At 38.4% G+C, this 57671-nt stretch carries 47 protein-coding genes (1 of these 47 running past the window's edge); 31 read left to right on the forward strand and 16 right to left on the reverse strand.

Going from position 1 to position 57671, the window contains the following annotated elements:
* Positions 1-73: 73 nt before the first annotated feature.
* On the reverse strand, positions 74-880 hold the full coding sequence (locus H9565_RS12660) for a DUF1853 family protein (RefSeq protein ID WP_215440215.1): 807 nt from the start codon (positions 878-880) through the stop codon (positions 74-76).
* A gap of 152 nt (positions 881-1032) precedes the next feature.
* Between H9565_RS12660 and H9565_RS12665 the strand changes: the two genes are divergently transcribed.
* The 3 genes from H9565_RS12665 (at position 1033) to H9565_RS12675 (ending at position 5240) form a co-directional block, all read left to right on the forward strand.
* Entirely contained in the window at positions 1033-2430 is a 1398-nt protein-coding gene (locus H9565_RS12665; protein ID WP_215440217.1) for a Gfo/Idh/MocA family protein, read from the forward strand.
* A gap of 119 nt (positions 2431-2549) precedes the next feature.
* Positions 2550-3707: a vWA domain-containing protein gene (locus H9565_RS12670; RefSeq protein WP_215440219.1), complete on the forward strand. Its 1158-nt coding sequence runs from the start codon at positions 2550-2552 to the stop codon at positions 3705-3707.
* Positions 3708-3770: 63 nt separating this feature from the next.
* The gene (locus tag H9565_RS12675) at positions 3771-5240 is read left to right on the forward strand and encodes an AAA family ATPase (RefSeq protein ID WP_215440221.1); all 1470 of its coding nucleotides are present in this window, start codon (positions 3771-3773) and stop codon (positions 5238-5240) included.
* A 74-nt stretch (positions 5241-5314) separates the two neighbouring features.
* Here the strand turns inward: H9565_RS12675 and H9565_RS12680 are convergent, their stop codons facing one another.
* A complete protein-coding gene (locus tag H9565_RS12680; RefSeq protein WP_215440223.1) occupies positions 5315-6679 on the reverse strand; it encodes a Kelch repeat-containing protein in 1365 nt (454 codons plus the stop codon).
* Between the two features lie 314 nt (positions 6680-6993).
* On the opposite strand from H9565_RS12680, the gene H9565_RS12685 reads away from it, so the two are divergent.
* The 4 genes from H9565_RS12685 (at position 6994) to H9565_RS12700 (ending at position 12380) form a co-directional block, all read left to right on the forward strand.
* Positions 6994-9312, forward strand: a complete 2319-nt coding sequence (locus tag H9565_RS12685) for a chondroitinase-B domain-containing protein (RefSeq protein WP_215440225.1) — start codon at positions 6994-6996, stop codon at positions 9310-9312.
* Between the two features lie 32 nt (positions 9313-9344).
* A complete protein-coding gene (locus H9565_RS12690; RefSeq protein ID WP_215440227.1) occupies positions 9345-10403 on the forward strand; it encodes a polysaccharide lyase family 7 protein in 1059 nt (352 codons plus the stop codon).
* A 73-nt stretch (positions 10404-10476) separates the two neighbouring features.
* Positions 10477-11598, forward strand: coding sequence for a polysaccharide lyase family 7 protein (locus tag H9565_RS12695; RefSeq protein WP_215440229.1), 1122 nt, complete (start codon positions 10477-10479; stop codon positions 11596-11598).
* An 11-nt stretch (positions 11599-11609) separates the two neighbouring features.
* Positions 11610-12380 carry an SDR family NAD(P)-dependent oxidoreductase gene (locus H9565_RS12700; RefSeq protein WP_215440231.1) on the forward strand — a complete coding sequence of 257 codons (771 nt, stop codon included), beginning with the start codon at positions 11610-11612 and terminating at the stop codon, positions 12378-12380.
* A 112-nt stretch (positions 12381-12492) separates the two neighbouring features.
* Here the strand turns inward: H9565_RS12700 and H9565_RS12705 are convergent, their stop codons facing one another.
* Together H9565_RS12705 and H9565_RS12710 are read right to left on the reverse strand one after the other, a co-directional pair.
* Positions 12493-13986, reverse strand: a complete 1494-nt coding sequence (locus H9565_RS12705) for a sensor histidine kinase (protein ID WP_215440233.1) — start codon at positions 13984-13986, stop codon at positions 12493-12495.
* On the reverse strand, positions 13983-14681 hold the full coding sequence (locus tag H9565_RS12710) for a response regulator transcription factor (RefSeq protein ID WP_215440235.1): 699 nt from the start codon (positions 14679-14681) through the stop codon (positions 13983-13985). Before H9565_RS12710 ends, H9565_RS12705 begins: the two co-directional genes overlap by 4 nt.
* Positions 14682-14917: 236 nt before the next feature.
* On the opposite strand from H9565_RS12710, the gene H9565_RS12715 reads away from it, so the two are divergent.
* Positions 14918-17281, forward strand: coding sequence for a T9SS type A sorting domain-containing protein (locus H9565_RS12715; protein WP_215440237.1), 2364 nt, complete (start codon positions 14918-14920; stop codon positions 17279-17281).
* A gap of 103 nt (positions 17282-17384) precedes the next feature.
* On the opposite strand, the gene H9565_RS12720 is transcribed toward H9565_RS12715, so the two are convergent.
* Together H9565_RS12720 and H9565_RS12725 are read right to left on the reverse strand one after the other, a co-directional pair.
* Positions 17385-17867, reverse strand: coding sequence for a hypothetical protein (locus H9565_RS12720; protein ID WP_215440239.1), 483 nt, complete (start codon positions 17865-17867; stop codon positions 17385-17387).
* 201 nt (positions 17868-18068) lie between these two features.
* Positions 18069-18506 (reverse strand): hypothetical protein, encoded by a 438-nt coding sequence (locus tag H9565_RS12725; protein ID WP_215440241.1) that lies wholly within the window; start codon positions 18504-18506, stop codon positions 18069-18071.
* 74 nt (positions 18507-18580) lie between these two features.
* Here H9565_RS12725 and H9565_RS12730 point away from each other — a divergent pair, with 74 nt between their 5' ends.
* The 3 genes from H9565_RS12730 (at position 18581) to H9565_RS12740 (ending at position 21382) form a co-directional block, all read left to right on the forward strand.
* Complete coding sequence (locus tag H9565_RS12730) at positions 18581-19378, forward strand: tRNA pseudouridine synthase A (RefSeq protein WP_215440243.1); 798 nt, start codon at positions 18581-18583, stop codon at positions 19376-19378.
* A 40-nt stretch (positions 19379-19418) separates the two neighbouring features.
* On the forward strand, positions 19419-20510 hold the full coding sequence (gene corA / locus H9565_RS12735) for a magnesium/cobalt transporter CorA (protein WP_215440245.1): 1092 nt from the start codon (positions 19419-19421) through the stop codon (positions 20508-20510).
* A gap of 74 nt (positions 20511-20584) precedes the next feature.
* Positions 20585-21382, forward strand: a complete 798-nt coding sequence (locus H9565_RS12740) for an alpha/beta hydrolase (protein WP_215440247.1) — start codon at positions 20585-20587, stop codon at positions 21380-21382.
* 18 nt (positions 21383-21400) lie between these two features.
* Here the strand turns inward: H9565_RS12740 and cysM are convergent, their stop codons facing one another.
* Both cysM and epsC read right to left on the reverse strand, forming a co-directional pair.
* Positions 21401-22285, reverse strand: coding sequence for a cysteine synthase CysM (gene cysM, locus H9565_RS12745; protein ID WP_215440249.1), 885 nt, complete (start codon positions 22283-22285; stop codon positions 21401-21403).
* Complete coding sequence (epsC, locus tag H9565_RS12750) at positions 22275-23069, reverse strand: serine O-acetyltransferase EpsC (protein ID WP_215440251.1); 795 nt, start codon at positions 23067-23069, stop codon at positions 22275-22277. Before epsC ends, cysM begins: the two co-directional genes overlap by 11 nt.
* Positions 23070-23162: 93 nt before the next feature.
* On the opposite strand from epsC, the gene H9565_RS12755 reads away from it, so the two are divergent.
* Positions 23163-23843 carry a DUF2461 domain-containing protein gene (locus H9565_RS12755; RefSeq protein WP_215440252.1) on the forward strand — a complete coding sequence of 227 codons (681 nt, stop codon included), beginning with the start codon at positions 23163-23165 and terminating at the stop codon, positions 23841-23843.
* Here H9565_RS12755 and H9565_RS12760 read toward each other — a convergent pair.
* The gene (locus H9565_RS12760; RefSeq protein ID WP_215440254.1) at positions 23835-24242 is read right to left on the reverse strand and encodes a glyoxalase; all 408 of its coding nucleotides are present in this window, start codon (positions 24240-24242) and stop codon (positions 23835-23837) included. The two genes, H9565_RS12755 and H9565_RS12760, sit on opposite strands and share 9 nt — an antisense overlap.
* Before the next feature lie 158 nt (positions 24243-24400).
* Here H9565_RS12760 and H9565_RS12765 point away from each other — a divergent pair, with 158 nt between their 5' ends.
* The 4 genes from H9565_RS12765 to H9565_RS12780 all read left to right on the forward strand — a co-directional run bounded on the left by H9565_RS12765 (position 24401) and on the right by H9565_RS12780 (position 28061).
* Complete coding sequence (locus H9565_RS12765) at positions 24401-25756, forward strand: NAD-dependent succinate-semialdehyde dehydrogenase (RefSeq protein WP_215440256.1); 1356 nt, start codon at positions 24401-24403, stop codon at positions 25754-25756.
* Between the two features lie 239 nt (positions 25757-25995).
* On the forward strand, positions 25996-26595 hold the full coding sequence (locus H9565_RS12770; RefSeq protein WP_215440258.1) for a hypothetical protein: 600 nt from the start codon (positions 25996-25998) through the stop codon (positions 26593-26595).
* Positions 26596-26709: 114 nt separating this feature from the next.
* A complete protein-coding gene (locus H9565_RS12775) occupies positions 26710-27606 on the forward strand; it encodes a DUF72 domain-containing protein (protein WP_215440260.1) in 897 nt (298 codons plus the stop codon).
* Positions 27607-27662: 56 nt separating this feature from the next.
* Positions 27663-28061, forward strand: a complete 399-nt coding sequence (locus tag H9565_RS12780; protein WP_215440262.1) for an acyl-CoA thioesterase — start codon at positions 27663-27665, stop codon at positions 28059-28061.
* On the opposite strand, the gene H9565_RS12785 is transcribed toward H9565_RS12780, so the two are convergent.
* On the reverse strand, positions 28058-29347 hold the full coding sequence (locus tag H9565_RS12785) for a dipeptidase (protein ID WP_215440264.1): 1290 nt from the start codon (positions 29345-29347) through the stop codon (positions 28058-28060). The two genes, H9565_RS12780 and H9565_RS12785, sit on opposite strands and share 4 nt — an antisense overlap.
* Positions 29348-29544: 197 nt before the next feature.
* Between H9565_RS12785 and H9565_RS12790 the strand changes: the two genes are divergently transcribed.
* From H9565_RS12790 to H9565_RS12815, 6 genes are read left to right on the forward strand one after another with little or no spacing between them, the layout of a single operon-like run.
* Positions 29545-30279, forward strand: a complete 735-nt coding sequence (locus H9565_RS12790; protein WP_215440266.1) for an Hpt domain-containing protein — start codon at positions 29545-29547, stop codon at positions 30277-30279.
* Between the two features lie 10 nt (positions 30280-30289).
* Positions 30290-30661: a response regulator transcription factor gene (locus H9565_RS12795; protein ID WP_215440268.1), complete on the forward strand. Its 372-nt coding sequence runs from the start codon at positions 30290-30292 to the stop codon at positions 30659-30661.
* A gap of 1 nt (position 30662) precedes the next feature.
* Positions 30663-33545 carry a HEAT repeat domain-containing protein gene (locus tag H9565_RS12800; RefSeq protein ID WP_215440270.1) on the forward strand — a complete coding sequence of 961 codons (2883 nt, stop codon included), beginning with the start codon at positions 30663-30665 and terminating at the stop codon, positions 33543-33545.
* Positions 33538-34968, forward strand: coding sequence for a glycosyltransferase family 2 protein (locus tag H9565_RS12805; RefSeq protein ID WP_215440272.1), 1431 nt, complete (start codon positions 33538-33540; stop codon positions 34966-34968). Before H9565_RS12800 ends, H9565_RS12805 begins: the two co-directional genes overlap by 8 nt.
* 8 nt (positions 34969-34976) lie before the next feature.
* Positions 34977-37364: an LTA synthase family protein gene (locus H9565_RS12810; RefSeq protein WP_215440274.1), complete on the forward strand. Its 2388-nt coding sequence runs from the start codon at positions 34977-34979 to the stop codon at positions 37362-37364.
* On the forward strand, positions 37361-38680 hold the full coding sequence (locus tag H9565_RS12815) for a YaiO family outer membrane beta-barrel protein (RefSeq protein WP_215440276.1): 1320 nt from the start codon (positions 37361-37363) through the stop codon (positions 38678-38680). The genes H9565_RS12810 and H9565_RS12815 overlap by 4 nt, the downstream gene beginning before the upstream one ends.
* A 13-nt stretch (positions 38681-38693) precedes the next feature.
* Here H9565_RS12815 and H9565_RS12820 read toward each other — a convergent pair whose 3' ends face one another.
* Together H9565_RS12820 and H9565_RS12825 are read right to left on the reverse strand one after the other, a co-directional pair.
* Positions 38694-39986, reverse strand: coding sequence for a PI-PLC domain-containing protein (locus H9565_RS12820; RefSeq protein WP_215440278.1), 1293 nt, complete (start codon positions 39984-39986; stop codon positions 38694-38696).
* An 827-nt stretch (positions 39987-40813) separates the two neighbouring features.
* Positions 40814-41677, reverse strand: a complete 864-nt coding sequence (locus H9565_RS12825) for a sigma-70 family RNA polymerase sigma factor (RefSeq protein WP_194527398.1) — start codon at positions 41675-41677, stop codon at positions 40814-40816.
* A 170-nt stretch (positions 41678-41847) separates the two neighbouring features.
* On the opposite strand from H9565_RS12825, the gene H9565_RS12830 reads away from it, so the two are divergent.
* The 4 genes from H9565_RS12830 to H9565_RS12845 all read left to right on the forward strand — a co-directional run bounded on the left by H9565_RS12830 (position 41848) and on the right by H9565_RS12845 (position 46313).
* Positions 41848-42357: a DUF6155 family protein gene (locus tag H9565_RS12830; protein WP_215440280.1), complete on the forward strand. Its 510-nt coding sequence runs from the start codon at positions 41848-41850 to the stop codon at positions 42355-42357.
* A 2-nt stretch (positions 42358-42359) separates the two neighbouring features.
* Complete coding sequence (locus tag H9565_RS12835) at positions 42360-43289, forward strand: 2-hydroxyacid dehydrogenase (RefSeq protein ID WP_215440281.1); 930 nt, start codon at positions 42360-42362, stop codon at positions 43287-43289.
* A gap of 196 nt (positions 43290-43485) precedes the next feature.
* On the forward strand, positions 43486-44997 hold the full coding sequence (locus H9565_RS12840; protein ID WP_215440283.1) for a DEAD/DEAH box helicase: 1512 nt from the start codon (positions 43486-43488) through the stop codon (positions 44995-44997).
* A gap of 68 nt (positions 44998-45065) precedes the next feature.
* Positions 45066-46313, forward strand: coding sequence for a glycosyltransferase (locus tag H9565_RS12845; RefSeq protein WP_317195442.1), 1248 nt, complete (start codon positions 45066-45068; stop codon positions 46311-46313).
* A 1-nt stretch (position 46314) separates the two neighbouring features.
* Here the strand turns inward: H9565_RS12845 and H9565_RS12850 are convergent, their stop codons facing one another.
* From H9565_RS12850 to H9565_RS12860, 3 genes are all read right to left on the reverse strand, one after another.
* Positions 46315-48549, reverse strand: coding sequence for a PAS domain-containing sensor histidine kinase (locus tag H9565_RS12850; RefSeq protein WP_215440285.1), 2235 nt, complete (start codon positions 48547-48549; stop codon positions 46315-46317).
* 106 nt (positions 48550-48655) lie between these two features.
* A complete protein-coding gene (locus H9565_RS12855) occupies positions 48656-49063 on the reverse strand; it encodes a response regulator (protein ID WP_215440287.1) in 408 nt (135 codons plus the stop codon).
* Between the two features lie 5 nt (positions 49064-49068).
* Entirely contained in the window at positions 49069-51690 is a 2622-nt protein-coding gene (locus H9565_RS12860; protein ID WP_215440289.1) for a PAS domain-containing sensor histidine kinase, read from the reverse strand.
* Positions 51691-52016: 326 nt separating this feature from the next.
* Between H9565_RS12860 and H9565_RS12865 the strand changes: the two genes are divergently transcribed.
* On the forward strand, positions 52017-52859 hold the full coding sequence (locus H9565_RS12865; RefSeq protein ID WP_215440291.1) for a 1,4-dihydroxy-2-naphthoyl-CoA synthase: 843 nt from the start codon (positions 52017-52019) through the stop codon (positions 52857-52859).
* A gap of 274 nt (positions 52860-53133) precedes the next feature.
* Here H9565_RS12865 and H9565_RS12870 read toward each other — a convergent pair whose 3' ends face one another.
* Positions 53134-54462, reverse strand: coding sequence for a serine hydrolase domain-containing protein (locus H9565_RS12870; RefSeq protein WP_215440293.1), 1329 nt, complete (start codon positions 54460-54462; stop codon positions 53134-53136).
* Between the two features lie 96 nt (positions 54463-54558).
* On the opposite strand from H9565_RS12870, the gene H9565_RS12875 reads away from it, so the two are divergent.
* The 4 genes in view from H9565_RS12875 to H9565_RS12890 are tightly spaced (at most 47 nt apart) and all read left to right on the forward strand, a layout consistent with a single transcriptional unit that may run on beyond the window.
* Entirely contained in the window at positions 54559-55518 is a 960-nt protein-coding gene (locus H9565_RS12875; protein ID WP_215440295.1) for a 2-hydroxyacid dehydrogenase, read from the forward strand.
* A gap of 34 nt (positions 55519-55552) precedes the next feature.
* The gene (locus H9565_RS12880) at positions 55553-55969 is read left to right on the forward strand and encodes a 3D domain-containing protein (RefSeq protein WP_215440297.1); all 417 of its coding nucleotides are present in this window, start codon (positions 55553-55555) and stop codon (positions 55967-55969) included.
* A gap of 47 nt (positions 55970-56016) precedes the next feature.
* Positions 56017-56664 carry an N-acetylmuramoyl-L-alanine amidase gene (locus H9565_RS12885; protein WP_215440695.1) on the forward strand — a complete coding sequence of 216 codons (648 nt, stop codon included), beginning with the start codon at positions 56017-56019 and terminating at the stop codon, positions 56662-56664.
* Positions 56661-57671, forward strand: the 5' portion of a protein-coding gene (locus tag H9565_RS12890) for a M14 family metallopeptidase (RefSeq protein ID WP_215440299.1). 456 nt of this gene lie beyond the right edge of the window; only the first 1011 of its 1467 coding nucleotides appear in the window; the start codon lies at positions 56661-56663; its stop codon lies beyond the right edge, outside the window. The genes H9565_RS12885 and H9565_RS12890 overlap by 4 nt, the downstream gene beginning before the upstream one ends.

Raw genomic sequence — 57671 nt, forward strand, 5'->3', positions numbered from 1 at the left:
TAACTACTAACTACTAACTACTAACTACTAACTACTAACTACTAACTACTAACTACTAACTACTAACTACTAACTACCACCACACCACGAAAAATTTCTCGAATTCAGTATCCGTTTTTTTCATCCAGAGCATGGGGGCATTTTGGTTCAGGGTGCGCAGGTTAACGTCCATCAAAGTTTCAAAATGAGATGAATATCTTACATTTTTGTGTGGAGTAACGACCCATTCGGATTTGCTGGGTATATAGTATTTGTACTTTTTATAATCACCATTTTCAAAGTCCTCAAACCTTAACCAATAGCCGTAGATACAATCTCTATTTAGAGGAGTAATGTCTACATGGGCATTGGTATGAGGCATAAAGAGTTGGGCTTTGTAACAGGCTTGGTGCGTTATATCGTCATGGTTAATTTGATTTTCGGATAACGTTCTAATTCCATTTTCAGAGTGCAAAAGAGGAAACTGCTTGTCCCTGATTTTTTCCATTTTGGTAAAGAACATATCCCTACGGTTGGGACCTATTAACCGGTGTATGGGTTCTGATATGCTTGGGTCAATGATATAGAATTTATAAGTCAATTCAACATGTAGGAGTCTTTCCGTTTCTCTATGCTTTAGTATAAAATCAATTTCACCAATGGTACGGTTTTCCTCTTTTACAGCTTTGTTATGAAGAACAAGGTCATATGCGTTATTTCTGACGAGCAATTGAGTGAAAACATGCTCCATTTGGTGACCCAAACGTAATTTTTTTGAAATGGGTTTTGGCAGAAACCGTTTCATATGAAGCTCAGGGAACACAAACTGTTCTATACCAAATTGTTCACCTGTCCACAGTGGTGGTGTTTCTAAAAAGCCAAGACATTGTTCTTTTATCATCTTACACGAAGGTATGATCTCTTTGTGGGTTGTCAAAAAAATAATGCATCATTGTAAGACTATGTTAATAGCAGAGGCGAGCGTGTTTAAGTTCCCTAAAACTTCTTTATATTGTAGTTTCATTTCAACAACAACTCACAAAACAAACACAAATGAATTCCAACAGAAGAAACTTCCTAAAAAAAACGTCATTGGTAGGAGCTGGTATTGCCCTAACCCCAAATATTTCAAAAGCTAATTTTTTAGGAACGGAACGACCTTTTTCTGCACAATATATGGGAGGTTTTAAGGCTCCTAAATTGGATAAGGTACGTTTCGCGTTTATAGGTGTAGGGGCAAGAGGTTCAGGTCATGTGGCACAAATTGCCGCGATTGAAGGCACTGAAGTGGTTGCCATTTCAGATCTTTATGAAGATTGGGCCAAAAAATCTGCAGATGTCTGTAAAGAGGCAGGAAAGGGACAGCGACACAAAAAAGTAAAACTGTATACCAATGGTGAGAACGATTGGAAGAAAATGTTAGAAGAACAAAAACCGGACGCAGTTATTATAGCAACACCTTGGGGTTTGCATGCGCCAATGGCTATTGCAGCCATGAATGCCGGTAGTCACGCCTTTGTAGAAGTCCCATTGGCCTTGACTTTAAAAGAAATGTGGGATATAGTTGACACTTCCGAAAAGACAAAGAAGCATTGTATGATGATGGAGAATGTTAACTACGGTAGAGATGAGCTGTTGTATTTAAATATGTGTCGCGAAGGGGCTATAGGCGAACTTTTACACGGAGAGGCAGCTTATATTCACGAGTTACGTTTTCAAATGAACGAGGTAGACCGCGGTACGGGTTCTTGGAGAACACCACATTATGCACACAGAAACGGAAACCTTTACCCAACGCATGGTTTAGGGCCTGTGGCGCAATACATGAATATTGGGCGGACTGATGATAACTTTAAATTCATCAATGCTTTTTCATCGCCTGCCAAAGGAAGGCAATTATATGCTGAAAAGAACTTTCCTGTAGACCACAAATGGAATAAATTGGACTATAAGGGCGGTGATATCAATACGTCCATTATAAAAACGGATTTAGGTAGAACGATTATGGTGCAGTGGGATGAAACCAGTCCACGGCCATACACCCGCCATAACATGATTCAAGGAACAAAAGGTACTTTGGCAGGTTTCCCAACCCGTGTGGCCTTGGAAGGTGGGGTTGAAAGTGCTACGGAAGACCACCATCATTGGGCACAAGGTGATGCCTTGGCAAAAATCTATGAAAAATATGAACATCCTTTGTACAAGCGAGTAGGTGATCTCGCCACTAAAATGGGCGGTCACGGCGGAATGGACTTTATGATGTTGTTTCGTATTGTAGAGTGTTTAAGAAATGGAGAGCCTTTAGACCAGAATGTGTACGAGGGTTGCTTATGGAGTGCGGTTTCTCCTTTAAGCGAGACTTCCGTTGCTGCAAATGGCGCACCACAGGAATTCCCGGATTTCACCCGCGGTGCTTGGAAGACTACGGCACCATTAGGAATCATCAGTTAAAAAGACCATTTCTTTACAAAATAGCAAAACAGCAATGCTTTGTGAAAGGCAATAGCCTATAACCGTTAACATTTCCTAAAAAGGGAGGTGTTGACGGTTTTATTAACTAATTTTATAGTATGGCTATGAACACAAGAAAAGGGTTTCGGTTTTCAACCTATGAAGCACCGGAACAAACTCCCTTTGAAAAACTTTTTGATATTTTTCAGGAACTCATTACCCATACTTCGGGAGATTTTGATGAGGCCATTGATTGGTTGCGTGAACTGGATAAGGAGTATGAGCTAACAGATGATGAATATACGATTGATGATTTCATAGAGGAGTTAAAAGCAAAAGGATACATTCAAGAAGAATTTGACGATGATGCTGCAGGTGGAGAAGGAAAAGAAGGCGATGAAAACGGCGGAAAGGGAAATATTTCCATTACCGCTAAAATGGAACGCTTGATTCGCCAACGTGCGCTAGACCAGATTTTCGGTAAAATTAAACGTAGCGGCTCAGGTAACCACAAAACCGGAAAATCCGGTCAAGGAGATGAGCATACGGGTGATTTAAGAGAATACCGTTATGGTGATGGTTTAGAGCATATTTCAATGACGGAGAGCCTTAAAAATGCCCAGATCAACCATGGTATGGGTAGCTTCACTTTAAACGAAGATGATTTAGTAGTTGAGGATACGCAACACAAGGCACAGATGAGTACGGTGTTAATGATAGACATTAGTCATAGTATGATTTTGTACGGCGAGGACCGTATTACACCAGCTAAAAAAGTAGCGATGGCACTAGCGGAACTCATTACTACACGCTATCCAAAAGATACCTTGGATATTCTGGTTTTTGGTAACGATGCTTGGCCCATTCCTATAAAGGACCTTCCGTATCTAAAAGTTGGACCCTATCATACTAATACGGTAGCGGGACTTCAATTGGCAATGGATATGCTACGCCGGAAGCGGAATACCAACAAACAGATTTTTATGATTACGGACGGAAAGCCTAGTTGCTTGCGACTACCTGATGGAACATATTATAAGAATAGCGTAGGTCTGGATGACTATATTGTTGAGAAGTGCTATAATATGGCACGCCAGGCTAGAAAATTACATATTCCTATTACCACGTTTATGATAGCTCAAGATGCTTATTTAATGCAGTTTATTCGCCACTTTACAGAAGCGAACAAAGGCAAGGCATTTTTTACCGGGTTAAAAGGTTTGGGTGAAATGATTTTTGAAGATTACGAAGCGAATAGAAAAAAACGATTGAAATAAGATAGACCAATTCCTCTTCATTTCAGACGGACTTGATTTAGAAAGAAAAAGAGATTGCTATATATGAAATTAGATAACAAGAAAATAAAAACACTTGGCGAGTTAAAAGAAGCTGGCTATAAAGTAAAAAGTGTTAAGGACGAATTACGTGATAATCTTATTCAAAGAATAAAAAAAGGAGAAGAAACTTTTCCCGGTGTTTGGGGGTATGAAGATTCCGTTATTCCAGAGCTGGAGCGAGCTATTTTATCTAGGCATAATATAAATTTACTTGGTCTTAGGGGTCAAGCTAAAACACGTTTGGCCCACTTAATGGTAAGTCTTTTGGACGAGTATATCCCTGTGGTAGAAGGTTCGGAAATTAACGATGACCCGCTTAAGCCCATGTCTAGATATGCCATGGAATTGATAAAGGAAAAAGGGGATAATACCCCAATTATTTGGTTGCATAGAGATGCTCGTTTTGCTGAAAAACTAGCAACACCAGATGTTACCGTAGCCGATTTAATTGGTGATGTAGACCCCATAAAAGCGGCAAACCTGAAGTTATCCTATGCAGATGACAGGGTAATTCATTTTGGAATGATCCCACGGGCCAACAGGTGTATTTTTGTAATTAATGAACTACCGGATTTACAAGCTAGAATTCAAGTTTCACTTTTTAATATATTGGAGGAAGGAGATATACAGATTCGTGGGTTTAAATTGAGGCTGCCGTTGGATATTCAATTTGTGTTTACGGCAAACCCAGAAGACTATACCAATAGAGGAAGTATCGTTACCCCACTTAAGGATAGGATTGGCTCACAAATATTAACGCACTATCCGGATGATATTGAAACCGCTAGAAAAATTACAGAACAGGAGGCGAAATTAGACTCGCGCCAAACGGATTCAATTTATGTGCCGGACTTGGCCAAGGACCTTTTAGAGCAAATTATTTTTGAAGCAAGGGATAGCGAATACGTAGATGCGAAAAGTGGTGTAAGTGCACGAACCAGTATTACTGCGTTTGAAAATCTTTTAAGTACAGCGGAAAGAAGGGCCTTAGTAACCGATGCCGATAAAACCATGGTACGCTTGAGTGACTTTATGGGTATTATTCCGGCCATTACCGGTAAGATTGAATTGGTTTATGAGGGCGAGCAAGAAGGTGCTGATGGCGTTGCTGAAATTTTGATTGATGATGCGGTAAAAAGCCTGTTTCCAAAATACTTCCCGGCCATAAACAAGTTGGAAAGAAAGGGCGCAAAAACTCCTTATGATGATTTGTTGAGTTGGTTTTTTCAAGGAGAAGGTTTTGAACTTCTAGATGAATTTACAGATGAAGAATATAAAAGAACCTTAGATAGTATTCCTGAACTTAGCCAGTTGATAAAAGAACATCAACCTGATTTTCCTAAAGAAGATATGTACTTTTTAAAGGAATTGGTTTTATGGGGGTTAGTATCACATAAGAAACTTAGCAAAAACAGATTTGCGGAAGGATACCAATTCAAGGACCTTTACGGAAGTTATATAGACGGGTTGTAGAAATTCACAATCCTAATTAAAGAAAAAAGCCCCTTCATATTTTGAAGGGGCTTTTTCATTGTCATAAATTGTAGTTACTCAATTACCCAAATATCATTGTAATGAGTTCTACTTGAATCTTCTTTGTTAATATTCAATCCTCCGGAAATAAGTATTTTATTATCAAAAACTACAGAGGCATGTCCCATTCTTGGTTGGTATAAGTCATTGGTAGTTAGCTTATTCCATTCGCTACCGTTTTCGGAATACCAAACGTCTGCAAATGTGGTAAGCTCTTGCTCGGTAGTTTCTTCATTCGTTACCGCTTGCCAACCTCCAATAACCCACATTTTGTTGTCATAGATTAACGAGGAATGGTTGGCACGAATTTCAAATACAGATTCTGTAGTTACTTCTGTCCAGTTTACACCGTCTGTAGATGTGTAAATGTCATTGTAAAATAGTGGTGAAAAACCCTGTACGGCAGTTCCTCCCATAACATACATCTTATCATCAAACACTACGGTAGTATGGTCTGTACGTGGAGAAAATTGGGCATTTTCGGTAGCTTGTTCCCAAGTGGCTCCATCTTCGGAATACCACACGTCGTTCATTTGCTCAGAACCTTTGTTACCGCCAATTACCCAAAGCTTATCGTCATAAACAACTGTTGTATGTCCTTCTCTAGAACCGAATGCACCAACATTTTCGTTTCGCACCCAGTCTTTTCCGTTCGTAGAAGACCAAATATCACTAAAACCACCACCTATTATCCAAAATTTTTCTTTGAATACAATAGCAGTGTGATTGTTTTTGCTAAAAAAGTCAAAAGGATTTTCTACTTCTAACAACCAATTTTCACCATCAATAGAGGACCACACGTCCTTGAATCCAGAAGAGTCGTTTCCTCCACCGATCATCCAAAGTTTCCCGTTAAATTCATTAATGCTATGATTTCTTCTGGAACTAAACCCGGCATTAGCAGTCAAGGCCGATTCGGAAAAAGATAGACCTTTAGTACTAAAGCTAAAAGTTTGTGCGCTTTCCGTTGCGCCTCCGTTAGTATCACTAGCAACAACTTTCCAGTAGTAAACCTTATTTTTTTCTAAACCTTCAATAATATTAAATTCTGGAGTTATAAGGTTTTCCGCAAGAATACTTTGCGGTGTTTCTTCTTCGTCTAAAAGAAGAGTATATGTAATATTATCTCCATCAGAATCAATAGCTGCTGACCAAGAGAGTGTAGGGTTTAGGTCAACATCGGCCGTGCCATCTTCTAACATGGTTAGACTAAAAGAATCCGGAGCGGCATTTTCAGGTTGTTGTTCTTCTTCCTTGGTCTGTTCTTCCTCTGATTGTTCTGTTTCCTTTTCGGGGATTTCTAGTGGTAAATCATCATCGGAACAGGCATTCAGGGCGAATAAGGAGATGCCGATTAAAAAGAAATTTTTAAAAGTCATAATAGGGGTTTTTAAGTTCAATAACATAACTGTGGTGGTGTAGTAATATTGCAGTGGTTCAATGCGATTAGACCAAGTGTTCATTATTCTAGATTTAGGTCGTGTTTACAATCCAGAAAGTATTTTTTAAGGAGTTAAGTCATTGATATTTCTATTTAATAAAGGCGATAGTCTGTAAATAATTTGTTTGGTATGATTAAATGATTATATTTGGTAAACCAGTTTGGTAAACCAATTGAAAATTGCAGCTTAACACTGTGCATGCTCAACAATGTAAAGTATCCAATTGAACTACATCTCAACACATCTGAACAATGAAAACTAACCTGTTAATCATAAGTGCAGCGCTTTTATTCATCTCTTTTTCACAACCTCCAAAACAAGAAGGGGCTTATGTAAAAGATATCGTAGAACTCCATAAGGCAATAGGCAATGCAGGTCCTGGTGACGAAATTATCATGGCCAATGGAGATTGGAACAATGTTCAAATCCGTTTTGTGGGTTATGGAAAAGAAAATGGGCCAATTACCTTACGTGCCGAAACAGCGGGTAAAGTGGTTATTGGCGGAAAATCCGATTTAAAACTGGGCGGAGATTATCTCGTTGTTAGTGGTTTAAACTTTGTTAATGGTTCATCTCCTTCTGATGCGGTCATTGAATTTGCCATTAGTGAAGATACGGTGGCCAATCATTCTCGGGTTACAAATTCCGTGATTCTGGATTTTAATAAGTCCCAAAAAAACCAGACAGACCTCTGGGTTCTATTTAAAGGGAGACATAATGAGTTGGACCATTGTTATATAGCGGGTAAATCCAATAGAGGGCCTACTGTACGGATTGATCTTGCAGGAAATAATAGCATAAAGAATTACCATAAGATACACCATAACTATTTTGGGCCTAGACCTCCTAAGGGTGGTCCTAGTGCAGAAACCATACAGCTTGGCAATAGTTTTACCTCCATGGCGCCTAGTTATACCCTTGTTGAAAACAATTTTTTTGATAAATGTAATGGTGAAGTAGAGATTATTTCCAGTAAATCAAATTTTAACGAGTTCAGGAATAATGTCTTTTATAAAAGTGAAGGCTCATTGGTAACCAGACACGGGAACTACTGTATTGTTGATGGCAACTACTTTATAGGCGATGCGGATTCTGAGCAAATTGGGGGCGTACGTTTAATTGGTACGGGACATTGGGTAACGAATAATTACTTTTATAACCTAAAAGGTAAAACATTTAGGAGTCCACTTGCTGTAATGAACGGTATTCCAAAATCACCCCTTAACAGGTACATACAGGTAACCGATGTAGTAGTAGCTTATAATACTTGGGTAGATTGCGATTCACCATTGCAGTTTGGGGTAGGTTCCAATATTGATCAGAAAGATATTTTGCCTGCTTCTGAAATAAGGTCCGAGAGGCCTATTAGGACCATTGTTGCCAACAACCTTATTTATAATAGCACGGGGGATGAACAGCCGGTTGTGGCCCATGACTCATTAGATGGAATAAATTTTAAAAGCAATCTTATAGATAACCAAGGGGTTTCGTTCAAGAAAATTCCTGGTATTAAAACTAAAGATTTTACCGTTTCAGAATTAGAAAAAAACATATGGATTCCTAAAAGTGACTTAACCGATCCAGAACTTTATAATGGTTTTGAGTTCGATTTAATTACGACCGACCTTTTTGGTAATTCTAGAAAGGAGGTTAACTCGGTAGGAGCCGTAGTTAAAGCACCTGATCAAAAGCCAAATCTTATGGATGTATCTCAATATGGTCCAGATTGGTATCCAGCTAAATCTTCAAAAAAGGCTTTGCCTAAAACCTATTCCGTAAGTTCAACGGCCAAGTTGGTCAACGCCATTCAGAATGCGAAAAATGGAGACACTATAGTATTGACTTCCGCTAAGTACAAAGTAAAAACGTCTTTAAAGATTGATAAACGTCTCACGATAAAATCTACGGATACCAATAAGAAAGCGACTATCCATTTCAGGGGCGCACCGGAAACACCGGCATTTGAGATGAATCCTAAAGGCGAATTGACTCTGAAAGGAGTGGTTTTAAAAGGAACAAAAACTCAATATGCTTTCGCTAGTTTAAAGAATAATATGTCCAGTTTGTACAATCTAACTATAGTTGATTCCGAAATATCTGATTTTGACTTTGTTTTAAAGGCCTACAAACATTCTTTCTCGGAGTATATTCAACTAAAATCTACGACAATCAAAAATTGTAATAACGGTTTGGAACTGTCCGAGGAAACGGATGATAAAGGTGAATACAGTGCAGAGAATATTGTTATTGCCAATTGCACATTTAAAGGAGTGGATAAAAATGTAGTGGACTATTACAGAGGAGGATATGATGAATCTACTGTTGGGGGTAACCTTGTAGTCACCAATAGCAGTTTTACTCAATGTGGAGCCAAAGAAGAAGATGGAATTTTATTGAATACTTACGGTATTATAAATGTGGAAATTTCAGGGAATACATTTGCAGATAACCCGGTAAAGTTTGTTGCCCGCTTGTGGGGCGCCAAAAACAATACCCATTCCAACAACGATATTAAAAATTCAGGAGAGCTGATTGTAGAAGAAAACCTTCCGCTTAAACTCATGTATTAATAAATCTCAATTAGAAAAATATCAATTCATAAATGAAAAAATCAGTAATTACGGCATTCATTGTTTTGGCGCTGATCGGGTGTAAAAACAACTCCAAGTCTACCTCTTCAAATAGTTTGGAGCCCACAGTTTCAACTGAAAATAAAATAAAATACCCGAGTGATGTAATACCGTTTATGGAAGAATGGAAAATTCTTTTAGGTGATGGCACTCGCTCCGAAGAACTTTTAAATTTTGAAAAAAAAAATTTTTTCTATGTTGAGAATGAAGGTGTAACGGATTGGGTAGTCTATAAAACCCCAAACTCTGGGGTAACTTCACGCACATCTAGCAATACACGAACTGAATTGGGACAAAAGAAACACTGGATTCCCGAGACAGGAGGTAAACTAACCGGAACGCTTAAAGTGCAACATGTTTCTACTTCAGGAGACGCTAGGGTTGCTGCGTCTTACTCCGTAGTAGTGGGGCAGATTCATAGTGATGAGGGTCATGAGAACGAGCCTATCAAAATCTTTTATAAGAAATTTCCGGGGCATACCAAGGGGTCCGTTTTTTGGAACTATGAAATAAATACCAAAGGAGATAATTCAAAACGATGGGATTATTCTACGGCCGTTTGGGGTAATGATATGTCCGTTGTTGGAGCTACGGCTACTTCATATCCAGAGGAGCCAAAAGACGGTATTGCACTGGGCGAAGAATTCAGTTATGAAATAAATGTCTACAAAGGTATAATGTACCTTACTTTTTCCAGTGATGGACATGAGACGGTAAAATTCACGAAAAACTTATTGGAATCCGATTTTACTAAAAAATCTGATATTCCCGAACAAATAAGAACGTTGTACGCGTCTATTGGTAGGGACGGAGTAGAGCGCGAAAATGCCTATGCCGGAGAAATACAGTATTTCAAACAAGGTGCTTACAACCAAACTAATGGTAAAAAACCTGAAGACAACATGGTTTGGAGTACCGGTTCGGAAACTTATGGAGGTGATATTGCCAAACAATATGAAAACGGCTGTTATGCAGAGGTTTGGTTTAAGGAAGCAACTGTGGGAGCAGGAACACCTCCACAAAAAGAATAAATGGTAAAGCGGCAAAGTAAATTTTAAAACTCAGCTTAGACCGAAAAATAGAAGTAAAATCAAATCACAAGAAATGAATACAAAAAAAACAGTCTCTCTAACAACGTTTTTAGTCTTTAGTTTTTTTCTAATACTTAGCGGTTGTAAAACAGAAACAAAAAAGAAGGACACTGAAGGTGCACCTGATACGGGTAAAACGGAAGAAACAAAGACAGTTTACGCAAGTAATGTGATTCCATTTTTTGATGATTGGAAATTGATTTTGGGCAATGGTTCAAATGTGGGACATGCCAACAACTTTGAGAATAAGGATTTCTTCTTTACTACAAATGATGGCACCAATGAATGGGTGGTTTTTAAAACACCCAATGGGGGCAATACCCATGGAACTTCAAACAATACCAGAACGGAATTGGCGCAAGTAAAAAAGTGGTATCCTAAAACTGCAAATGATAAGTTGACAGCAACTTTAAAAGTAATGAATGTCTCTGCTACCGGTGATGCTAGAGTAGCGGCCACCCATGCTGTTGTGGTAGGTCAAATTCATAGTGCCGATGCACATGAAAACGAACCGCTCAAAATATTCTATAAGAAATTCCCAGGCCATACAAAAGGTTCTGTCTTTTGGCATTATGAAATAAATACGGCTGGAGAAGACAATTCAACTAGGTGGGATTATTCAACTGCCGTTTGGGGCAATGATTTTTCCGTTGTGGGCACGGATGCAAACACTTATCCTGAAGAACCTAAGGAGGGTATTGCTTTGGGAGAGGAGTTTAGCTATGAAGTTGAAGTTTTTAACGGTATCATGAACTTAACCTTTACGAGTGAGGGCCATGAAACCAAAACATTTACCAAAAATTTAATCGAATCCGAATATACAACCACTGCGGATATACCGGAGCAAACTCAAAAATTATTTGTGCCAATTGGCCAAGATGGGGTGGAACGTAAAGAAGCGTATACAGGCGAAGGTTGTTTCTTTAAACTAGGCGCTTACAATCAGACTAATGGAAAGTCTCCCGAGGTGAACAAAAACTGGTGTTCTGGAGCAGAAACTCATGGTGGTGATGTCCAAAAACAATATGCGGACGGTAACTATGCAGAGGTGTGGTTTAAAACTGCAAGTATAACTGTAAGTGACAATGCTGTTTCTAACGAAGGCTACTTTACCAAAAATGATAAAATCAAATAGTAAAAAATAGAATGGGGAAGAATACAAAATTAACCGGTAAGAATGTGCTGATAACCGCTGGTGCACAAGGAATAGGAGAATCCATAACCCAACACTTTATTGATAGTGGTGCCAATGTTGCCATTCATTATTTTTCTAGTGCTGATACCGCCAATCAGTTGGTTGAATACGCAACTGCGAAGGGCCAAAAAGCAGTGGCTATATCAGGTGATTTAACTAAGGAGGCCGATGCAAATACTCTTGTAGAGAAAACGGTAGAAGTACTTGGCGGTCTTGATATATTGGTCAATAATGCCGGCTCGCTTGTAGCACGTAAAATGCTGGGTGAAATGGAGGCCGAATTTTGGAACAAGGTAATGGATATTAACCTTACGTCTATGATGTTCGTAACGAGGGCTGCAGCACCATATCTTGCAAAAAACGATAATAGCAGCATTGTTAATTTGGCTTCGCTCGCAGGACGAAAAGGAGGGCATCCGGGATCATTGGTCTATTCAACAAGTAAGGGAGCAATTTTAACTTTTACCCGTGCATTATCTTCGGAATTAGGCCCACAAGGCATTCGGGTCAATGCGGTGGCTCCTGGGCTTATTTTAGGAACTTCCTTTCACAATACCCATACGACCAAAGAGTCGGCAGCAGAAACCGTTGCCGGTATTCCAATTCAACGCGCCGGTAATGCCGCTGATGTAGCACGGGCGGTTACCTATCTGGCATCTGAGTACGATGGTTTTATAACTGGAGCAACACTGGATATTAATGGAGGGGTATACAATATGTAGGCCTTATTAACTACAAATTATGTATTCATAAAAGCAATTTCTTGAGCATTAGGGGTTTTTGACCACTTTGCTCAAGAAATTGCAATATGAATTTTGGATAATAAGTTTAATGTTAAATCTGATAAGCAGGAAGGTTGAAGATAAAAGAACTTCCTTCTTTTGGTTTACTTAAAACGGTGATGGTAGTATCATGTAGATCCATGATTTTTTTAACGATTGCCAAACCAAGTCCATATCCCTGCTTTTTGGCGCTTTTGTCTACCTGTTTGTAACGGTCAAATATAAAAGGCTGCTCGTTTACGGCAATTCCTGTACCAGTATCCGTAATATTTATCTCTACGTTTTTTCCTTTCTTTTGAAGTGATAAAGTTACTTTACCATTGGCTTCAGTATACTTTAAGGCATTTTCTATTAAGTTCTGAAGTGCCCTTTCTACAAGGCTTACATCAGCATAGACCATACAATTTTCTTCCGGATTGTCTAGCTGAAGGTCTATCTGTTTCTTTTCGGCCAAAACCTTGAACTTGGCTATCAGGTCATGGGAAAGTTCCGTAATGGAGAAGGGTTCTTTAACGGGAGTGACTTGCTCGGCTTCTAATTTAGAATACTCAAAAAGTTGGTTGATTAAGTTGGACAATTTATCTACGTTGTCATGCGTAATCTGCAGGTATTCTTGTTTTTGTTCCTCGGTTAAGGTTTCGTTTTTAATCTGTAGGGTTTCAATATACCCTTTTAGAATTGCCAAAGGTGTTCTAAGGTCATGGGAAACATTGGCAATCAACTCCCTGCGCAATAAATCAACGGACTGCATTTTATCCATATTCCCAACAATACTATCTGCCATTTCATTAAATGATTTTGCAAAGACTTCAATATCTGAATTTTCAGGATTGGCAATTCTTGCCTGTAAATCTCCGTCATGGAACTTCCTGACCGTCTTTGTAATCAGGCGTAAATTCTTAGTTAAGAACCAAATGGCCAAAAGACCAATTATGAGCGAAAAAAGCATGGTGAGTATGGTAGCGCCAATGCCTAATTTAGTAAAATATTGACTCAAAAGGTTGTCGCTAACTTCCTGGAATTTTTTCCCGGCAAGTACAATATAGATATAGCCGTTCCTACCGTCTACGGAGTAGGGAGCTACGGAGAATATTTTTTTCTCTCCAGAATTCCTCGGGTCATCACCAAGTACAAAACGCTCTCCATTATTTTTAATGAAAAACTCTATTGGGGCCAATGAAACACTCTTTATAGAACTTTTGTCTCCATGATCCAAAACCACGGAATACAGAACTTCGCCAGTTTCATTTAGCAGATAAACCTCAATGCCTTGGTTTACGGCCATCATGTCATGCATTAAGTCACCAAAAAGAGGTTTGTTAACGCTGCCATCTTCAAGAAACGGGGATGCGTCCTGAAATTTTTCGGCAATTACATGATGCGCAACATCTGCGTTAAGACGTTGTGTTGTTTCTTGGCTGTATTTATTGGCAAAGTAACCGGTAATGAATATGTAGGATGCCCCCATGAGTAATACAAGTAGGACAAAGGCCAACCAAAGTTTCTTAATCAGCTTGGGAGTCAAGGTTTTTTCTTTTTGGCTCATAATGAGATGTCTTCGTTAAATTTATAGCCTACGCCCCAAGTCGTAAGAATATAGGTAGGATTTGCCATATCTGATTCGATTTTGGCACGTAAACGGTTAATATGAGAATTCACCGTGTGTTCATAGCCCTCAAAGTTATAGCCCCAGATCATATTCAACAGTTCTGTCCTGGAATAGTTCCGTCCTGGGTTGGATGCCATAAGAACCAAAAGCTCAAATTCCTTGGGAGAGAGTTCAATTTTCTTGTCTTTCAACAGTACTTTTCTCTTATCGATATCTATAAAAAGGCCTTCGTACCCAATAGTTGCCGTATTCTCATCTTTAACCTGTTGTGCATTTGTACGCCGCATAACCGCTTTAATTCGCGCTAGCAACTCTCGTATACTAAATGGCTTTGTAATATAGTCATCAGCACCTATCTCTAGACCAAGTACACGGTCTATTTCTTCGGACTTGGCAGTAAGCATAATAACCGGAGTATTTTTTTCTGCTCTTAGTTTTTTACAAATCTCAACACCGTCCATGCTCGGGAGCGTAAGGTCCAGAAGTATTAGGTCATAATCATGGTTTAGGGCCATTAATAATCCTTGGGCACCATCCATGGCCTTGGAAGTCTTATAAATGAGATCGGTAAGGTGTATCTCTAACAACTTGATGATTTCTGGATCATCTTCTATAATCAATATTTCTTTCATAATTGAGTACGAATGAAGTTAAAAAGTATCACACAGTTATCACAGGATGTTTAAAATAGATAAATGGTAAGGAAAAGTCCATAATCGTCCTTACAATCCTAGTATTATTGATAACCTGAAGGTTAAGTCGTAAAAGTTCACAAAAGTATCACGGAATTAGAGAAAAAGTTTAGCATTTTGTGATTTCTCACATCAATATAACAATTAGTTTGGATACGAATTAAAAACACGTAATTATGGAAAGAAAATTACTTTTTTGTTTGAATGCGAACAACAGACCACGGGCATTGTCTTGGTCTGCACTTTTGCTAACGTTAGCAACTTTGTTGGTTGCACCTAATGTTTTAGCGAATGATATAGATACAGCATCTTATGGGGGAACAATTAGTGGAGGCCCGTTTGAATTCTGTGTAGGAGATGATTATCCGGACCATGTTTCTGGAGTTACGGTTAGCGAGAATAGTGGAGAAAATTCACAATGGGTAGTTACCGATGAAGCTGGGAAAATACTAGGACTTCCACCTAATCCCGAAGCTGTTAACTTTGATGGAGCTGGTGCCGGTACTTGTTTTATTTGGCATTTAAGTTATATGGATGGATTAAAAGGCCTGGAGGGCGGAATGAATGTTTCCGGTTTAGAGGGCGATTATGATTTTTCCAATTCTATAGCGGTGTACCGAAATCAACCGGATGCAGGCACCTTAACGGGCGGACCCTTTGAGTTCTATGTGGACGGTACCCCTGACATGGTCAGCGGAATAGCGGTCACGGGCAAGCGCTCGGGTAAGAACAGTACGTTCGTTATCACGGACGAGGAAGGCAAGATACTCGGCATCCCACCCTCATTGAAAGCAGTGGAAGGAGTGGACTTCGATGGAGCGGGAGCGGGCACCTGTTACATCTGGCACTTGCGTTACGAGGACGGACTGCAAGGTGCGGAAATGGGACTCAACGCCAATGACCTTGTTGGGTGCTACGACCTATCCAACCCTATTGAAGTGGTGCGTAAGGAGAAAACGATGGTAGAAGCAGGGGAGCTTTCCGGGGGTCCTTTCTATTTCTGTGTAGACGGCACGGAGGACATGGTCTCAGGAATTACCTTGGGCGGCGATGCCATGGGAAGCAACAGTTCGTTCGTAATTACGGACGATACGGGCAAGATATTGGGACTTCCGCCAACACTGGAAGCAGTTGAAGGCGTAAACTTTGACGGTGCCGGGGCGGGTACCTGTTATATCTGGTACCTGAGATATGAGGACGGACTTAAAGGCGCCGAAATGGGTATGAACGCGCACGAGCTGAAAGGTAACTTTGACCTGTCCAACCCAATTAAAGTAGTGCGCACGGAAACGGATGCAGGCACCTTAACGGGCGGACCTTTCGAGTTCTATGTGGACGGTACCCCTGATATGGTCAGCGGAATAGCGGTCACGGGCAAGCGCTCGGGCAAGAACAGTACGTTCGTTATCACGGACGAGGAAGGCAAGATACTCGGCATCCCACCCTCATTGAAAGCCGTGGAAGGAGTGGATTTCGATGGAGCGGGAGCGGGCACCTGTTACATCTGGCATTTGCGCTACGAGGACGGACTGCAAGGTGCGGAAATGGGACTCAACGCCAATGACCTTGTTGGGTGCTACGACCTATCCAACCCTATTGAAGTGGTGCGTAAGGAGAAAACGATGGTAAAAGCAGGGGAGCTTTCCGGGGGTCCTTTCTATTTCTGTGTAGACGGCACGGAGGATATGGTCTCGGGAATTACCCTGGGCGGCGATGCCATGGGAAGCAACAGTTCGTTCGTAATTACGGACGATTCGGGCAAGATATTGGGACTTCCGCCAACACTGGAAGCTGTTGAAGGCGTAAACTTTGACGGTGCCGGGGCGGGTACCTGTTATATCTGGTACCTGAGATATGAGGACGGACTTGAAGGTGCCGAAATGGGTATGAACGCGCACGAGCTGAAAGGCAACTTTGACCTGTCCAACCCCATTAAAGTAGTACGAATGGAAACGGATGCAGGCACCTTAACTGGCGGACCTTTTGAGTTCTATGTGGACGGTACCCCCGACATGGTCAGCGGGATAGCGGTCACGGGCAAGCGCTCGGGCAAGAACAGTACGTTCGTTATCACGGACGAGGAAGGCAAGATACTCGGTATCCCACCCTCATTGAAAGCCGTGGAAGGAGTGGATTTCGATGGAGCGGGAGCGGGCACCTGTTATATCTGGCATTTGCGCTACGAGGACGGACTGCAAGGTGCAGAAATGGGACTTAACGCCAATGACCTTGTTGGGTGCTACGACCTATCCAATCCTATTGAAGTGGTGCGTAAGGAGGCTCCAATAGTTGAAACAACATCAAAAGCATACCCTATTCCTGCCTTAGATGTATTGAATGTTTCGTTACCGGATTTTACTTCTAGAAGCGTAGATGTTTCATTGTTCGATACGGCGGGAAACCCTGTTAAAAGAGGAGTAAGTCAAGTAGAGGATAAGAAAATAGCTTTTAATGTGCAATCGGTGCCGGGAGGTTTATACCTTCTACGAATTAGCCAGCCAAATGGTAAGACGTTTACAAAGAAGATTGTAATCAAATAACCATTATGATTGCCATTAAATTTTGAACACTTTAGAACTGTTCAGAAAAAAGAAACCCCGTTGAAAAACGGGGTTTTGTGTTTTTATAAAAATAGTTTGGTAGTTATTCCCAAGAATCTATGTGTTGGTTCATATCGTCAAAAACGTATGGCCCCACCATATCCCTACGGTATTTAATAGCAAGTAAGGTAAGACCTAATAATAGTACGTGTAATAAGAAAATCAATATTCCAACCGGAAAAAAACTTGCAGGAATAATATGGTTCTCAAAATCAGAATAACTGGTAAGAATATACAAAGATTCAAAAGTCTTAAAAACGTATACGGCAAAAACAACATACAAAATGTATTCTATATTTCTCATTTGAGGGTCGGTCAGCTCGTCTTCTTTAATTTTAAACCACAGCACGTATAAAAAAGTAATGTGGGATAACGTCAACAACGGAAAAATGTAGTTATTGGGTTTAAAGAGGTGAAAAGTGTTGGTGTATAGGCCGTAAAAACTAAATATAATCAAGGCAGCTATAACGGCAATAGAAATGTGAATTGTTCTTTTCCAGGGGAATATTCTTAAAATGAACTTCATAAAAAGTTGTTTTCCAGAGGTTGGGGGTTAAAAATAGGAGACTAAAAAACGTCTTTTTTCCTACTTTATTCAAAAAAATCGTTAAAACGCAGCATGCTTTGTTCATCTCATTAAAAACAACAGTTTTCAATTAAGCATTAAGGAGTTAGAACCTGTAACTTACGAATGCTGTTCTAACGTAATTAACTCTTGCTTACAATATTATGAAATCCACCCTTTAGAAGCACTAGATTTTGCAAATAAATAAAGTGCGATACTTACAACAATAATCATTATTGGTAGGTATATGGCACTAGGCCCGTAAACTTCAAAAGTATTGCTCAAGAAAAACTGATACACATTTTGAGCCAGCACGCCAATTAACGAGAGTAGCAGAAAAGTTTTTGCCCATTTTTTTCGTAGCAATAGAGCTATACATCCTAGTGCACCCGCCCAAACGGCAATGGCATAAGCAGACGTAACCCATATGGGCCTTGACTCATAAAGTAGTCTTTGGTCTTGTGTTAGTTTTCCTAAGTCTTCTACACTCATAAATGCTTCCATTAAATAGGCGGAGACGCCCATTAGGTTCCACAAAAGAGCAATTACGCTGATTATCCAAAACCACGCCGGTGGTCTAATTTCTGCATTTAAAGTCATTTTTGTTGGTTTTAAAAGGTTGTTCATTACAAAATACAAAAAAAATAGTAGCTTGGTCTTAAAGAGAAAATTGCATGCAAGTTGCCCGTTATTGTTATTTGGTACGTCTACAATATTTAGGTTTCCGCTATAGCGGATGGCAAAAACAACCTGGTCAAAAAACAATAGAGGCCATGTTGACCAAAACCTTAAAGTTTGTATTACCTGCGCAAAAGTTTAAAATTTTAGGAGCTGGCCGTACGGATGCTAAAGTTTCGGCGCTGTCTATGGTCTTTGAGTTGTTCATAGAGGATGAGCCAATAGCTCATAAGGATGAGTTTTTGGAAATCTTTAATAGAAACCTACCACCGGACCTCAGGGTAATGTCCATTACGGAAACGGAGAGCTCCTTTAATATAATTCAGGATGCCAAAGTAAAGGAGTATGTGTACCTTTTTTCCCATGGGGAAAAAAACCACCCTTTCTGCGCTCCATTTTTGGCTAATATCTTGGATAAGTTGGATATTGATATAATGAAAAAGGGCGCGAAATTATTTGAAGGAAGTCACAATTTTAAAGTGTATACGGCAAGACTTCAGGAAAACACAAAAACCGAACGTACCATAATTTCTTGTGAGTTAAAAGAAAATGAACTGTTACAAGCCAATTTTTTTCCTGCCCAGAGCTATGCACTGCATGTAAAAGGAAAAGGCTTTATGCGTTACCAAATCCGTATGATGATGGGGGCGCTAATTCAGTTAGGTAGAGGGGATTTATCCCTAGCGGATATAAAAGATTCATTGCAACCGGATAGCGGAATAAAACTTACGTATGTAGCACCGGGTTCGGGGCTGCTTTTGCACGATTTGCATTTTTCAAATCAGGAAATCTAGTTGTACGCTTCTTAGTATATTTATAAAAATTAATCCGTTCATGGCGAAACGAAAAAGGTCAGGGAAAATACTTCCCAAGAAAACATCAAAATTTCAAAAGAAAATGGGCAAGGCTCCAGGAACTATTACCTATATGGGGCGTAGGGAAGGAGGAACCAGCGAAGTTAACATTTTGGAATACAATGAAAACGTCTATAATGAACATATTCCCGGAGATATTGATGCCATTGTAGCACAGAAAGAATTACCGGAAATTTCATGGATAGATATTGTAGGTATTAGTGACGAAGCATTTATTGATAGAGTAGGTAAACGTTTTGGGCTCAACCCCTTGGTTCTTGAGGATATTGTAAACACCCACCAGCGACCCAAAATAGATGAATATGAAAATTACATCTTTGGGGTGTTCAAAATGCTTTATATCAATGACGAAAATCAAATTGTCTATGAACACGTTGCCATGGTGCTTTTGGACAATTGCGTTCTTGTTTTTCAAGAAATGCAAGACGATGTATTCAAAGGAGTGCGCCAGCGTATTACCAATAAGTCCGGAAGAATTAGAACGCGAGGAGCAGATTATCTATTCTTTGCACTTTTAGATGCCATAGTAGATAACTATTTTGTGGTTTTGGAGCACATGAACCACAGAATAGAGAGTTTAGAAGAAATCGTATACGATAATCCTACGCCTGAAATAGCTCACGAAATCCAACAAATAAAGAAAGAAGTGCTAAAAATAAGGCGATGGATCTTTCCTGTAAAAGAATTGGTCAGTAGGTTGATCGATACTGAAAATCCTTTGATTACAAAAGATACAAAAGTATTCTTAAGGGATGCTTTGGACCATTCCTTAGAAATAAACGAGAGCATTCAGATTTATCGTGAGATGTCTATGAGCCTTATGGAAATGTACATGAGCAACATGAGCAATAAAATGAACGAAGTTATGAAGGTTCTAACCATTATGGCTTCAATCTTCATTCCATTAACGTTCATTGCCGGTATTTATGGGATGAACTTTGACCATATGCCAGAACTACACTATAAAAACGGATATTACTACGTTTGGGGAGTTATGATTGTCCTCTTTATTGGTATGATGGTTTATTTTAAAAGGAAAAATTGGTTGTGATAGCGTTAATCACATTCTATTGCATATTTGTATTTTTCCAGAAATAAATGGTACTTATAAAAATTTTCTAGTTCATGCGAAGATTAAAGAAATGGGGTATTATACTTGTAATCGTATACGTTTTAATTGCCTTTTTGGCGTACACATATCAAGAACGATTGGTTTTCTTCCCTTCTAAAATGCCTCTTAATCATACCTACGATTTTTGTCAGGATTTTGAGGAATTCAATTTAACTACGGATGATGGTGCTAAACTGAATGCCGTTCATATTAAGCAAGATAGCAGTAAAGGTTTAATTCTTTACTTCCATGGAAACTCTGGAAATATATCGCATCTTATTCACGTAGCTAATCTCTTTTCAGCAAAGGGCTACGAATCCATTTTGGTAGATTACAGAACTTATGGTAAGAGCACAGGTAAGGTAAGTGAGCCGGCATTGTACAAAGATGCTCAGTTATTCTATGACTATGCCAAACAACGGTACCAAGAAAAAGAGATTATACTGTACGGGCGCTCTTTTGGTACAGGAATAGCCACATGGTTGGCTTCTGAAAACGAACCCGAAAAACTAGTTTTGGAATCTCCCTTTTATAGTGCGGTGGCACTGGGCAAGCATCGCTTTCCGTTTTTACCCATAGATTGGTTGTCAAACTTTAGGTTTCCGTCCAATGAATATATAAAACAGGTAGAATGTCCCATTTATATTTTCCATGGAAAAGAAGATAACGTAATTCCTTATGAATCAGCGAAAAAACTCTTTGCCGCCATTCCAGGTAATAACAAAGAGCTTTTTAGTATATCAAATGCAGGACATAATTATCTACAGGACTTTAAAGTCTTTAAAGAAGGTATGAACAAGGTTTTGGATTAGTGTTCAATCCTGAATATCCTAATCAAATAAGTCCGAAGAAAGGTAGCGGTCTCCCCGATCGCAGACAATAGAAACTATGACGCCACTGTCAAGTGTTTCGGCCAATCTTAATGCAGCCGCGGCTGCGCCGCCACTGCTCATACCTGAAAATATACCTTCTTCCTTAGCTAGTCTTACGGCCATTTGTTTGGCTTCTTCCTGACTCACCTCAATGGTTTGGTCTACCTTTTTTGCATCAAAAATTTTGGGTAAATATTCTTTCGGCCATTTTCTAATGCCCGGTATACTAGAGTTATCCGTAGGTTGAACGCCTACAATCTGAATATCCTTATTTTTTTCCTTCAAAAAAGTAGAAGTACCCATAATGGTTCCTGTAGTGCCCATAGCCGAAACAAAATGAGTGACTTTTGCATCCGTGTCTCTCCAAATTTCGGGACCGGTAGAATGGTAATGTGCCTTCCAGTTATCATTATTGGAAAACTGGTTGATCATTACATAACCTTCGTTCTTAACCTTGGCTTCGGCATAATCCCTAGCACCTTCAATACCAACATCGGCAGGGGTAAGGGTTACCTTTGCGCCATAGGCCTTCATGGTTTGTACGCGCTCAATGGTGCTTTTTTCCGGCATTACCAGCTCAATGTCCAGACCATAGATTCCTGCAATCATGGCAAGAGCAATGCCTGTATTACCACTGGTTGCTTCGATCAATTTGGAATTTTTATCAAAATCACCACGTTCAAGTCCGTTTTTTATCATGTTGTATGCAGCACGATCTTTAACGCTACCACCCGGGTTGTGCCCTTCCATTTTAAAATATAGCTTAACGTTGGGGTTCTTGTTCAATACTTTCGATTCTACCAATGGGGTATTACCGATAACATCTAGGATACTATGAGACATGCGGAAGTGTTTTTATTTTTATTTCAGGTGTGTGAAAAACAGTTGAATTAGGAGGTACGGATGCTGTTAACCAAGCATTACCCCCAATAATGGAATTCTCACCAATGATAGTTTCGCCGCCCAATATGGTGGCGTTTGCGTAAATGGTAACGTTATTTTCAATGGTCGGGTGTCTTTTTGTGCTTTGTAAGTGTTTGGCAACATAAAGACCGCCCAAGGTAACTCCTTGGTATATTTTTACGTGGTCTTTGATTATGGCCGTTTCGCCAATTACTACACCCGTGCCATGATCAATATGAAACGAATTACCTATTTGCGCCCCAGGATTGATATCTACACCGGTCTGTCTATGTGCGTATTCCGTCATTAGTCTGGGAACCAAAGGAAAACCTTCGGAATATAGCTCATGTGCCAAACGATAGATGGCAATGGCATAAAAGCCCGGATACGCCATATATACTTCCTCAACGGATAATGAAGCTGGATCACAATTAACGGTAGCTTCGGCATCAAGATTCAACCTTTGTAATATACTGGGCAACTTGGCTACATAGTTTTCCCAGACTTTTTTACAGGGTTTATTGGTATCCCAGCAGGCCAAATCCACAACATCGTCAAACAGGAGTTCTAGTTTGTCAAGATTTTTTTCCACGGGCGTATCAATGTCAAAGAGGGTGTAGAAGAGTAAATTTGTAAATTCTTCAACCTTCTCTTTAAGCTTGTACCTTAAATTGGGTTGTTTCTTGTGCTTGTTTATTTTATCAATGATAGAGGTATGGTCCATATGTTTTTGCTGAAAGGGCTAAATTACTCATAAATCTAAAAGACGATTTCCTAAAAAGGTTAACTTTATCTAAAATAACAACATTTAGGTCGTATGTTAGATCCCATAATTACGAAAGAAACACTTAGTTTTTTAATTGAGCTTAAAAATAATAATAACAGAGAATGGTTTACTGAAAATAAAGTAGAATTTAAACGTCATGAACAGAATGTAAAAGGTTTTTTTGATGCCGTAGCGGGTAAATTGGGTACTCATGATGAGATTGAAAGGGTAAAAATGTTCCGTATTTATAGGGATGTACGTTTTTCTAAGGACAAAACCCCTTACAAAGCCCACCTTGCAGGTTCTTTTTCACGTGCAGGAGCTCAGCGTCGTGGCGGCTATTATCTACATATAGAACCTGGCAAGTCTTTTCTGGCCACTGGTTTTTGGAACCCGAACAAGGAAGATTTACTCCGTATCCGGAAAGAATTGGAGCAAGACGCATCTGAGCTTAGGGAAATCATGGATCAGGAAGATTTTAAGACCATTTGGGGACAACTTGAAGGCGATGAATTAAAAACAGCGCCTAAAGGGTTTGATAAGGAGCATATGGACATCGACTTGATTAAGAAAAAACAATATATTTTCACCAAAAATTTTACGGATAAGCAAGTGCTCTCAGCAGGCTTTGCTGATGACGTTAATGAATCGTACAGGGCGATTAGGCCCTTTTTTGATTTCATGAGCGATGTGCTTACAACTAATTTAAATGGAGAATCGCTCTTAAATTAGAACGGGCTCTTCAAAAAGTTGTATTTGATCTTTTAGTCGATCAATCACCATGTTCATCATTCGTTTGTTCAAGGCAGAGGAGTTTTTAATATAAATTTCATACTCTTCCACGGTAAAAAGTCCAATTACAATTCCCTTTAATGAATTGCGGAACTTAATGTCTTTCTGAATGGCGTTTTCAATGAACTCAAAACGTTTTTCTAAAGAAAGCTCGTAAAAACTGTTCTTGTGCTTGGCTATGTAGTTCTTGAAAACGGCTATAAAAATGGCGTTCTGTAGTTTTAAAATAGGACGAAAAGTTAGGTTTTGAAACCTTTCGTTTTCGCTCATGTCATCAGTAATTTTTGCAGTGGGAATTTCGGGACGAATACGTAAAAGACTGTGAGATCGATCGCTCATAATACAGGTTTTTATAAAGGTAAGGATAAAGAGGTCTAGCCTTTTTTGTGTCAAAATTAGTTTTTAACGAGGTTATGAACAGTGGTGTAAATCTGTTATTTTGTAATTGAAGTTCATTTGAACAAAACACAAAGTAGATTTTAAAGAAAATAGATATAATGAAAGAGTCCATAAACCCATTTAACGGAGAGAAAATATATGAGTTTAATGAATTGTCTAGTAGTGAGTTAGATGATAAAATTAAAGTAGCGCATGAATGCTATGAAAATTGGAATAATGTCTCTTTTAAGGATAGGTCAAAATTAATGCATAAGGCTGCAAAGGAGTTAAAGAACAATAAGGACAAGTATGCTGAAATAATCACCAAGGAAATGGGTAAACCTATTTCTCAGGCTATTGCAGAAGTAGAAAAATGTGCGTGGGTATGTGATTACTACGCGGAGAATGCTGAAGACCAATTACAGGACGAAATCATAGAAACCGATGCTGAAACCAGTTATGTTAAGTATCAGCCCTTGGGGGTTGTTTTGGCCGTAATGCCTTGGAACTACCCTTTTTGGCAAGTGTTTCGTTTTGCGGCGCCAAATCTTATGGCCGGTAACGTTGGTATTCTTAAACATGCTTCAAACGTTATGAAATCTGCAGAAATGATCCAAGAAGTGTTTGAAAATGCCGGGTTTCCAAAAGGATGTTTTCAAAATTTAATATTGAGTAGCGACAAAATCAAATCGGTAATTGAACATGAACTGGTACAAGCGGTAACCTTAACGGGAAGCAAACCTGCGGGGGCTTCCGTAGCCTCTATTGCAGGAGAAAATATTAAGAAATCGGTACTTGAACTTGGGGGGAGTAATGCACTGGTTGTTTTTGATGATGCCAATATGGAAGAAACTGTTGAAACCTGTGCTAATGCCCGTTTTCAAAATACTGGCCAGAGTTGCATTGCGGGCAAACGCCTATTGGTACATGAGAACATAGTTGATGAGTTTACCCAAAAGTATCTTGAAAAAGTTAAAAGCTTAAAGGTGGGAGATCCTATGGATAAGGAGACTTATATAGGTGTTATGGCTCGGGAAGATTTGGCAGAGGATTTAGAAAAACAAGTTCAAGGTTCTGTTAAGATGGGAGCAGAAGCTATTTTAGGAGGAAGTAGAAAACGAACCTTTTTTGAGCCTACCATACTTACAGGAGTTACCCAAGATATGCCAATTTTTAAAGAAGAAACATTTGGGCCCGCAATAGGAATAACTACTTTTAGTACGGATGAAGAGGCAATAGAACTTTCCAATAATTCCATATTTGGGTTAGGGGTGAGTATGTTTACATCCTCTAAAGACCGAGTTAAAAACCTTGTACCAAAATTTGATGAAGGTGCGGTTTTTGTGAACGAACTTGTAAAGAGTGATCCAAGGTTACCATTTGGAGGAATTAAAATTTCCGGATATGGCAGAGAGCTTTCTTCGCATGGTATCAAAGAGTTCGTGAATAAAAAAACGGTATTTATAAAACATTAACTATCAGTTTAAATTTTGTTTTTAGTGATTTGATACATAGTTATTTATGTGTTTTTTTTCATTGACGTTTACAGTTTGAAAAGGATGACTTTTCATAAAATTGATACAGTACACGAACATCTGTATTGACTTTAAAAACTCCAGTTTGTATTAAAAATAGTGTTGGAAAAAAGAATAATGTTGTACATTTTTCAAACCTTCGTATCTTGTAAGAATATTAACCAATTAACTATATTCAGATGCGTAAGTTCGTAGTAATTGCATTATTGGTCGTATCGGCCAACTCTTTTGCCCAAAAAATGAAAGTAAGTAAAGGCGACATTAAAAACCTAAAAGATATCTCGGCCTATACTTTAGAATTTGATTACAGTAACCTTGAGATTCCTAAGTATGATTCCGAAGATGATTTCCTTGCCGATAAAATGGCAAAAAGGGAAGAAAAGGAAGCAGGTAAAGGCGAAGAGTTTAAAAAATCGTGGTTTGCAGACCGCCAAGACCGGTACGAGCCCAAATTCATTGAATCTTTCAATAAGCGTTTTGACGATGGAGAAGTGAGTGTTTCTATGGAAGACGCGGATTACACAATGAAGATTCATACCAACAAAATTTATGCAGGGTACAATGTGGGCGTAGTTCGCAAAAATGCAGAAATTGATGCTACTGTAACAGTCTATGAAACAGCAAACCCTAGCAACGTGTTGTTGGAAGGCAAGTACTCAGATGTTCAAGGTTACGGAGCCATGGGTAATGATTATAACAGCGGGTACCGTATTTCAGAATGCTACGCTAAACTAGCTAAGAACATGGCCGGTTTTATTATAAAGAAGGCGTTAAAGTAATTTTTAAGTTTAATGAGTGAAAAGCGACTATTAAAATAGCCGCTTTTTTGTTTTAATAAAGGCAGGGTATTCGCGTTATAGGAATAATTGCGTGACAAATGAAAATAATATTAGATGAAATTCGGAAAAGTAGAACACCCGGAACATGTTGATTTTACACTACCGGCAGACCATATAGATTCCGCCGGTGTACTGGCCAGAACGGATAAAAGTCAACCTCTCAGCATTTCTGTGGGTTGCGCCAAATGGAACCGTCAAGATTTAAAAAACTTCTATCCACGGGGAACAAAAGATGAGTTGGTGTATTACAGTTCCCAATTTAATAGTATTGAGCTGAATGCTACGTTTTATCGCATCTTTCCGGCCGAACAATATGAGAAGTGGTATGACAAGACTCCGGAAGGATTCAAATTTTATCCAAAAATTTCTAGGGACATAAGTCATTTAAGACGCCTAAACGAGGCTTCACTTCCCATAGTTGATAGATATTTAGAAGTTACTTCAAACCTCAAAGAAAAGTTAGGAACCATCTTTTTACAAATGCACGATAATTTTGGGCCTAAGAATTGGGATAGGGTGGTACGTTTTCTAGAATATTGGCCAAATGAGTTTCCCCTAGCTATGGAGTTTAGGCATACAGATTGGTTTAATGATGAAAAAGTAAGTCAAGAGTTGTATCACCTTTTGCAAGAAAATAATATTGCCAACATTGTGGTGGATACGGCAGGAAGACGGGATATGCTGCATATGAGGTTAACGAATAACGAGGCTTTTGTACGCTATGTTGGTGCAAACCACGTTACCGATTATGACCGTTTGGACGATTGGATCGAAAGATTGGATAGTTGGAAAAATCAGGGTCTTAAGAACATAAATTTCTTTGTGCATCAAAATATGGAATTGGAATCCCCTTTATTATCGGCACAATTTATTGCCAAATTGAATAAAAAATGGGGTACTCATCTTCAAATTCCAAAAACGTTACAAGATTCTACAGGTAAACTATTTTAGGGTTTCTTTCTTTCCTAATTTTATAAAAAATTCAACACACTTAAACTATAAACATCATGAGATTTCATTCTAGAAAATGGGTTAAACCCGGAGATTTGAATGCTAACGAGACCTTGTTCGGTGGGCGCGTACTGGCGTGGATAGATGAAGAGGCTGCACTATACAGTATTATTCAGTTAGAGAACAAAAAGGTAGTTACCAAATACATGTCGGAAATCAACTTTATGAGTTCTGCCGTAAAGGGAGACATAGTAGAGATTGGTATTGAAGTAGTAAAGTTTGGAAAATCTTCGTTAACCTTAAATTGTGAAGTAAGGAACAAGATGACCCATGAGACCATTGTAACGGTAGATAACATCATCATGGTAAACCTAGATGATGAGGGTAAACCAAAACCACACGGAAAAACAAAAATTGAATATGTTGTAGACCGTTTGGCTTCCGAAGAGGATTAGGAAGTTTGCATGGTTTTGGCAATAGCTTCAACCTCATCTAGAACGCGTAATAGGTTTTCGCCCCAGAGTTTGGCAATTTCTTCTTCGGTGTAGCCACGTTTTACGAGTTCTAAGGTTACGTTGAAGGTTTCAGAGGCATCTGACCATCCTTTAATACCGCCACCTCCATCAAAATCAGAACTGATACCTACATGGTCGATTCCTATTAAATCGACCATGTAATCTATATGATCAACAAAATCTGATACGTCTACCATAGGAGGGGCATCTGCAGATTTATCGGCAATAGAAATCCCTATTTTCTTAACCTTAGGATAGTTTTTTATAAAGGTTTCTTTCTGTGCTTCGGTTAAAGAAGAAAATTGTTCTCTTGAATACCACTCAAGTCCCATAGAGTCTGCTACTTTCTTCAATATAGTTTTGATATATGCGCTGTAAGCTTCGTCTTTCTCGGTATTCAAATACGAACTAAAAGCAACCGTCTGTACAACGCCGCCATTTTCTTTCATGAGTTTTAACTGTTCATCGTCTAGGTTTCTGCTGTGGTCACATAATGCTCTGGCGGAAGAATGAGAAGCGATTATAGGGGCTTTGGAAAGGGTAATCATCTGTTTCATAGCCTCTTTGGACGGATGGGAGACATCTACCATAATCCCTAATCTATTCATCTCTTTTACAGCTTCTTGGCCTAATTTACTTAAACCGTTATGTAGCCATACGCTATCATTTTCTCCGGTGTTGGAATCGCTAAACTGATTATGTCCGTTGTGGGACAATGAGATATAACGGGCGCCAAGGTCATAGTACTTTTTAAAATTCGCTAAATCCGTACCCATAGGATATGCATTTTCCACACCTATCATGGCTGCCTTTTTCCCCGAAGCATAAATACGTTTTACATCTTTGGAATTTAGGGCCAGTTCAATATCGTTTGGTGCAATGTCTTCACATAAACGGTGTATGGCATCAAATTTTGAAATCGCATTTTTTTCGGCTTTGGCGTACCCTTTTTCTGTTAGGGAATCTTGCCCTGTATAAACTATAAGCCAGGTAACATCTAATCCCCCTTCATCCATTTTGGGCAAATTAATTTGTGTTTCTAGCCGTTGGGTATAGTTTATGCTGTCTGTGAAGTTGTTGATATTGATGTCGTTATGTGTATCTATCGTAATTATTTTTTCATGTATACGCATAGCCTTCTCCTGCAGAGTTTCCTCTGTTTTTTTCTTGCTTTCGGAACAGGAAACTATAGATAAAATGCTCAATAAATAGATAAAATGCCTCATAATAGGAAGAGTTAAACCTACAATTTATGCATTTTGACAACACTTTAGGCCCTGTAGGGAACATTTAGTTGTGTGCACTGTGCTAAAAAGGGAATTTTACAATGATTCGTATAAATATGTCAAATAAACAAACACTAGATAAATGTAACGAAACACCATAAATCAGTCCCACTCTTATTAACCTAAAACTACCTACATTGAAAACGAAAAACCTACTTTTCCAATTATCGGATTTAGAGTCGCACCTTAATAATTTTTCTACTGAGAAATTATCTACCGATGAGGCTTTCCATTTAAAAATATCTTTTCAGCATTTTAAAAAGAATCTTTTGGAGATGGTCTTCCTTACCGGGGAGAACATGAAAGAAACGGAAGGTGCGAAGGAAGATAAAAACTCCTCCGCAAAAATTAATGAGTTTGAAAAGGCCTATCCGGAATTGGACCTAGAGACCTACGAAGCCATTATAGAGCATCATAAATCTTACGGGAATGTTTTAAAAGAACTTCAAATTGATTCAGCTATGGATAAAAAAGACATTTTAATTCTCAAAGGAAAGACGAACAAAGGAAAAAATACCGATGTTGAAATAAATTTAAAGGTGGTATTGGACGAATGTATGGGTGAAATGACCCTTTTGCGAGAGTTAATAACCCTTTTTATTGGAAATGCCCTAGAGTTCATGGGGGCTGCCAAAATACATCTTCAAACCCAAGATTTTGATCAGTTGGATTTAGCTGCACACAAAATAAAAGCTGGTCTGGCTATGATGCGTACAGATGATTTGCATGAAATAGTTACCCAAATTCAAAAAGGCTGTAAACTAGACCAAGATCCTAAACACTTAGAGTTTCTTTGCAAGTGTTTTGGTGAAGAATTCCCAAAAGTTAAGAAGGCATTAGACCGCGCATATGTAGAGCTTACCAATATCTAAACACCTAACAATGGACAAAAAAAGACTATTGTTAGCAGAGGATGATGAGCTACTTGCTTCTTTGCTCAACTTTCGGTTAAAGAAAGGAGGATACGAAGTAAATCATAGCAGCAATGGAAAAGAGGTAAAGGAATTTCTTTCCCAAAACATGCCGGACATTATTGTGAGCGATATTATGATGCCCTATTTCTCGGGTATGGAACTTATAGCTTATGTCCGTAAAGAACTTAAATCCCAAGTGCCTATTATTATCATATCATCTGCAGGCAATGAGGAAAACGTTCTTAATGCATTTGAACTGGGAGCAAACGACTTTATATCCAAACCGGTAAGTCCGTCCGAACTTCTGGTACGCGTTGCCCGCGAGCTGAAAAAAACTTAATTTGTTAGAAACCTATAAAACATATCATGGGGCTGCTTTTATTACGCCGCCTAAAGTGGACACGAACATTCTCTGGGGATTATCCATCTTGTTCGTTGTTCTTGCTGTGGTATATTTTATCTGTGTTTTCTTTTTTAGAAACAAAATATCCGCGACGGCTTCACGTACCAAGCAGCGAAAGAAAGAACTTTCTCCAATGATTAGTGAGTTCTTGTTTTATGAGGAAGATGCGGACAAGGGAGAAAAATCTAACTATATCTCCTTAAAAATAGAAATCAGGGAACTTCTTAAGGACGATTTCAATAGAAAGGTACTGGTGGAAGTATTGCTAGATCTTAGAAAGGATGTTTCCGGTGATACGCAAGAACGACTTTTTGCCCTTTACCAAGATTTAGGACTTGAAAAAGATGCTTTTGAAAAGTTAAAAAGCTGGCGATGGGAGGTAATTTCTAAAGGCATTTTAGAACTCACTCAAATGCAAGTGGAGTCGGCCTATAGTTTTATCACCAAGTTTATCAATCATAAAAAGGGAACTATAAGAAAGCAGGCCGAGATTGCTACGGTTACCCTTAGACCAGAAGGAATAAATTATTTCCTGGATACTACTCGATATAAAATTTCTGAATGGCAACAGCTAAAGTTGTTGGATGTATTAAGAAATCAGGAAAATTACGAACCACCTAGGTTTAGTACGTGGTTGACATCAAAAAACAAGCATGTAGTGTTGTTTGCCTTAAGGCTTATTAAATATTACAACCAGAATGACGCCAACGCCTCATTGATAGAGTTGGTCAAACATAAAGATTATCAAATAAGGGAAGAGGCAATTGGCTGTATTAAAGAGTTTTATGTAGTTGAGTCTATACCTGCTCTTAAAGCAATATTTAGAAAATGCAATACGGATAGTAAGATTGCAGTGTTGGGAGCTATTTCAGAGTTAGGAAGCGCCAATGATATAGATTTCCTCCAATCAGTAGCAAAAAAAGAAAGCAACTTTTCCGTTTCCAGTAAAGCCTTAGCAGCAATAAATATGATTGCTCCGGAAACAGTTATGCCTACGGAGGGATTGGAAAAACCAAAACCATACAAGGAAGATATTGCCGAGGTAGAATTGATAAATGAAACTACTATTGAGGCTGCATCACCACCGGTGACTCCTGTACAGAGCGAAGAAGAAGTAGACTACATAGTTGAAGATTTGCAGTTGCCGGATACAAGTTTCAACCAATCTTCGCAAGAGAGCGAAGAGAATACTGTTGAGAACAGTCCGGTAGAGGAGACCGTTGATACTGAACTACAGGTCTTCATAGATGCCAAATCCGTAGAGACGGAAGAGTTTGTTAACAGCGATAGTACAATTTCAATTACTGAGACTCCAGAGGAAAAAGAAGTTAAGGAAGAAGTAAAAGAACCTATAGAACATCTTGAAATAACAGAGCTACTTGTTATTGATCCAATTATCGTCTCAGGTTTTGTATCAAAAACCATAGAACCACAAGCCGAAATATTTTCCGAACCTTCATTACGATTTGATTTCTTACCAATTGTAATAGCCGATTCAATACAAACTAACCAACCCACCACAAAATACAGACCCATGGCCAATACAGATAATCATAGTCCGGATATTAATAATTTTGAAGTTGAATATGTGGTAGTAAGTTCTACGCTTCAAAAAGGGGCCAATACTGGAAAGCCATTTTTTGATATTGCTAATATTGATTTTCTCCCTATTGTAGTTGAGGATATGGATTTAGAGGATTTAGAGTCCAATATAATAGATGAAGTTAATGAGCTGGATTTTCTTCCTATCGTTTTAGATAATGATGTGGAAATTGAGAAGGAGGTACATGACGAAACTATGGAGGAATTGGTTTTCCCAATTACGACTAGTCTGGACGGATTCACGTTATCGGATTTTGAAGTAGATTTTGCCAATGCCCAAGAGGTAAAAACCTCTGAAGGTGATATAACTCCGGATAAAACTTCGCAAACCGATTTGGAAGGGCCAAAAGCTGCGGAATTGGAAAACGAAGATGTACTGTCCTGGTTAATGGCAGAGAATGAGTTAAGAGAGATAGAATTGGAATACGAGACTGTAAACTCAAACGAAACCACCAAGCCTTTTCTAGACTTGATTCCGGAGCCTGTTTACTATGATGAACATGAAACCTATATGATGGGCCTTCTAGATGATTTGGAGGAAATGGGAGACCATCGTGAGGTGCCTTTGTTGAAAGAACTTCTAACAGAAGAGACCAGAGGCTTTATAAAAGACCGTATTAATAGTCTCATTGAGCAATTCTCATCTTTTGGCAACATGATAAATAAAATAGGAGATAGAGCGCCTGAGGAACCTACATTGGATATGCCTGCATTTAGTGTGTTTGCAGACTTGTTCAAAAATATAGGAACGGAGTCCAAACTAATTCTTTTGGACGAAATTGTTTCGGTTGGAGACGAAAAGGAAATCGATTTTTTAGATGGGCTTTTAGAGGATCCTGATTTACGAATACGGAAAAAGGCACAAAGTGCCCTTAAGTTGTTAGTGGAAAAAGTATCGAGAAAGAGCGACTTTGAAAAAGACCTTTTACCCAAACCTGTTGAGGAACTTCCTATTGACCTTTCCATTTTGGAACCCTTCACGCAATCAAAACCCAACAAAACGGACACAACAATAAAAAGCGCCGTAAATACGCAAGACAACCAAGAAATTATCAAGTTTGATTTTGAACTGGAAGATACGAGAGTACTTGATAAGAAGTACGATAAAAAAACATTGAGCATTGAGGTAGATGCTATTGAGGTATCTCCTAACGAGAGTTCGTTTTTTACTTCCATCATAGATTTCCCAAGAAAATTTATTGGAAAATTAAATGGATAGTACCTTTTTTAATATCCTCTTAGATTACATAAACATCGTTTTTCTGTTGTTTACGGTAATTCTATTCACTCTGTTTACTATTATGGGGGTATTATCTACTAGGAACTCTATTCACTACAGAAAGAAAAACAGTTTTGGCAGCCTTTCAAAAATTATGGCATCGCCTTTATCTCCAAGTATCACAATAATTGCCCCTGCTTATAATGAAGGTCTTACCATTGTTGAGAACATACGTTCGTTAATGTCGCTTCGTTATGTAAACTATGAGGTCATGGTCGTTAACGATGGGAGTAAGGATGATACGCTCCAGAAAATGATAGATGCCTATGACCTTGTTAAAATAGATCAGAAAATAGACCCCAACTGGAAAAATAAACCCATTAGGGGAATTTATAAATCGCCGCACAGGGCTTTTTCCAAGTTAACGGTAATAGACAAAGAAAACGGAGGCAAGTCAGATGCTCTAAATACTGGTATGGCCCTTTCCACCAACCGTTACGTTGGGTGTATAGATGTAGATTGCCTTTTACTCCCGGATGCATTGTTGCATGTGGTAAAATCATTCTATCAGCGTTCGGAAAAACGGGTAATTGCCGTTGGTGGTGTTATACGTGTGGCCAATTCTTGTGTCATAGAAGGCGGGCAGTTAGAGGAAATACGTTTACCTACAAATTGGTTGGCGAGGTTTCAACTGTTGGAATATACCCGTTCCTTTATTTTAGGTAGGATGGCTTGGGGAAGTATAGATAGTCTTCTTATCATCTCGGGAGCCTTTGGTTTTTTTGATCGTGAAATAGCACTTGCGGTAGGAGGTTATGATACGGGTACCGTAGGTGAGGACATGGAAATTGTCTTTAAGATGAGAAGGTACATGCACGACAGAAAGGAACCTTATACCATAGAATATATTCCTGACCCATTGTGCTGGACAGAAGTGCCTGAGGATTTAAAAATACTGGTAAACCAAAGAGATCGGTGGGCCAGGGGTAATCTGGAAACCCTGTTCAAACATAAGGACATGTTCTTTAATTCCAAATATGGGCGTTTAGGATTGTTGAGTTATCCGTATTGGTTTTTTTATGAGTGGCTAGCTCCACTCATGGAGTTTTTTGGCTTCTTCACCATTATCCTTTTTATATATCTGGGCATTTTAAATTGGGACTTTTTTATCGCCATAACGGCAATGGTCTACCTGTTCTCTATAATGTTCTCGTTTTATGCCATTCTATGGGATGTGTACAGCTATAATGAGTATAAGAAAACCAAGGATATCCTAACACTTATGCTGTGCGCCATTATAGAGCCGTTATTTTTTCACCCCATAGTGGTGTGGTCTGCGGTACGTGGGAATTATAAAAAACTATTCAAAATAAAATCGGGCTGGGGATCCCAGGTTCGTAAAGGCTTTGCCAAGGCCACTTAAAAAGTAAAATGAATACAAGTAAGATAGATAGATATTCTCTAAAGCATTACACCAGATTGATGATTTCTTTCTTTGGTAGTCTTTTGGTGCTTACTATTTATCAATATACAACGCTCTACTTCAAGGGGGTTGTAGATATCATATTCGGAACGAGTTTTCTTATAGCTGTGGTCCATCAAATTGGTTATACATCTTTGGTGGGGGTCATTCTGGCGTTTCCATTTAATTTTTGGGAAAACCTTCGTCCGCGCTATGGTTTTAATTTAGTCTTTGTTTTGCTTTTTATCCTATTGATCATAGAAGCTATGCTCATTAGCTATTTCTGTACGGCATTGGTACCCTTAGGTTCGGATTTATTAGGATATAGTTTTGAGGATATAAAAATGACGATTGCCAATTCCGGGGGTATTTCGTGGGTGCTTCCTTTAGGGCTTGTAATTATCATAGCCATGTTTTTCGGCTTTTATAAAGTATCCTCCAAGCACTATCATCACATTAATCGCATGTATCCGTTTACCATTATTTTGTTTAGCATGTTCATTGCTACGATGTTTATAGAAGGTAAACCGATCAACCATAATAAAACGCAGTATCTAGCCCTTAATCTTTACGATACGTCTACAGAGGATACTTCCTATAATTCGGATATAGAATACCCTTTGATCAAATCAAAACCCATACAGAATGTTCTAGGTGAATATTTTGAGCTTAAAGACCAAAAGCCCAATATCGTTTTTATTATGGTAGAAGGGTTAGGTAGGGATTTTGTAGGAGCAGGGGCGGAGTATGGCGGCTTTACTCCTTTTTTGGATTCGCTTACCACCAAATCTCTGTATTGGGAAAATTGTTTGAGCAATACGGGCCGTACGTTCGGGGTTTTACCGTCACTATTGGGCTCTTTACCCTTTGGTAAAAGCGGATTTATGGAACTAGAGAAGTATCCCAACAAGTTAACATTGTTCAGTATTCTGAAAAATAATGGATATCATACTTCATTCTTCCAAGGAACAAATAGTTCTTTTGATAATGTAGATCGTTTTTTATCTAGTGAGAACCTTGACTTTGTATTGGATAAATCCGGGTTTGGAAATAAGTATAAGATGCAGGCAGAAGATGCTGCCGGTGCTTCTTGGGGCTATCCGGATAGGGAGCTTTTCAAAAAGAGCATGAGTTTGCCGCGAGATGCGGAGCAGCCACGTATGGAGGTTTATATGACTATTAGTACGCATGAACCGTTTATACCGCCCAATCAGGAGTTTTATGAAGATAAAGTGGCCAAATTGCTCTCACAGCGCGACTATGAGAATCGGGTTGAGAATGTTATAGAAAAGAATGACAATGTATTCGCAACGCTACTGTATACGGATGATGCCCTAAAGTATGCTTTTCAGGAGTACCAAAAGCAACCCAATTATGATAATACCATTTTCATAATAACAGGGGATCACAGATTAATTCCAATACCTCAGCGCAATAACCTCAGTCGTTTTCACGTGCCATTGATTATGTATAGTCCGCTTTTGAAGAAGACCAAAAAAATGAGTGCCGTTAATTCACATTTTGATGTTACACCAACCTTGTTATCACTTCTTGAAGCAAAGTATGAACTAAAAATGCCCAAAAAAGTGGCTTGGATGGGAAGCGCATTAGATATGGGTGAAGAATTTCGCTCCGTAAAGAACATTCCGCTTATGCGTAACAAAAACGAACTGAAAGAGTTTGTTGATGCTGAGAAAGTATATTCAAATGGTTCCATTTATAGTTTGGACGAAAATATGGACTTAGGTTCTTCCTTTGGAGGTTCAAAGACAGAGGGCAAGTTAAAGGCCTTTAAATCCATGAACGCCTATGTAACCAATAATGATAAAATTATTCCGGATAGTTTGGCCATTTTCTCAGTTAAGAAGGAAAAGTTCACAGACTCTGAAATTGTATGGATAAATAGTGTTTACAACGGACAGAATTTTGACAAGGTTTATATGATTGCTAGAGAGCTGGCTTTTGAAAGGGAATATGAAAAGTCATTGTTGCTAAGCCGTTACATACTTTCCGAAGCACCAAGTCATATTGACACTAAGGTTTTAACCGGACGGGTAAATGTTTGGATGGGCAATTATGAAAAATCCATTGAAATATTGAAAGCATGTATTAAGATGAATCCCAATTATATTGATTCTTATTCAGCTTTATTTGATGTCTATTTCTGGTCAGAGCGTTCAAAAGAAGGTTTGGAGCTGGTAGAATTGGTAGAAGCAAATAGTTCTAGCGCCCATGAAATTAAGAACAAAATAGAAAGGGCTAAAAGACAGGCGCAAAAGAATAGAAGTACTGTGTACCTAGAAAAAATAAGAGACCCCCATACGGAGACCGCCGTAAATACGTTTGAAATAGAATGAGTACGAAAACTACATACCTATTTGCGTTCTGCCTTTTCATTGGCCTTTGGGTTAACGGACAAGATACGGACTATAATAATTTAGGTGATGTAAGTTTTGACACCGCTCGTAACTTAGCTTATGAAGGGGATTATAGGTCGGCCAACATAATGCTGACCAAATTGGTAAAACCGGACTCCAAAGATAATTCGGCTAGGTCGTTATTGGCCAGTACATATAGTTGGAACGGCGATTATGATAAAGCACGAGATGAGTTTAACGTAATTCTTTCTTCGGATAAGGGAGATAGAAACATATGGATAGCAGCCGTTAAGAACGAGCTTTATGCCAAAAACAACGCAACGGCAATGGGCCTGGCAAATAAGGCTTTAATCTATCTTAAAAGCGATGCTGAGGTTGAAAGGTTAAGAATGATTGCCGAGGAAGGGTTAACCCTAACAGAGTACCCTGAATCCGGATGGTTCAATCAGGATGATGGCATTGCTCCTCAAAAAGGAATAGCATCCACTAAGGAAGATAAGAAAACCATAGCTCCTAAAGTAGTAGATACGTTAGCAGCTAAAACGCCCGTTGCAGAAGAAGTGTTGAAGAATAGGGTTTCCGTAAGAAATTCAGCAACTATATACGATACAAGGTATGATCCTATGTTTTATTCCACTATTTCATACCAAAGGCAAACCATGGCAGGAAGTATCATTCCAAAAATAAATTACAGCAATCGTTTAGGCACTTATGGTGTTCAATATGATTTGGATTTTTACCCCAAATTTTCAAAGCGTTTCTATGCGTATATGAACTACGGATTTTCCAATGCCTCAATTTATCCAAAACACAAACTAGGAGGAGACTTGTATGCCAATCTTCCCGGTGCATTTGAGTTTTCTGCCGGTGGCAGGTATATTACTTATGACAACACCAATGTATCCGTAATCACCAATTCGCTGGGGCATTATCGTGGTAATTATTATTTCTCATTACGTTCGTACATTACACCAATGCCGGATAATCTAACGCGTTTTTCAGGAAACTTGTTGGTTAGAAAATATCTGAAGGATGCGGAAAACTATTTGGGATTGAATGTGGGTATGGGGTATTCTCCGGAGCTAAGACAATTAACTTCGGGTGATGAGCTTTTAGCCGAAACACTTTTGTATGTAGAGTCTCAACGTTTAAGTTTGGAGTATCAGTTTACAGGTAAAAACAGCCCAAATATTTACAGGGCCAATGTTGGTGCTTCAAGGCAGGAATTAGCCTTTGCTTCCGGCAAGTTCTTTTATGGGGTTTCCGCAGGTATTACCTACGAGGTAAAATTTTAAGTTTACACTTTCTTTATTTGCTGTCTTTGGGAGTATGGGTATCAAACACCCACTTATCTGCATACATGCCATAAACAAGACCTATTTCGTTCTCTTGCACGTATTTTTCATCCTTGCCCGGGTCAAAGTTTACATTGTACACATAAACCTTAATGTCGTTATCTCTCAGTTGAAGCATTAATTTGTTTTGTGCGGAAAGTATTCTACGCGAGAGTGCAACATGTTTTACGTTGTTTATAGCTAACCATCTAAGCTTATCTCCTTTTATTTTCATTAAAGGCTCTTGAGATATCATAGCGGAAATGCCATGTTGGGATGCTTCTTCTATGGCCATAGGACTAAAGAGCTCCATGAGCAATCGTTTTTTGTCTACAAATTTGTTGGCAAATCCTATTGGGTCGTTAATTTTATCGGTTACCAAGGTAGCATCGGGATGGGCCTTGAACCAGGCGTTTATTCCCTTAAGGTCCAAAGTAGTATAATCCCCATAAATCTTATGTTTCATGAATTCTGAATGGGAGGGAGGCAATTCACCTGTAAAATCCGTAAAACGCGCCCACATGGGCCAATCATGCGCTGCAACCAACTCTCCGTCCGAAGTTTCAATGATATCAAGCTCAAATAACCTAAATCCCTTTTTGTAATTCTCGTCAAGGGCATTTTTGGTGTTGGTAGATTTAATGCCGTTTATTTCACCACCTGCATGGGCGATATATCGGTTATTGTTGGGTTCAAAATCATAGGTGATTCGTGGGAAGTAAACGGTACTATCTTTAATAAGCTTTGGAATATTTTCTGAAATTGTTGCGGAGTTATCGTTAACCTCTTCCGTTATAATGCCATTAAAGTTATGCATAGCATAAGCTTGACGACCTTTTAAAGTCGCTAGTTTTTCAAACCCCATTCCTGATAGTTCTGTAGATGGTTTAAGCGAGCCATTTACCGCCGAATCATGTGCTAGGATGGCAAAAGTGGTTTTGTTGGCCTGCATTTTCTTTAAGAGGACCACCAATTTGGTTACTTCTTCAGGGCTGGAATATGTGTCAAAGGTCTTGAATTCGTAAGTGTCCGGAGAGTTAAAGTGTACCACAGTAAGTCCACGTTCAATATGTTCTGTTTGGCCTGCTATGGTAAAGCTGCTTTTTTGTTTGGCATTAAAACTATGGCTGCTCAACTTTAAGGTCGTTTCGTTATTAGATTTAGTTATGATGGTAGGAGTGGTTTTTGCCAAACCTATTTCAGTAGGTCCTAAACACAGAATAGCGTAAAGGGAAACTAGACCGATGATTTTTATTTTCTTTTTCATTATATATGAAGAATATGAGATAACAAGAATTTAGAAGTCACTCTAGAGGCACAAAATTGTAAAAGAGTAACACTATAAAATATAACGTTTTACGAACCGTGCTTATTGCTACAGTATTGTAGGAAGCTAAAATTGATTTTTCTCGGTTTATTAATAGAATTAGGATGCTTTAAAACATACACGACCTAATCTTCGGTAAAACGAGTGGCACAGGGTAGTATAAATGGTAGGGTTGTAGTTGAAATCGTTATAAACCCCTATAAACATTAGGGTTGATGAAGTGTAAATAATTGATAGACAGAGAGTATTGGATGAAATGAGATATTTTTACGATGAATTACACACCTGTTTTGTTCAAGAAATGAGCAATTTTACAGGATTAACAGGTTTTACAACATTTTTCATTCGTTACACCACAATTTGTTGTTTGAGGCTCTCTTTATGAATAAGTTTACATCATAATAATTAAGACACCAAATCAAAATAGTAACTTAACCTATACAAATCATGCTTTACGATACCTACGGAGAAGAGTACTTATCATTCCTTCAAGACTTAAACGAAATCTTAAGTTTAAACGAATTAGTAGAATTAGATTATATGTAATCAGGATCCCAAATCCATCAACTTTTAATACCTACAACTATGGCAAATCAAAACCCAGACAACGCAGCTTACATGAATTTTATTGAAAATTTGAATGAAATTCTAAACAGTGAAGAAATTAACAAGTTAAATTTTTCTTAGTTATTTAGTGAATATTAGTTGTTCAAAAAAAGCCCTGACGTTCAATCGTCAGGGCTTTTTTATAGGGTACTGTTTTCTATCTATCCTAAATATGTTTTCAGTAATTTACTTCTTGAATTATGACGTAGCTTTCTAATCGCTTTTTCACGAATTTGACGAACCCTTTCCCGTGTAAGGTCAAAAGTTTGTCCAATTTCGGCCAAGGTCATAGACTGTTGGTCACCTATACCGTAATATAATTTAACCACATCTGCCTCTCTGGGAGATAAAGTTTCCAATGCACGGTTAATTTCCGTATTCAATGATTGCTGCATTAAAATTTTATCCGGCTTTGGAGATTCTCCACTACGAAGTACATCATAAAGATTGGAGTCTTCCCCTTCTCTTAAAGGCGCATCCATAGAGACGTGTCTTCCTGAGTTTTTCATGGATTGTTTCACCTCGCTTACGGTCATCTCCAATTCCTTGGCAATTTCTTCCGCAGAAGGTGGCCTTTCATGAGCTTGCTCCAAATAAGAAAATGTCTTTTTAATCTTATTTATAGAACCAATTTTATTTAAGGGCAGGCGCACAACACGAGATTGTTCCGCTAGTGCCTGAAGAATGGATTGGCGAATCCACCACACGGCATAGGATATAAATTTAAAACCACGAGTCTCGTCAAAACGTTTTGCAGCTTTTACGAGTCCTAAGTTACCTTCGTTAATTAAATCCGGTAGTTTTAAACCCTGATTTTGATATTGTTTGGCCACGGAGACCACAAAGCGTAAGTTGGCTGTAGTTAATTTTTCTAGGGCTACTTGGTCCCCAGCTCGGATCCTTTGTGCGAGTTCTACTTCCTCAGACGCATTGATCAGATCAATTTTACTGATATCTTGCAAGTACTTATCCAATGATTTTGATTCACGATTCGTAACTTGCTTGATAATCTTTAGTTGCCTCATATATCTAGTATGTTTAGGATTACTACAAGAGTACAGTATACATTTTTATTATCGATTTTCCAAAGAGATGTCAGTATTCTTATACAAAATTTATGAGAAGTTTAAGATTTCAAGTACGAATCTAGGCGGATTCTATGGGTTCCGTTATTTTTGACCACAAATAAAGAGAAATGAGCAAGCGAAAGCTGAAAAAATACCTCTCCGAAATTGATAAAGATGCAATAGAAGAGCAACTTCTAGACCTCTATGAGCGGTTTCCGCAAGTAAAGGAGTATTACAATTTTATATTTAACCCTAAGGAAGACAAGCTTGTTCAGGAGGCTAAGACCAAAATCAGCAACGAATACTTTCCTGTAAGACGGAAAAGACCTAGGGCACGCCGCTCCGTGGCACAGAAATTCATAAAGCACTTTATAAAATTAGGCGTAGACCCGCATCTCATAGCAGATGTAATGCTCTATAATTTAGAGATTGCACAGGTATTTGAAAAAGATAGGAATACACCTGATGCCTTTTATAAGAGTATGATGAACTCGTTTACGGAAGCAGTTCAGTTTATTTCTATAAATGGGTTATTGTCCGAGTATAAGGAGCGGATAGTTAAAATTTACACGATTACACAAGAACAGAATTGGCAATTTAGCGAGGGATTTTCCCGCGCATTAGATATTATAGATTAGGTATGGCAATAGTAATTATTAGACAGGATGATAAAATTGATTTGTGGAAAAAAGCACTTTTAGCGCAGCAACCAGATTTGGAGGTCTACAGCTATTTGGAAGAGCATCCTAAAGAAAAAATAGACATGGCTTTGGTTTGGAAGCACCCCAACGGTGCATTGGCTCCTTACCCTAATTTAAAATTGATTGCCTCTAGTGGGGCAGGAGTAGATTTTATTTTTGAGGATGATACCGCTCCTAAAAACCTACCTATAACTCGTGTAGTAGATGATATGCTTGCCAAAGACATGAGTGAACATGTGCTAGCGGTAATTTTAAGTCACCTGAAGAATTTAGATCGATACAGGATTAATCAATTAAAGGGAATCTGGCAACCTATGCAATATCATAGAATTTCAGATTTTACAATAGGTATTTTAGGATTAGGTGCGCTTGGCAAGGAATTGGCGGGCGATTTGGTTAAATACGGGTTCAAGGTTCAGGGCTGGTCAAATTCACAGAAAAACATTCAAGGGGTAACCAGCTTTGTTGGCGAACCGGGTTTAGATGAGTTTCTTAAGACTACTCAGATTTTGGTGTGTCTTTTGCCATTAACGGAAGCTACCACTGGGATTTTGAATAAGGAGCTTTTTAAACAACTGCCTAAAGGAGCTTTTGTAATAAACGTAGCTCGAGGAGGGCATTTAGTGGATGAAGATTTGCTCGAAATGCTAAATAACGGTCACCTTTCCGGTGCAGGGTTGGATGTCTATCATCAAGAGCCTTTGCCAAAAGAACATGCATTTTGGAATCATGAGAAGATTCAGATGACACCTCATTACGCAAGTGTATCCGATACGGATTCCGTAGTTCCTCAAATTTTAGAAAATCATAATAGGTTGTTGAACAACAAACCTTTACTGAACGAGGTAGTAATAGATAAAGGCTATTAAGGCTTTATCCATTTTCTATGCGAACCCCCAAAAACGTTATTGTTTTAAGGAAAAGGAAGGGCATTTCTTTTTTCTTTTTATCGATTTAACCAGAATAAATTTCAGATAAGTACAAATTTCCTTTAATTTTGTAAAATTGAGAATTTTAGGAACCCCACCTATTTACACTAATTGAACGCTAAATTTTAGACCCTACTTGGAGTTAAAAAAAGATACCACCGAAAAGCAACTATACGATTATCAGGAAGAAGACCTGAATACCATTTTCAAGCATTTAGAAGATCCTGAAGAGAAGGGAAATTTGTTGTACCAGTTACCTACAGGTGGTGGTAAGACCGTTGTTTTTTCTGAGATTGCCCGTCGTTATATCCAAAAAACAGGCAAGAAGGTCGTGGTTTTAACACACCGTATTGAGCTAAGCACGCAAACTTCTAGAATGCTTAACAGTTTTGGTGTAAAGAACAAGATTATCAATAGCGAAGTAAAGGAACTTACCGATCAGGATAAGTTCATGTGTTTCGTTGCCATGGTAGAAACCCTAAATAATAGACTACAGGAAGAGAAAGTTGAAATTAACGATATTGGGCTCGTTATTATTGATGAGGCCCACTACAACTCGTTTAGGAAGCTTTTTAAATTCTTTAAGAAATCTACTATTCTAGGGGTGACCGCTACACCCTTGAGTTCAAATATAAAATTACCCATGAAAGACAACTATCAAAAGTTGATTGTGGGTGAATCTATTGGTTCTCTGATCAAGAAAAACTTCTTGGCCAAGGGCAACATGTATAATTATGATGTAAGTCTGCAGAGTCTTAAATTGGGTATAAGCGGTGATTATACGGTAAAATCATCTGATGAGCTCTACAGTAACCAGAGTATGTTGGGTAAATTACTTTCTGCATACAAAGAAATAGCCGAAGGTACCAAAACGTTAATTTTCAACAACGGTATTAATACCTCTCGTTACGTATATGAAACGTTTAAGAAGGCCGGCTATAATATTCGTCATTTAGACAATAAGAACACGGCAACGGAGCGTAAGGAGATTTTAGAGTGGTTCTCCAACACACCGGATGCTATACTTACATCAGTCAGTATTCTTACTACTGGTTTTGATGAACCATCCGTAGAAACCATAATATTGAACAGGGCAACACGATCACTTACATTATATTTTCAGATGATTGGTCGTGGGTCGCGTATTTTACCCAATAAAAGTGAATTTACCGTAGTTGATTTAGGGAATAATGTTGCACGTTTTGGTCTTTGGGATGCGCCTATAGATTGGCAGGAGATTTTCCATTTTCCGGATTTCTATTTGGAAAACATCAAGAATGATGAAGAAATTGAGAAGGAGTTCGTTTATGAAATGCCTGCTGCCCTTAGAGAAAAATTCAAAAACTCTACCAATATTGAGTTTAATATAAAAGAGGAATACAAGAAGGTCTTTGCACAAGGATTACGGTCCAAGATTGTGTTGGAGCGTAGTATTGATCAACACGCACAAATTTGTGTGGAAAACTCCGAAGATGTTTTTGATGCACGTATTTTGGCTAAAGAACTTAAAGAGGAGATTAAGTATCGTGTAAGACAGTATTCTTATTGTATTATGAACAATACCAAAAACTACAAAGAGTGGTTGGAAGAGGATTACGAACGTAAGTTACGCTCAAGTATTTCTCGTATGTTCGCTGCTAAGATGTAACGTGCTCCGCTTCTAAAAGGAGCTGATTAGGAAAGCAATATATTCACAGAATAGAAAAATAGTTAAGGGTGAAGCAAAGTGTCCTTTTGGTAATAGGATTTACCTGGCCTGAACCCGCATCTACGGCTGCGGGAAACCGTATGTTGCAGCTTCTTCTTTTTTTTAAGAGTAAAGGGTACAAAATAATCTTTACAAGCGCTGCGTCTAGAACAGAACTCTCACTTGATTTGGAGGAACTTCAAATAGAAACAAAGTCCATTGCACTTAATGATTCCACTTTTGATGCAGTTTTAAAGGAAATAGACCCGAACATAGTTCTTTTTGACCGCTTTTTAACTGAGGAACAATTTGGTTGGCGGGTATCCGAAAATGTGCCCCAGGCACTAAAAGTGCTTGATACAGAAGATTTGCATTCCCTTAGAAAAGTGAGGGAACTTGCACATAAAAAAGGAATTCCTTTTGCAGTTAAGGATTGGGTAAAAGATGATATAACCAAGCGTGAAGTAGCAAGTATGCTAAGGTGCGATCTTTCATTAATGGTTTCTTCATTTGAAATGGAATTATTGACTAAAACTCTAAGGATTGATAAAAGCTTACTCTTGCACCTTCCTTTTCTCTTGGAGCTCATAACACCGGAAACGCAAGAAGTTTGGCCAAAATTTAATGAGCGGAGTAATTTTGTTTGTATTGGCAACGGAAAACATGCTCCAAACGTAGATGCCGTTAAATGGTTGTACCATGATATATGGCCTTTAATACGAAAAGCGCTACCAGAAGCTCAAGTGGCCATTTATGGAGCATATATGCCGCAACAAATAACCCAATTGCACAAACCGGACATGGGTTTTTTTATAAAGGGATGGGCAGAAGATGCGATAACCGTACTAAAGCAAGCAAGAATAAACCTTGCTCCATTACGCTTTGGAGCAGGTATTAAAGGGAAACTTACCACGGCAATGCAAAGTGGAACCCCAAGTATAACCACAACTATTGGGGCAGAAGGCATGCGCGAAGGTTTGAACTGGAGCGGTGCAATTGCCGAAACTCCCCAGGAATTGGCCAGTGAGGCTGTACGACTTTATACTTCGGAGAAAAATTGGCAAGAAGCACAGCAAAATGGGGTAACTCTAATAAATGAACTTTATAATCAAGAGAAATTAGGTGAGCGATTAGCTACTTCATTACATACTATTCAGGAAAAGCTTAAAGAACACCGCGAGCAAAACTTTATGGGTAGTTTGCTTCAACACCAAAGTATGCAAAGTACCAAGTACCTTTCTAAATGGATAGAAGAGAAGAATAAGAAGGTTTTGTGACTTAGAATTGAATACTAAAAGTAGTGCCCTCGTTTACCTTGCTCGCTATTGATATGGTTCCTCCCATAGCTTCAATTTGAGTTTTGGTCATAAACAGACCAATTCCCTTAGCTTCTGGATGCTTATGGAAAACTTTATTCAGCCCAAATATTTTATGTCCATGCTTATTAAGGTCTATGCCCAAACCGTTGTCCTTGAAGTTCAAAATAACATTGCCATTGTTTAGTTCTGAGGTAATTTCTATACGGGGTATTCTGTCTTGGGATTTGTATTTTAATGAGTTGCCTATCAAATTTTGAAAAATACTTTCCAAATATATTTTGGGATATTTTATAGTGTCCGCTTTGGTGAAGTCACTTGTAATTACTGCGTTAGTTCTAGTGATTTCGGCAGTGAGAATTTCTTGAGTTTTTATCAGGGTTTTACTAAAACTGATATCGCTTCGTGAAATGGCGGTGTTACTTTTAGCGGATAAAGCTTCAATTAAGGTGTTAAGGGTTAAGGTAAGGTGGTCTATTACCGTTTCAAATTTTTGAAACAGTTCTTTTCGTTCTTCTTCGTTGTCAACAAGTTTATATATATCTACGAGCGAATTTAAATTGCTCACGGGTGCGCGTAGGTTGTGAGATGTTATTTGGGTAAAATCCGCAAGCTGCAAATTCTGGGCGGTAAGCTCTTCGGTAAGTATCTCAAGTTCCTCTTTTGCCCTTAAAATTTTACGTTCGTAACGTTTTTCTGCGGTAATATCCCTTATGGCCATAGAAATAAGCAAACCTTCATCGGTCTCCAAAGGGCCTAGGGTTACCTCAACAGGAATCTCTTTTCCTGATTTATGAATCATATAGAAGTCTTCGCCAAGATCAATTTTTTGGACTTTGGGATTGGCTAAGAATTTTTTACGATGTGGCGCTCTCTTTTTTTCAAATCTGGTAGGTATTAATAATTCAACGGATTTCCCTACTAATTCTTCAGGGGAATACCCAAAAAGGTTTTCGGCCTGTTTATTGATTATCTGTACCATATTACCGCTACCTAATATTAGCGTAGCACTAGGTGCGGAATCAACCAGTCCCTTAAATTTTATTGCTTGTTGTTGTTGTTCGGTTACATCTTGACAGGTGCCAACAAGCTTTGTAATCTCATTTTTCTCATCAACAATTACTTCACCTAACAACGATATCCATTTTAGAGTGCCGTCTTTTAAAAGAATACGATGGATAATCTTATTGAACACCTTGTCCTCAATAGCATTATTAAAATGTACCGTTACAGCTTGCTGGTCTTTTGGATGTACGTAACCAAAATAAGTATCGAACTCTAGTTTGGAGTTTTCTTCTTGCTTAAAAAGATAATACAAGTTGGCAGACCAAAAAACTTCATCTGTTTTTATATTCCATTGCCAATGGCCTAACAATGCCTTTTGTTCCGCAAAAGCCAGAAGTTCATTCTTTTTGATTACCTCCAACTCAATTTTCTTATAAGCAGTAACATCCTGCGAAACACCAAGAATATTAATGATGTTGTCATCTTTATCCAAGTAAATATCTCCTGAAACTTCAATGGTTCTTATCTCTCCGTCATAGGTAACGAGTCTATGTGTAAAGTTTTCAAAATACTTGTTTTTGAGGTTGCTTGCCAAGCGTTCCTTAACATATTCCTTATCGTCCGTATATATATTATTCAGAATAGTGTTTAGGGGAATTTGTGTATTAGTATCAAAGTCCAGTATACGGCACATATTTTCAGAACAGGTAAAAGTATCAGTTTTAAAATCCCAATTCCAATGGCCTAACCTTGCTTTTTGTTCGGCAAGATTTAATAATTGATTTTGCTGAAAAAGTTTATTCTCCCTATGGTTTATTTTGGTAATGTCCTGGAGTATACCCACAACTTCCGTACAAATGCCGTTTTCTAATTTTCGCATGGCCAAAATATGAAGCCACCTTTTGTTTTTTTTTGGTGTTGTGAACTCTAGTTCATAATCAAACGGGATGCCAAATTCTATTAGATTGTTTAAACCCTTTTCAATTTGTTCTGATGTTTTTTTAGGTCGGTCTAGTGGTCCATTTTGTCCTCGGTGTAATATGGTGCCATAGGGAATTTCTAGGATGTCATAGGCGGCATTATCAAAAACATAAGCATTGGTTTCCAAATGTAACTTCCAAGTGCCTATTCGGAGCAAAGCTCGAATTGCGCTGGCATTGTCTGGGCCAATAATATTTTTATGATCTTTCATGCTCCGTATTTGGGGGCTTAGGCCTATATCATCAAGTATAGATTTATAAGTTACGTTTAATTTGCGATATAACTCAAATGAATAATTCTCTCATGCTCTGGTAATTCTATTTAACGAGATATTTTTCTATTATAGCTTTGAGTTGTTCACTTTTTAAAGGCTTGGATAAATAATCTATAACAGATGTATAACTTTTGGCCTTTTCAATATCTTCTGGGTCTACAGAAGAGGAAACCATATAGATGGCAATTTTCTTGCTTATTTTGTCCTCAAGAGCTTGATAAGCTTTTAAAAACTGAAAGCCATCCATTATGGGCATATCAATGTCCAGTAGTATTAGGTTGGGTAAAGCCTCTACATTGTTTTGATTTTCTGTTATATAATTTATAGCTTCTTCTCCATTGGGAAAGACCGAGGTCTTATGTTCGATTTTTAAGAATTTTGCGGACTGAATAATTGTAAACCTATAGATATCATCGTCATCAACAATACAAAGGTGAAAGGGGTTTTTCATATGTTTTAAAAAAAATTAATAATAAAGGTGGTGCCTTCGTTTACTTTACTGTCTATGGATATAGTTCCTCCCATAGCTTCAATTTGAGTTTTGGTCATAAACAGACCAATACCTTTTGCTTCAGGATGATTATGGAAAACTTTGTTCAAGCCAAAAATTTTATGACCGTGTTTATCAAGGTCTATACCCAAACCGTTATCCTTAAATTTTAAAATTACGTTGCCATCATTTATTTCAGAGGTGACTTCTATTTGCGGTATACGTTGTTTGGATTTGTATTTTAAAGAGTTGCCGATTAAATTTTGAAAAACACTATCTAGATATATTTTGTGGCATTGTATAGTGTCTACTTTAGAAAAATCACTTTTTATTACGGCATTGCATTTTGAGATTTCAGCAGTAAATATCTCTTGTGTTCTCATAAGTACTTCGCTAAAAGAAACCTCGCTACGCTCTACGGAAGTATCATTTTTTGTACTCAATGCTTCAATGAGCGTATTAAGGGTTAGGGTGAGATGAGAAATTACAGTTTCAAATTTTTCGAACAGCTCATTTCGTTCTTCCTCATTATCAATCAACTTATAAATATCTACAAGTGAATTTAGATTACTTACCGGTGCACGTAAGTTATGAGATGTTATCTGGGTAAAATCTGCCAGTTGTAGATTTTGGGCCGTTAATTCTTCTGTGAGTACTTCTAGTTCTTCTTTAGCTTTTAAAATTTTGTGCTGGTAATCTTTTTCTGCCGTTATATCTCTTACTACTACAGATAAAAGAAAGCCTCCCTCCAATTGTAGAGGTCCCAGAGTTACCTCAACGGGAATTTCATTTTTCTGTTTATCGTACATATAAAAATCATCACCAATATCATAAGTTTTTATTTCTGGATTGGCGTAAAAGGCATCTCTCAGAGGAGCGCGTCTTTCATCAAACCTAGATGGAATCAAAAGGTCTATGGATTGGCCTACCAGCTCCTGCGGCGTATAACCAAACAGACGTTCTGCCTGTAAGTTTATCATTTGTATAATGTTGTCCTTACCAAGAATAAGTGTTGCGTTAGGAGCGGATTCCAATAAAGCTTTAAACTTCATTTCCTCTGCCCGTTGTTCACTTACATCTTGCAAAGTACCCAGCATTTCAGTGACATTATCAGAACGGTCAATGTTTACAGTAGCTAATAATTCTACCGTTTTTATCTTACCATTTTTTAGTACAATCCGGTGTACAACTCCCTCAAATTTTTTGTGCTCTATTAATGCATCTATTTTGGTTGTAACCCTTTCTTTATCATCCGGGTGAATAAAACCAAAATAAGTATCAAAAAAAATGGGTGTTCCTTCTTCAACTTCAAAAATGCGGTAGAGATTGGCTGACCATTTTACGTGGTTAGTGGAAAAATCCCACTGCCAGTTACCAATTTTTGAAATTTGTTCAGCAAAACCTAAAAGTTGATTGTTACTTCTAAGCTCATTTTCAATAATTTTTTGATCGGTTACATCTTGGGAAACTCCAAGAACATTTACAATTTCACCACTTGAATCTTTTATGACCTTCCCTTGTACTTTAACATAGATTAGTTTGTTATCTATTATGACGCGATGCGAAAAACCGTCAAAATATTTTTTCTCGATAATTTGTTTTAGACTGGTTCTTACGTGGTCTTCGTCTTCCGGATGTACATCTTTCAATAAAGTATCTAAAGTAAACTTTGAGTTTTCTTCTATTTTAAGAAGACGGGCCATATTCTCGGAGCCTATTATAGTATCACTTGCAACCTCCCATTGCCAATATCCAAATTTAGCTCGCTCTTGAGCAACTTTAAAGAGTTGGTTTTTTTCTAAAAGTTCATCTTCAAATTGTTTTATTTTGGTAATGTCTTGAGAGCTACATATAAAACCTATTAAATCAGAATTCTCGTCTAAGATGGGTTCTCCCAAAACTTGAATAATTCTTTCAGAACCATCATCTAGTAAGAAACGATGAAAAAATGTTTCAAATTTCTTGTTTTTAATAGCATTATTGAGACAAGACCTAACGTCTTCAATATCTTCTGGATGGACGGCTTCCGTTAATTCATCAATTGTAATGCGTTTTCCATAAGGCACTTTTACGATTCGCGATATATTTTTGGAACAAGTAATTAGATTCGTTTCCAAATCCCATTTCCAATGGCCAATACTGGCTTTGTTTTCTTGGAAATTTAGAAGCTCGTTTTTTTCAATTAATTCGTTCTCCGAAACTTTACGGACCGTAATATCCTGTATCATTCCAGAAACTTTTATTCGCTCATCAGAGGATTTAATGCGTTTACCAATTAACAGTACCCAAATTGAAGTTCCGTTGGGAACTTCTAATTCAACTTCATGGTTAAAGGATGTGTTGGTTTTAGCGGAATTTGCTATAATTTTTTTAATAAATTCCCACTTGCTTTGATTCCTACAATACCCAGTAGTTTTTTCATCACGTAAATCAATGCCATTTGGCCATTGCAGTATTTCATAACAAACTTGGTCAAGATTATATGTGCCTGTTTCAATATCAAAAATCCAATAGCCTATTCTGGCTATAGCATTTAATTCTGCTATAGCGCTATCTAAATTTTGTATTTGAAAATTTTCAATATTCATATAACTAAGCTTGTACTTTTACAAGCAACTAAGGTTTAATTGAATAAAGTATTTCTGTTCGAAATTTTATAAAATTGATACCCAAGGTACATATTAACTAATTCGACATTAATTGAGCTAATTTATTGTATATTAATATAGTTAATATCTTACAATAAATGAATTTTTTATCACTTATACGTATTTTTTAAAATCTTTTCTCAAAACATTAAAAGACCGTAACAATTTTTTTGATAATGTGCATCTTAAACAACAATTTGATGCTTCAACAATACTAATTTGTTTTTTCAAATTGCTTTACTTTGCAAGAGCTTAAAAATTACCTCATGCAAAAACCAAGTTGGAAGACAGCAATTGAATTTGAAGATATAACCTATAAAAAATCTAATGGTGTGGCCCGCATAGCCTTTAATAGGCCAAATGTGCGTAATGCGTTTAGACCAAAGACTACAAGTGAACTTTACCAGGCTTTTTATGATGCTCAGGAAGACACCTCTATTGGAGTGGTTCTACTTTCGGCGGAAGGACCTTCGAGCAAAGATGGCGTATATGCTTTCTGTAGTGGTGGAGACCAAAAGGCTAGAGGAGAACAAGGATATGTAGGGGAGGACGGTATGCACCGTCTTAACATTTTAGAAGTACAGCGGCAGATACGTTTTATGCCCAAAGCGGTTATTGCGGTAGTACCGGGTTGGGCCGTAGGAGGCGGTCATAGTCTTCATGTAGTTTGTGATCTTACCTTGGCGAGTAAGGAACATGCTATCTTTAAACAAACCGATGCCGATGTAACCAGTTTTGACGGTGGTTATGGGTCGGCTTATCTGGCAAAAATGGTAGGGCAGAAAAAAGCGCGTGAAATCTTTTTTCTAGGTCGTAATTACTCTGCTCAAGAGGCATATGAAATGGGAATGGTAAATGCTGTAATACCGCATGATGAACTTGAGGATACCGCTTATCAATGGGCTCAGGAAATACTTGAAAAATCGCCTACGTCCATTAAAATGCTAAAATTTGCAATGAACCTAACGGATGATGGTATGGTAGGTCAACAAGTCTTTGCAGGTGAGGCTACTCGTTTAGCGTATGGTACTGAAGAAGCAAAAGAGGGGAGAAACGCATTTTTAGAAAAGCGGAAACCTAATTTTGGAAAGAATAAATATATTCCATGATACTTTGGTGAAGCATTTCTTTATGTCTAACTATTGAAACACAACCCTTTTAAAACCAGAAAAAGCCCATCCGGTAAGGAAAAGGCTCTTTCATCGAGAACACTATATGAAAATGAAAAAATTTACTTTTTGTTTTTTGTAACACTGTAAACTTACGGCAAGGTTGTAGTTTCTCTAAACTATTGTTGCGAGCCAAGGTAAAGTTGTTGTGTAACGACGCAAAAAGGATATTTAAGTTTTTTCGTACGTGTTTCGTGAGCCTAAAATGATGGATTTATTTGATTGCGGCTAGTATATTTTTGAGGAAAAGGTTAATGTCAAAATCGGGTTCTTCGGCAAGTCCGGTCCGTACCACTACCAAATCTTTTGATGGAATGATAAAAACACGTTGGCCCTGATAGCCATTAGCGGAATAAAGGTCTCTGGGTACATCTGGATATTTTCCGTTGGCATTAAGCCAGAAATGGCCGCCATAGGTACCGTCTGAGTACAAAGTGGGTTTGGAAACGTAGTCCACCCAAGAAGCATCAAAAAGTTGTTCTCCGTTCCAGTTACCCTTGTTAAGGTATAACAGGCCAAATTTGGCCCAATCCCGTGTTGTGGCCCATGCGTAGGATGATCCTACAAAATTTCCTTTCATATCGGTTTCAATGAGCATACTGCTCATTCCAATTTTATCAATTAGGGCTTTGTAAGGAAAGTTAATGTACTCTTGATGCGTTTTAAACCTTTTCCTTAAAATGCCGGATAATAAGTTAGAAGTGCCCGAGGAGTAGTTCCAGATTTCAGTTGGCCCAGCAATAGCTTCTTTCTCTCCTTGTGCCTTGGTCATGTCGGCATCCATAAAAAGCATGCGTGTAACATCGGATATAGCGGTATAATCCTCGTCCCAAGCAAGTCCGCTTTGCATACGTAACAAATGGTTCAGGGTAATATTCTTTCTGTTGTCCTTGTCCCAGTTCTTTAAAAGTACGGGCGTATTCAGGTCTATTTTTCCATTGTATTCTAAAATGCCGTATAAGGTGGCCAATACGCTTTTGGTCATGCTCCAGCCCAATATGGGGGTGTCTTTGGTAAAACCCTGCAGATATTTTTCTCCTATGATGTGGTTCTTATGGGCTACAAGCACCGTTCTGGTCTTTTGTATGTCATTGTTAGAGAAAGCATGGTCCAGAGCTTTCTGCAGCTGGTCATAATCTACATTGCTGAAAATGGTGTCTTTGGCTTCCTCATCCCCATAAGGGAATTTTAAATTATTATTTTGCTTTACACGCTGCGGAGTGGGGATTATGGTATTTGGGTCATAATCATTGTTTACTAGCGTACAGCCCAAACCTTCATTACAGATGGCCTTTCGCTCCATAAGCCCAAAAACAGAGGCCGAGGCACTCTTGCCGTCCGTCTCAACATCGGCAAGTTTTATGAGGGGAACATCATTATCGTTTAGTTGAACGGATTCGGCACTACGGTCCGTAATAAAAACGGTTGAGGCCATATTTTTTGAGGCATAACCAGAAATGAAATTTAGTTTGGGGAAATTAAAGTATACGGCCACGGTAAGAAGTACAAATAAAATTAAAAGGATGCGTTTGAAAATTTTCATGGAATTTCTGGGATGTTGAGATGAAAAATACACCAAAAAAGTGTAAAAGTAATTGAATTTGTAAAACAGTCTGTTAGATTTTATAAATTGCTTACCATGAAAATACTCGTACCTCTAAATATACCCGACAAAGGCATTGATTTGCTGAAAAGCGAAGGTCTTCAAGTAACTAAATGGACCAAGGACCGGCCCATGACCAAAGAAGAGCTCTATGAGGCAGTGGCAAAACACGATGTATTATTGAGCACTAGTAACTACAAGTTGGATGCCGATTTTTTAAATGCGAACAGTCATCTAAAAATCATATCGCAATATGCGGCAGGTTATGATAATATTGATGTTGAGGAGGCAAAAAAGCTCGGTATTCCTATTGCCAACGCCCCCAACTCTATGACCGATGCTACGGCAGATATGGCCTTTGCACTCGTTTTGGCCGTTTCCCGAAAAATGTTCTATATGCACAAAACCATTGCTAAAGGTGAATGGCAACATTTTAGACCTCAAGCCAATTTAGGCATTGAGCTTAAAAATAAAACTGTTGGTGTTTTTGGATTGGGGCGGATCGGGTTGGAATTTGCCCACCGTTGTAAAGGTGCCTATGGAATGAACGTAATTTATTGCAATCGTTCTACAAACAGAGAAGCGGAAGAGAAACTTGGGGCAACAAAAGTAGATTTTAACACACTTCTAGAGCAGAGTGATGTAATTTCTGTGCATTGTGCACTTACCCCGGAAACAAAATTCAAGTTTAATGCCGAGGCATTTAAAAAAATGAAACCTACAACTATTTTTGTTAATACCGCAAGGGGGCAGGTCCATAATGAAAAGGACTTGATTGTTGCTTTGGAAAATAAGGAAATATGGGGTGCAGGGCTTGATGTTACCAATCCTGAACCTATGCAAGAAGATAATCCATTATTGTCTATGGAGCAGGTAGCGGTTACGCCACATATTGGTTCTGCAACTGTTGAGGCCCGTGATCAAATGTCAGTTTTTGCGGCACATAATATTTTGGCGTTTCATAGAGGGGAACCTATACCTTATCCTGTATTTTAAAAATTATGTAGCTTTAAAGGAAATCTTTTTAGCTATGTTCAGAAAGATAATAGTACTTCTATTGCTTCTTTTTCTGTACCAATCATGTACAGAAAAGGAGAATGAGTATATCTGGAAAACAAAAGAAGTGCATGTTTCCGCTTATAATTCCGTTCATTGGCAGACAGATGACCAGCCCAGTTTGGCAGCTTGGGGAGACACACTTTCTCCGGGCATGAAAGCTATTGCCATTTCTAAGGATTTATTGGATTTAGGGCTGGAACGAGGTACCCATGTAAAAATTCCAGGTCTAGAGGGAGTTTATGTGGTGATGGATAAGATGAACAGCAGATGGAAAAATAAAATTGATGTTTATATGGGTTCTGATGTTGATAAAGCTAGGGATTGGGGTAAAAAGAAACTTAAAATTAGATACCGTGTTAAGCGGGAAGCCGATATTAAAAAAGAATGATTAAAAAAATTAGAACACTTACAGCGCTTTTATGCTGTGTAGTTTTTATGCACTGTAAGCCCGTAAAGGAAACAGTACGGTCTCCCAAAATTGTAGATAAGCCCATAATCTTTGATGAAACCCGCAAACAACTAAGCTTGGAGTATCTTAAAGATCGTTACGGGTTGGAGCGAAGCAGCCCTAATATAGACCCCAAGATGATTGTTTTGCACTGGACGGTAATACCAAGCCTAGAGGAGTCTTTTGAAGCTTTTAACCCACCAACCTTACCCAATTGGCGACCTGATATTAAAAATGTAAGTGGTTTAAATGTGTCTTCTCAATTTATGGTAGACCGCGATGGTACTATTTACCGGCTTTTACCGGAGACCACAATGGCCAGACATGTTATTGGTCTTAATCATTGTGCTATTGGAATAGAGAATGTTGGAGGCACGGAGGCCTTACCACTCACAGAAGCGCAGCTTAAAGCCAATATAGAATTGGTTAAATATTTGGCCAATAAATATGCTATAGATTTTGTTATAGGGCATTATGAATATACTAATTTTGAAGGGCATCCTTTATGGTTGGAAAAAGACAAAGGTTACCGTACCGTAAAAACGGATCCCGGACAAGATTTTACGAACAAGGTAAGACAGGCCGTTAAAAATCTTAATTTTGAACCCGTACCCCAAAAACAGATTACCCAATGAGAGCATTTTTTTCTGTATTATTTCTGCTGGCAAGTTTGTATTCTACCGCGCAGCAGCAAGATTTGACCACCTCACTTTATGAAACTTACGAAACCTACAAAGAGCCGTTACTAGAAAAGCGCCGCATTAAGCATAAGGATATACAGCCTTTGATAGAGAAGTGCAAAACCAATCCAAAATTTAAAGTGGCAAAAGTTGGTACTTCAATAGAAGGCCGTTCGTTATCATTGATTAGCATTGGAGAAGGCGAAACGGATGTTTTTTTGTGGTCACAAATGCATGGGGACGAGCCAACGGCTACACAGGCTATTTTTGATATTTTCAACTTTTTGAACAGTGATGACTTTTCTTCTGAAAAACAGGAAATTCTAGCCAATTGCACCTTACATTTTCTACCGATGCTAAATCCGGATGGAGCAGAAGTTTTTCAACGTAGAAACCGTTTGGGAATTGATATTAATCGTGATGCATTGCGGTTGCAATCCCCCGAAGGGCAAACATTAAAACGAGTGCGTGATAGTTTGGATGCCGATTTTGGTTTTAACCTGCATGACCAAAGCACGTACTACAATGCAGAGAGAACCGAAAAACCTGCTACCATTTCTTATTTGGCGCCGGCATACAACTATGAAAAGGAAATAAACGAAAGGCGGGGCAACGCCATGAAGGTTATTGTCTTTATGAACAATATTATTCAAAAATATGCCCCAGGACAAGTGGGGCGTTACAATGATGATTTTGAGCCAAGAGCTTTTGGGGACAATATTCAAAAATGGGGTACAAGTACTATTTTAATTGAGTCTGGAGGCTATCACAACGATGTAGAAAAGCAAGAAATCAGAAAATTGAATTATGTTTCTATCCTATCTGCTATCTATACGATTGCAAAAGAAAATTATAAGGATATAGCTATTTCCGAATATGACAAAATACCGGAAAATGACAGGAAACTTTTTGACCTTAAAATTGAAAATGCAACATATCCTCTTTTGGGAAAAGATTACATT

The sequence above is a fragment of the Zobellia russellii genome (assembly GCF_018728565.1).
Taxonomy (GTDB): domain Bacteria; phylum Bacteroidota; class Bacteroidia; order Flavobacteriales; family Flavobacteriaceae; genus Zobellia; species Zobellia russellii.

Coding starts and splice junctions, on each gene's coding strand:
- H9565_RS12870 (WP_215440293.1), bottom strand. CDS start 54,462: ATGAAAATTTTCAAACGCATCCTTTTAATTTTATTTGTACTTCTTACC.
- corA (WP_215440245.1), top strand. CDS start 19,419: ATGGCGAAACGAAAAAGGTCAGGGAAAATACTTCCCAAGAAAACATCA.
- H9565_RS12755 (WP_215440252.1), top strand. CDS start 23,163: ATGTTAGATCCCATAATTACGAAAGAAACACTTAGTTTTTTAATTGAG.
- H9565_RS12665 (WP_215440217.1), top strand. CDS start 1,033: ATGAATTCCAACAGAAGAAACTTCCTAAAAAAAACGTCATTGGTAGGA.
- H9565_RS12820 (WP_215440278.1), bottom strand. CDS start 39,986: ATGAAAAAGAAAATAAAAATCATCGGTCTAGTTTCCCTTTACGCTATT.
- cysM (WP_215440249.1), bottom strand. CDS start 22,285: ATGTCTCATAGTATCCTAGATGTTATCGGTAATACCCCATTGGTAGAA.
- epsC (WP_215440251.1), bottom strand. CDS start 23,069: ATGGACCATACCTCTATCATTGATAAAATAAACAAGCACAAGAAACAA.
- H9565_RS12660 (WP_215440215.1), bottom strand. CDS start 880: ATGATAAAAGAACAATGTCTTGGCTTTTTAGAAACACCACCACTGTGG.
- H9565_RS12740 (WP_215440247.1), top strand. CDS start 20,585: ATGCGAAGATTAAAGAAATGGGGTATTATACTTGTAATCGTATACGTT.
- H9565_RS12885 (WP_215440695.1), top strand. CDS start 56,017: ATGCACTGTAAGCCCGTAAAGGAAACAGTACGGTCTCCCAAAATTGTA.
- H9565_RS12675 (WP_215440221.1), top strand. CDS start 3,771: ATGAAATTAGATAACAAGAAAATAAAAACACTTGGCGAGTTAAAAGAA.
- H9565_RS12670 (WP_215440219.1), top strand. CDS start 2,550: ATGGCTATGAACACAAGAAAAGGGTTTCGGTTTTCAACCTATGAAGCA.
- H9565_RS12725 (WP_215440241.1), bottom strand. CDS start 18,506: ATGACTTTAAATGCAGAAATTAGACCACCGGCGTGGTTTTGGATAATC.
- H9565_RS12730 (WP_215440243.1), top strand. CDS start 18,581: ATGCAAGTTGCCCGTTATTGTTATTTGGTACGTCTACAATATTTAGGT.
- H9565_RS12835 (WP_215440281.1), top strand. CDS start 42,360: ATGGCAATAGTAATTATTAGACAGGATGATAAAATTGATTTGTGGAAA.
- H9565_RS12705 (WP_215440233.1), bottom strand. CDS start 13,986: ATGAGCCAAAAAGAAAAAACCTTGACTCCCAAGCTGATTAAGAAACTT.
- H9565_RS12760 (WP_215440254.1), bottom strand. CDS start 24,242: ATGAGCGATCGATCTCACAGTCTTTTACGTATTCGTCCCGAAATTCCC.
- H9565_RS12795 (WP_215440268.1), top strand. CDS start 30,290: ATGGACAAAAAAAGACTATTGTTAGCAGAGGATGATGAGCTACTTGCT.
- H9565_RS12880 (WP_215440297.1), top strand. CDS start 55,553: ATGTTCAGAAAGATAATAGTACTTCTATTGCTTCTTTTTCTGTACCAA.
- H9565_RS12680 (WP_215440223.1), bottom strand. CDS start 6,679: ATGACTTTTAAAAATTTCTTTTTAATCGGCATCTCCTTATTCGCCCTG.
- H9565_RS12850 (WP_215440285.1), bottom strand. CDS start 48,549: ATGAAAGATCATAAAAATATTATTGGCCCAGACAATGCCAGCGCAATT.
- H9565_RS12815 (WP_215440276.1), top strand. CDS start 37,361: ATGAGTACGAAAACTACATACCTATTTGCGTTCTGCCTTTTCATTGGC.
- H9565_RS12695 (WP_215440229.1), top strand. CDS start 10,477: ATGAATACAAAAAAAACAGTCTCTCTAACAACGTTTTTAGTCTTTAGT.
- H9565_RS12765 (WP_215440256.1), top strand. CDS start 24,401: ATGAAAGAGTCCATAAACCCATTTAACGGAGAGAAAATATATGAGTTT.
- H9565_RS12780 (WP_215440262.1), top strand. CDS start 27,663: ATGAGATTTCATTCTAGAAAATGGGTTAAACCCGGAGATTTGAATGCT.
- H9565_RS12715 (WP_215440237.1), top strand. CDS start 14,918: ATGGAAAGAAAATTACTTTTTTGTTTGAATGCGAACAACAGACCACGG.
- H9565_RS12775 (WP_215440260.1), top strand. CDS start 26,710: ATGAAATTCGGAAAAGTAGAACACCCGGAACATGTTGATTTTACACTA.
- H9565_RS12865 (WP_215440291.1), top strand. CDS start 52,017: ATGCAAAAACCAAGTTGGAAGACAGCAATTGAATTTGAAGATATAACC.
- H9565_RS12700 (WP_215440231.1), top strand. CDS start 11,610: ATGGGGAAGAATACAAAATTAACCGGTAAGAATGTGCTGATAACCGCT.
- H9565_RS12830 (WP_215440280.1), top strand. CDS start 41,848: ATGAGCAAGCGAAAGCTGAAAAAATACCTCTCCGAAATTGATAAAGAT.
- H9565_RS12825 (WP_194527398.1), bottom strand. CDS start 41,677: ATGAGGCAACTAAAGATTATCAAGCAAGTTACGAATCGTGAATCAAAA.
- H9565_RS12770 (WP_215440258.1), top strand. CDS start 25,996: ATGCGTAAGTTCGTAGTAATTGCATTATTGGTCGTATCGGCCAACTCT.
- H9565_RS12805 (WP_215440272.1), top strand. CDS start 33,538: ATGGATAGTACCTTTTTTAATATCCTCTTAGATTACATAAACATCGTT.
- H9565_RS12685 (WP_215440225.1), top strand. CDS start 6,994: ATGAAAACTAACCTGTTAATCATAAGTGCAGCGCTTTTATTCATCTCT.
- H9565_RS12785 (WP_215440264.1), bottom strand. CDS start 29,347: ATGAGGCATTTTATCTATTTATTGAGCATTTTATCTATAGTTTCCTGT.
- H9565_RS12860 (WP_215440289.1), bottom strand. CDS start 51,690: ATGAATATTGAAAATTTTCAAATACAAAATTTAGATAGCGCTATAGCA.
- H9565_RS12855 (WP_215440287.1), bottom strand. CDS start 49,063: ATGAAAAACCCCTTTCACCTTTGTATTGTTGATGACGATGATATCTAT.
- H9565_RS12720 (WP_215440239.1), bottom strand. CDS start 17,867: ATGAAGTTCATTTTAAGAATATTCCCCTGGAAAAGAACAATTCACATT.
- H9565_RS12710 (WP_215440235.1), bottom strand. CDS start 14,681: ATGAAAGAAATATTGATTATAGAAGATGATCCAGAAATCATCAAGTTG.
- H9565_RS12690 (WP_215440227.1), top strand. CDS start 9,345: ATGAAAAAATCAGTAATTACGGCATTCATTGTTTTGGCGCTGATCGGG.
- H9565_RS12810 (WP_215440274.1), top strand. CDS start 34,977: ATGAATACAAGTAAGATAGATAGATATTCTCTAAAGCATTACACCAGA.
- H9565_RS12875 (WP_215440295.1), top strand. CDS start 54,559: ATGAAAATACTCGTACCTCTAAATATACCCGACAAAGGCATTGATTTG.